At 63.2% G+C, this 56,865-nt stretch carries 50 protein-coding genes, 1 tRNA gene and 1 other RNA gene (2 of these 52 cut by a window edge); 27 read left to right on the top strand and 25 right to left on the bottom strand.

What is annotated here, in order from left to right; all coding sequences use genetic code 11:
• From KOM00_RS01570 to KOM00_RS01535, 8 genes are all read left to right on the top strand, one after another.
• Window positions 1–1,896 carry the 3' portion of a TIGR03960 family B12-binding radical SAM protein gene (locus KOM00_RS01570; protein ID WP_216497075.1) on the top strand. The gene continues 594 nt to the left of window position 1, outside the view, so only the last 1,896 of its 2,490 coding nucleotides appear in the window; its start codon lies off the left edge, out of view; it ends in the stop codon at window positions 1,894–1,896.
• A gap of 193 nt (window positions 1,897–2,089) precedes the next feature.
• The gene (locus KOM00_RS01565; protein WP_216497074.1) at window positions 2,090–3,580 is read left to right on the top strand and encodes an Rne/Rng family ribonuclease; all 1,491 of its coding nucleotides are present in this window, start codon (window positions 2,090–2,092) and stop codon (window positions 3,578–3,580) included.
• A 20-nt stretch (window positions 3,581–3,600) separates the two neighbouring features.
• Entirely contained in the window at window positions 3,601–4,779 is a 1,179-nt protein-coding gene (gene purT, locus KOM00_RS01560; RefSeq protein WP_216497073.1) for a formate-dependent phosphoribosylglycinamide formyltransferase, read from the top strand.
• A gap of 216 nt (window positions 4,780–4,995) precedes the next feature.
• Window positions 4,996–5,301 carry a Rieske (2Fe-2S) protein gene (locus KOM00_RS01555; protein WP_216497072.1) on the top strand — a complete coding sequence of 102 codons (306 nt, stop codon included), beginning with the start codon at window positions 4,996–4,998 and terminating at the stop codon, window positions 5,299–5,301.
• Window positions 5,302–5,420: 119 nt separating this feature from the next.
• The gene (gene rplU / locus KOM00_RS01550) at window positions 5,421–5,729 is read left to right on the top strand and encodes a 50S ribosomal protein L21 (protein WP_216497071.1); all 309 of its coding nucleotides are present in this window, start codon (window positions 5,421–5,423) and stop codon (window positions 5,727–5,729) included.
• 73 nt (window positions 5,730–5,802) lie between these two features.
• Window positions 5,803–6,060: a 50S ribosomal protein L27 gene (gene rpmA / locus KOM00_RS01545; RefSeq protein WP_183344437.1), complete on the top strand. Its 258-nt coding sequence runs from the start codon at window positions 5,803–5,805 to the stop codon at window positions 6,058–6,060.
• Window positions 6,061–6,138: 78 nt separating this feature from the next.
• Window positions 6,139–7,155: a GTPase ObgE gene (gene obgE, locus KOM00_RS01540; protein ID WP_216497070.1), complete on the top strand. Its 1,017-nt coding sequence runs from the start codon at window positions 6,139–6,141 to the stop codon at window positions 7,153–7,155.
• Between the two features lie 222 nt (window positions 7,156–7,377).
• On the top strand, window positions 7,378–8,313 hold the full coding sequence (locus KOM00_RS01535) for an HD-GYP domain-containing protein (protein WP_216497069.1): 936 nt from the start codon (window positions 7,378–7,380) through the stop codon (window positions 8,311–8,313).
• A 258-nt stretch (window positions 8,314–8,571) separates the two neighbouring features.
• Here KOM00_RS01535 and KOM00_RS01530 read toward each other — a convergent pair whose 3' ends face one another.
• The 16 genes from KOM00_RS01530 to KOM00_RS01455 all read right to left on the bottom strand — a co-directional run bounded on the left by KOM00_RS01530 (window position 8,572) and on the right by KOM00_RS01455 (window position 26,313).
• The gene (locus tag KOM00_RS01530) at window positions 8,572–9,966 is read right to left on the bottom strand and encodes an NADH-quinone oxidoreductase subunit N (protein WP_216497068.1); all 1,395 of its coding nucleotides are present in this window, start codon (window positions 9,964–9,966) and stop codon (window positions 8,572–8,574) included.
• A 70-nt stretch (window positions 9,967–10,036) separates the two neighbouring features.
• Window positions 10,037–11,515, bottom strand: coding sequence for a complex I subunit 4 family protein (locus tag KOM00_RS01525; protein ID WP_216497067.1), 1,479 nt, complete (start codon window positions 11,513–11,515; stop codon window positions 10,037–10,039).
• 34 nt (window positions 11,516–11,549) lie between these two features.
• Complete coding sequence (nuoL, locus tag KOM00_RS01520) at window positions 11,550–13,427, bottom strand: NADH-quinone oxidoreductase subunit L (RefSeq protein WP_216497197.1); 1,878 nt, start codon at window positions 13,425–13,427, stop codon at window positions 11,550–11,552.
• A gap of 148 nt (window positions 13,428–13,575) precedes the next feature.
• Window positions 13,576–13,884, bottom strand: coding sequence for an NADH-quinone oxidoreductase subunit NuoK (gene nuoK / locus KOM00_RS01515; RefSeq protein ID WP_216497066.1), 309 nt, complete (start codon window positions 13,882–13,884; stop codon window positions 13,576–13,578).
• A complete protein-coding gene (locus KOM00_RS01510; protein WP_216497065.1) occupies window positions 13,881–14,366 on the bottom strand; it encodes an NADH-quinone oxidoreductase subunit J family protein in 486 nt (161 codons plus the stop codon). Before KOM00_RS01510 ends, nuoK begins: the two co-directional genes overlap by 4 nt.
• A gap of 158 nt (window positions 14,367–14,524) precedes the next feature.
• Window positions 14,525–15,055 (bottom strand): NADH-quinone oxidoreductase subunit NuoI, encoded by a 531-nt coding sequence (nuoI, locus tag KOM00_RS01505; RefSeq protein ID WP_216497064.1) that lies wholly within the window; start codon window positions 15,053–15,055, stop codon window positions 14,525–14,527.
• Window positions 15,056–15,188: 133 nt separating this feature from the next.
• Entirely contained in the window at window positions 15,189–15,638 is a 450-nt protein-coding gene (locus KOM00_RS01500; protein ID WP_216497063.1) for an ankyrin repeat domain-containing protein, read from the bottom strand.
• A gap of 45 nt (window positions 15,639–15,683) precedes the next feature.
• Entirely contained in the window at window positions 15,684–16,673 is a 990-nt protein-coding gene (gene nuoH / locus KOM00_RS01495) for an NADH-quinone oxidoreductase subunit NuoH (protein WP_216497062.1), read from the bottom strand.
• Window positions 16,674–16,857: 184 nt separating this feature from the next.
• A complete protein-coding gene (locus KOM00_RS01490) occupies window positions 16,858–18,798 on the bottom strand; it encodes a 2Fe-2S iron-sulfur cluster-binding protein (protein ID WP_216497061.1) in 1,941 nt (646 codons plus the stop codon).
• Between the two features lie 35 nt (window positions 18,799–18,833).
• Window positions 18,834–20,099 carry a complex I 51 kDa subunit family protein gene (locus tag KOM00_RS01485; protein WP_216497060.1) on the bottom strand — a complete coding sequence of 422 codons (1,266 nt, stop codon included), beginning with the start codon at window positions 20,097–20,099 and terminating at the stop codon, window positions 18,834–18,836.
• Window positions 20,100–20,225: 126 nt separating this feature from the next.
• On the bottom strand, window positions 20,226–20,699 hold the full coding sequence (gene nuoE / locus KOM00_RS01480; protein WP_216497059.1) for an NADH-quinone oxidoreductase subunit NuoE: 474 nt from the start codon (window positions 20,697–20,699) through the stop codon (window positions 20,226–20,228).
• A 20-nt stretch (window positions 20,700–20,719) separates the two neighbouring features.
• Window positions 20,720–23,104: an NADH-quinone oxidoreductase subunit B/C/D gene (locus tag KOM00_RS01475; RefSeq protein ID WP_216497058.1), complete on the bottom strand. Its 2,385-nt coding sequence runs from the start codon at window positions 23,102–23,104 to the stop codon at window positions 20,720–20,722.
• Window positions 23,101–23,505, bottom strand: coding sequence for an NADH-quinone oxidoreductase subunit A (locus KOM00_RS01470; RefSeq protein ID WP_216497057.1), 405 nt, complete (start codon window positions 23,503–23,505; stop codon window positions 23,101–23,103). The genes KOM00_RS01475 and KOM00_RS01470 overlap by 4 nt, the downstream gene beginning before the upstream one ends.
• A gap of 103 nt (window positions 23,506–23,608) precedes the next feature.
• On the bottom strand, window positions 23,609–24,931 hold the full coding sequence (locus KOM00_RS01465) for a GspE/PulE/PilB domain-containing protein (protein ID WP_236026701.1): 1,323 nt from the start codon (window positions 24,929–24,931) through the stop codon (window positions 23,609–23,611).
• 199 nt (window positions 24,932–25,130) lie between these two features.
• Window positions 25,131–25,703 (bottom strand): GreA/GreB family elongation factor, encoded by a 573-nt coding sequence (locus KOM00_RS01460; protein ID WP_216497055.1) that lies wholly within the window; start codon window positions 25,701–25,703, stop codon window positions 25,131–25,133.
• Between the two features lie 70 nt (window positions 25,704–25,773).
• Window positions 25,774–26,313, bottom strand: a complete 540-nt coding sequence (locus tag KOM00_RS01455; RefSeq protein WP_216497054.1) for an acyloxyacyl hydrolase — start codon at window positions 26,311–26,313, stop codon at window positions 25,774–25,776.
• Window positions 26,314–26,539: 226 nt separating this feature from the next.
• Between KOM00_RS01455 and KOM00_RS01450 the strand changes: the two genes are divergently transcribed.
• Window positions 26,540–26,911 (top strand): hypothetical protein, encoded by a 372-nt coding sequence (locus KOM00_RS01450; protein WP_216497053.1) that lies wholly within the window; start codon window positions 26,540–26,542, stop codon window positions 26,909–26,911.
• Window positions 26,912–26,985: 74 nt separating this feature from the next.
• On the opposite strand, the gene KOM00_RS01445 is transcribed toward KOM00_RS01450, so the two are convergent.
• On the bottom strand, window positions 26,986–27,462 hold the full coding sequence (locus KOM00_RS01445; RefSeq protein WP_216497052.1) for a peroxiredoxin: 477 nt from the start codon (window positions 27,460–27,462) through the stop codon (window positions 26,986–26,988).
• Between the two features lie 136 nt (window positions 27,463–27,598).
• On the opposite strand from KOM00_RS01445, the gene KOM00_RS01440 reads away from it, so the two are divergent.
• On the top strand, window positions 27,599–28,129 hold the full coding sequence (locus KOM00_RS01440; RefSeq protein ID WP_216497051.1) for a hypothetical protein: 531 nt from the start codon (window positions 27,599–27,601) through the stop codon (window positions 28,127–28,129).
• 76 nt (window positions 28,130–28,205) lie between these two features.
• Here KOM00_RS01440 and KOM00_RS01435 read toward each other — a convergent pair whose 3' ends face one another.
• Window positions 28,206–29,405, bottom strand: coding sequence for a protoporphyrinogen/coproporphyrinogen oxidase (locus tag KOM00_RS01435; protein ID WP_216497050.1), 1,200 nt, complete (start codon window positions 29,403–29,405; stop codon window positions 28,206–28,208).
• Between the two features lie 150 nt (window positions 29,406–29,555).
• Between KOM00_RS01435 and KOM00_RS01430 the strand changes: the two genes are divergently transcribed.
• Entirely contained in the window at window positions 29,556–30,452 is an 897-nt protein-coding gene (locus KOM00_RS01430; protein WP_216497049.1) for a DnaJ C-terminal domain-containing protein, read from the top strand.
• 89 nt (window positions 30,453–30,541) lie between these two features.
• On the opposite strand, the gene KOM00_RS01425 is transcribed toward KOM00_RS01430, so the two are convergent.
• From KOM00_RS01425 to mfd, 3 genes are all read right to left on the bottom strand, one after another.
• Window positions 30,542–31,501, bottom strand: coding sequence for a peptidylprolyl isomerase (locus KOM00_RS01425; protein ID WP_216497048.1), 960 nt, complete (start codon window positions 31,499–31,501; stop codon window positions 30,542–30,544).
• A 96-nt stretch (window positions 31,502–31,597) separates the two neighbouring features.
• Window positions 31,598–32,542 carry a peptidylprolyl isomerase gene (locus KOM00_RS01420; RefSeq protein ID WP_216497047.1) on the bottom strand — a complete coding sequence of 315 codons (945 nt, stop codon included), beginning with the start codon at window positions 32,540–32,542 and terminating at the stop codon, window positions 31,598–31,600.
• A gap of 57 nt (window positions 32,543–32,599) precedes the next feature.
• Window positions 32,600–36,073, bottom strand: coding sequence for a transcription-repair coupling factor (gene mfd / locus KOM00_RS01415; RefSeq protein ID WP_216497046.1), 3,474 nt, complete (start codon window positions 36,071–36,073; stop codon window positions 32,600–32,602).
• Window positions 36,074–36,281: 208 nt separating this feature from the next.
• Here mfd and KOM00_RS01410 point away from each other — a divergent pair, with 208 nt between their 5' ends.
• The 8 genes from KOM00_RS01410 (at window position 36,282) to KOM00_RS01375 (ending at window position 43,838) form a co-directional block, all read left to right on the top strand.
• On the top strand, window positions 36,282–36,620 hold the full coding sequence (locus tag KOM00_RS01410) for a hypothetical protein (RefSeq protein WP_216497045.1): 339 nt from the start codon (window positions 36,282–36,284) through the stop codon (window positions 36,618–36,620).
• A 123-nt stretch (window positions 36,621–36,743) separates the two neighbouring features.
• Window positions 36,744–36,834 (top strand) — tRNA-Ser (locus KOM00_RS01405).
• 33 nt (window positions 36,835–36,867) lie between these two features.
• Window positions 36,868–36,966, top strand: an RNA gene (gene ffs, locus KOM00_RS01400) — signal recognition particle sRNA small type.
• Window positions 36,967–37,044: 78 nt separating this feature from the next.
• Complete coding sequence (gene dnaX, locus KOM00_RS01395) at window positions 37,045–38,799, top strand: DNA polymerase III subunit gamma/tau (RefSeq protein ID WP_216497044.1); 1,755 nt, start codon at window positions 37,045–37,047, stop codon at window positions 38,797–38,799.
• Between the two features lie 48 nt (window positions 38,800–38,847).
• Window positions 38,848–39,162: a YbaB/EbfC family nucleoid-associated protein gene (locus tag KOM00_RS01390; protein ID WP_216497043.1), complete on the top strand. Its 315-nt coding sequence runs from the start codon at window positions 38,848–38,850 to the stop codon at window positions 39,160–39,162.
• A 140-nt stretch (window positions 39,163–39,302) separates the two neighbouring features.
• Window positions 39,303–39,896, top strand: a complete 594-nt coding sequence (gene recR / locus KOM00_RS01385; RefSeq protein WP_216497042.1) for a recombination mediator RecR — start codon at window positions 39,303–39,305, stop codon at window positions 39,894–39,896.
• Window positions 39,897–39,972: 76 nt separating this feature from the next.
• Complete coding sequence (gene nifJ / locus KOM00_RS01380; RefSeq protein ID WP_216497041.1) at window positions 39,973–43,524, top strand: pyruvate:ferredoxin (flavodoxin) oxidoreductase; 3,552 nt, start codon at window positions 39,973–39,975, stop codon at window positions 43,522–43,524.
• A 113-nt stretch (window positions 43,525–43,637) separates the two neighbouring features.
• Window positions 43,638–43,838, top strand: a complete 201-nt coding sequence (locus KOM00_RS01375; protein ID WP_129125226.1) for a cold-shock protein — start codon at window positions 43,638–43,640, stop codon at window positions 43,836–43,838.
• 118 nt (window positions 43,839–43,956) lie between these two features.
• Here the strand turns inward: KOM00_RS01375 and KOM00_RS01370 are convergent, their stop codons facing one another.
• The gene (locus KOM00_RS01370) at window positions 43,957–44,631 is read right to left on the bottom strand and encodes a pentapeptide repeat-containing protein (protein ID WP_216497040.1); all 675 of its coding nucleotides are present in this window, start codon (window positions 44,629–44,631) and stop codon (window positions 43,957–43,959) included.
• 212 nt (window positions 44,632–44,843) lie between these two features.
• Between KOM00_RS01370 and uvrA the strand changes: the two genes are divergently transcribed.
• From uvrA to KOM00_RS01350, 4 genes are all read left to right on the top strand, one after another.
• Entirely contained in the window at window positions 44,844–47,681 is a 2,838-nt protein-coding gene (gene uvrA / locus KOM00_RS01365; protein ID WP_216497039.1) for an excinuclease ABC subunit UvrA, read from the top strand.
• A 20-nt stretch (window positions 47,682–47,701) separates the two neighbouring features.
• Window positions 47,702–47,866 (top strand): hypothetical protein, encoded by a 165-nt coding sequence (locus KOM00_RS01360; RefSeq protein WP_216497038.1) that lies wholly within the window; start codon window positions 47,702–47,704, stop codon window positions 47,864–47,866.
• Window positions 47,867–47,938: 72 nt separating this feature from the next.
• Complete coding sequence (locus KOM00_RS01355; RefSeq protein ID WP_216497037.1) at window positions 47,939–48,508, top strand: hypothetical protein; 570 nt, start codon at window positions 47,939–47,941, stop codon at window positions 48,506–48,508.
• 164 nt (window positions 48,509–48,672) lie between these two features.
• Window positions 48,673–49,659: a serine/threonine protein kinase gene (locus KOM00_RS01350; protein WP_216497036.1), complete on the top strand. Its 987-nt coding sequence runs from the start codon at window positions 48,673–48,675 to the stop codon at window positions 49,657–49,659.
• Window positions 49,660–49,746: 87 nt separating this feature from the next.
• Here the strand turns inward: KOM00_RS01350 and KOM00_RS01345 are convergent, their stop codons facing one another.
• The 3 genes from KOM00_RS01345 to KOM00_RS01335 form a co-directional block, all read right to left on the bottom strand.
• Complete coding sequence (locus KOM00_RS01345) at window positions 49,747–50,241, bottom strand: septum formation initiator family protein (protein WP_216497035.1); 495 nt, start codon at window positions 50,239–50,241, stop codon at window positions 49,747–49,749.
• Entirely contained in the window at window positions 50,238–51,491 is a 1,254-nt protein-coding gene (locus KOM00_RS01340) for a HAMP domain-containing protein (RefSeq protein WP_236026672.1), read from the bottom strand. The genes KOM00_RS01345 and KOM00_RS01340 overlap by 4 nt, the downstream gene beginning before the upstream one ends.
• A gap of 145 nt (window positions 51,492–51,636) precedes the next feature.
• Window positions 51,637–52,140, bottom strand: coding sequence for a shikimate kinase (locus KOM00_RS01335; protein ID WP_216497033.1), 504 nt, complete (start codon window positions 52,138–52,140; stop codon window positions 51,637–51,639).
• 464 nt (window positions 52,141–52,604) lie between these two features.
• Here KOM00_RS01335 and KOM00_RS01330 point away from each other — a divergent pair, with 464 nt between their 5' ends.
• The 4 genes from KOM00_RS01330 to KOM00_RS01315 all read left to right on the top strand — a co-directional run.
• Window positions 52,605–53,099, top strand: coding sequence for a DUF4402 domain-containing protein (locus tag KOM00_RS01330; RefSeq protein ID WP_216497032.1), 495 nt, complete (start codon window positions 52,605–52,607; stop codon window positions 53,097–53,099).
• Window positions 53,100–53,180: 81 nt separating this feature from the next.
• A complete protein-coding gene (locus KOM00_RS01325; RefSeq protein ID WP_216497031.1) occupies window positions 53,181–53,654 on the top strand; it encodes a DUF4402 domain-containing protein in 474 nt (157 codons plus the stop codon).
• A gap of 10 nt (window positions 53,655–53,664) precedes the next feature.
• Window positions 53,665–54,486, top strand: coding sequence for a fimbrial biogenesis chaperone (locus tag KOM00_RS01320; RefSeq protein WP_216497030.1), 822 nt, complete (start codon window positions 53,665–53,667; stop codon window positions 54,484–54,486).
• A gap of 30 nt (window positions 54,487–54,516) precedes the next feature.
• Window positions 54,517–56,865 carry the 5' portion of a carboxypeptidase-like regulatory domain-containing protein gene (locus KOM00_RS01315; protein ID WP_216497029.1) on the top strand. 330 nt of this gene lie beyond the right edge of the window, so 2,349 of the gene's 2,679 nt are visible here — the first part of the coding sequence; its start codon is at window positions 54,517–54,519; its stop codon lies off the right edge, out of view.

Below are 56,865 nucleotides of genomic sequence, written 5' to 3'. Positions count from 1 at the left end.
TCCCTGTTCGAGGTGAGCTATCACGACGACGGCAGGGTCGCGGCCATCACCCCGGTGAAGGAGTGGTGTCAGGGCGTGCGCAGGCGCTTTGTCGCCGACCTGGAGACCGCCTATTATCCGACCTCGCCCATCGTCCCGTTCCTGAAGACGGTGCACGATCGGGTGAGCGTTGAAATTTCCCGTGGTTGCACGAGAGGTTGCAGGTTCTGCCAGGCAGGGTATATTTATCGGCCTGTGCGCGAGCGCAGCCCCGAGCGGATCTTCGAGATCATGGAAGAAGCGCTGCACAACACGGGGTACGACGAGATTTCACTCCTCTCCCTCTCCACCGGCGATTACGGCTGCCTCACCCCGCTGCTCAAGGGGCTCATGGACCGCTACTCGGCCCAGAAAAAAGCGGTCTCCCTACCCTCTATGCGGGTCGGGAGCCTGAGCGACGAGATGGCGGAGGAGATCCGCCGCGTGCGCAAGACCGGCTTCACCCTGGCCCCCGAGGCGGGGAGCGAGCGGCTCAGGAGCGTGATCAACAAGGGGATCACCGAAGAGGCGCTGCTGGAAAACGCCCGCTCGGTCTACGGCAACGGCTGGCGACTGATCAAGCTCTATTTCATGATCGGCCTCCCCACGGAAACCATGGAAGACGTGGACGGCATCGTGGAACTCTCCCGCGAAGTGAAGCGGCAGGGGAAGTTTGCCGGCAACGGCGGCGACGTGAACGTCTCGGTTTCGAGCTTCGTCCCCAAGCCGCACACCCCGTTTCAGTGGGAGCCGCAGATCAGCGAAGCCGAGATCGTCGAGAAGCAGCGCTACCTGCGCGACGCCCTCAAGAAAAAGAAGCTGATCATGAAGTGGCAGGATGCCTCTCTTTCCGGCATGGAAGGTGTCTTCGCCCGCGGCGACCGCAGGCTTTCGAAGCTCCTGATCGAGGCGCATCGCCTGGGCTGCCGTTTCGACGGCTGGTGGGAACATTTCGACCGCCTGAAATGGGTGCAGGCCTTCGAGAACTCCGGTATTGACGCGAGCTTCTACCTGAGGCGCCGCGAGCTGGACGAGGTGCTCCCCTGGGACCACATCGATTGCGGCGTGACCAAGCCATTCCTGCTCAAGGAGCGCGAGGCATCGCTCGTCGGCGCCCCCACCCCCGACTGCCGCTTCGATCGCTGCACCGGCTGCGGTGTCTGCGATTTCAAGGAAATAAAGCTGCGACTAAACGAGCCGGTTCCCTTTGGCACCTACGCCAGCCAGGCGGCGGTACCGGAGACGACCGAAGAGGCGCAGAGGATCCGGATCCGTTTCGAGAAGGTTGGGCGGATGCGGTTTCTGAGCCACCTGGAGATGTTGACCCTGTTCACCAGGGCGGTGGGGCGCTCCGGCATCCCGATCCGCTTTTCGCAGGGGTTCCATCCCCACCCGAAGTTTTCCTTTGCCACCGCGCTCTCCGTCGGCATCGAATCCTATGCCGAGTACATGGATTTCGAGGTCGATGCCGGATATACGGCAGCCCAGCTGCAGGAAGCGCTGAACGCGACCCTCCCTGGGGGGGTGCGGGTGCTGGAGGCCCAGGAGATCGCGCTGCGGGCGCCGGCGCTGTCCGTCATCATGGACAAGGTGCGCTACCGCGTGACCCTCCCCGAGGAGCTGGCGTGCGACCTGGAGGCGAAGGCGGCTGCCTTCCTCGCCCTGGAGTCGTCGCCGGTCAAGCGCGAGAAGAAGGGGAAGTCGACCGAGTTCGACCTGCGTCACGAACTGGCCGAACTGAAGGTCGAAGGGCGGACCCTGGAGATGGTTGCGGGGCGCGGCAAGCTGCTCGAGTTCGCCAGCGCCATCCTCGGCGTCCCCGCCGACGCCCTCAAAGAGGTGCGGCTGGAGAAGCTGGAAGTGCTTTTCAAGGAGTAACGGAGCCGCGTTCTGTGACATCTGTAGGGGCGAATAATCATTCGCCCCCCTCAGCCACCCGTTGGCGAGGCTTACGCGCAGAGGTGTCGGCAGCGCCACCGGCTGGGCGAATAGTTATTCGCCCCTACAGGACGCATGCATGTAGGACCTGAAACAGTTTGCTTTTGAATTTTATATATAGGAAGGGGTTAGCATGGGAAACGAGCTGGTCATTAACACCACCTCCCACGAGACCCGCATCGCGCTCATCGAGAACGGCACCATTGCGGAGCTGTATGTCGAGAGGAGCAGGGTGAAGGGGATCATCGGCAACATCTACAAGGGAAAGGTGGTCCGGGTGTTGCCTGGCATGCAGGCGGCGTTCGTGGACATCGGGCTGGAAAAAGCGGCCTTCCTCTACGTGGCGGACGTGTTCGACGCCATGGACGAGTACGACAGTTACATCGAGCCCGAGGAGGGGGAGGAGCCGATGCCTCACCCGCTCCACCCGATCGAGGAACTCCTGCAGGAAGGGCAGGAACTCCTGGTGCAGATCTCCAAGGAGCCGATCGGCACCAAGGGGGCGCGCATCACGGCCCACATCTCGCTCCCGGGACGGCACCTGGTTTACATGCCGACCGTCGACCACGTCGGCATCTCGCGCCGCATCGAGGACGAGGCCGAGCGGGAACGCCTGAAGGAGATCGTGGACCGCATCAAGCCGGTAGGCGGCGGTTTCATCGTCAGGACCGTCTCCGAGGGTAAGAGCGAGGAGGACCTGGTCGCCGACCTGCATTACCTCACCAAGCTCTGGGACGAGATCGCCAAGAAGAAGGACAAGGCGGGCGCACCGAGCCTGATACACTCGGACCTCGACGTGACCCAGAAGGTGGTGCGCGACATCCTCACCGAGTCGGTCGAGCGCATCGTGGTCGACTCCAAGCCCGAGCACGACAAGATCGTCCAGTTCATCAGCACCTTCATGCCCAAGATGAAGTACTCCATCGAGCTCTACGACGAGGAGGAGCCGATCTTCGACCACTTCGGCCTCGAGGTGGAGATCAGCCGCGCGCTGGGACGCAAGGTCTGGCTCAAAAGCGGCGGCTACATCATCATTGAGCAGACCGAGGCGCTTACCGCCATCGACGTGAACACCGGGCGCTACGTCGGCAAGCACAACCTCGAAGACACCATCCTGAAAACCAACCTGGAAGCGGTCAAGGAGATCGCCTACCAGCTGCGCCTTAGGAACCTGGGCGGGATCATCATCATCGACTTCATCGACATGGAGAAGGAGGTGAACCGCGAGAAGGTCTACGGTGCCCTGGAAGAGGCGCTCAAGAGCGACAAGTCCAAGACCAACATCCTGAAGATCTCCGAGCTCGGCCTGGTCGAGATGACCAGGAAGAGGGTGCGCGAGAGTCTCGGTCGCATGATGTGCGAGCCCTGTCCGTACTGCGAGGGGCGCGGCTACGTGAAGTCCAAGATCACCGTCTGCCACGAGATCTTCCGCGAGCTGCGCCGCGAGATGCTCGACATCCGCGGCACCAAGGTGATGCTCACCGTGCACCCGCAGGTGGCCGACCTCCTTTACGACGAGGAGCGCCGCGGTCTCGAGGAGCTGGAGAAGAACTTCAAGAAGCGGATCACGGTCCGCGCCAAGCCCGGCTTCCACCAGGAACAGTTCGAAGTAGCCGTAAGTTAAATAAACGACCAGGAGAGAAGATGATTGGCACGCCGCTGAAAAATGGTGCGACGAGGATGATGCTTTTGGGCTCGGGTGAGCTCGGCAAGGAAGTGGCCATCGAGGCCCAGAGATTCGGGATCGAGGTGGTCGCGGTGGACCGCTACGCCGACGCCCCGGCTATGCAGGTCGCGCACAGAAGCCACGTGATCGACATGCTGAACCGCGAAGAGCTGGACCGGGTGGTGCGCCTGGAAAAGCCGAGCTACATCGTCCCCGAGATCGAGGCGATCAACACCGAGTACCTCCTGGAGCTGGAAAAGGAAGGCTTTAACGTAATCCCGACGGCACGTGCCGCCAACCTGACCATGAACCGGGAGGGGATCCGCCGCCTGGCCGCCGAGGAGCTCGGCCTCCCCACCGCCGCCTACCGTTTCGCCACCAGCATGGATGAGTTCCGCGAGGCGGTTGCCGCCATCGGCCTTCCCTGTGTCGTCAAGCCGATCATGAGCTCGTCGGGCAAGGGGCAGAGCGTCCTGCGCGACGCGGCGGACATGGAGCGCTGCTTCAAGTACGCCATCGAGGGGGCGCGCGGCGCCTCCAACAAGGTCATCGTGGAGCAGTTCATTCCCTTCGACTACGAGATCACCCTGCTCACCGTGCGCCACGTGGGGGGCACCAGCTTCTGTCCTCCCATCGGCCACCGCCAGATCGACGGCGACTACCACGAGTCCTGGCAGCCGACGCCGATGACGCCGTCGGTGCTGGCCGAGGCGCAGCGCCAGGCCGAGGCCGTCACCGGCTCTCTCGGAGGGCGCGGCATCTTCGGGTGCGAGTTCTTCATCACCGGCGACAAGGTCTGGTTCTCCGAGGTCTCTCCGAGGCCGCACGACACCGGCATGGTCACCATGATCTCCCAGAACCTCTCCGAGTTCGAGCTGCACGTGCGCGCCATCCTCGGGCTGCCGGTGCCGGAGGTGGAGAGCCAGGGGTGCGCCGCATCCCACGTCATCCTGGCCGAGGATGCGGCAGCAGAGGTGGGGTTCGAAGGGGTCGCTGAGGCTCTGGCCGTTCCCGGTAGCAAGCTGCGCCTCTTCGGCAAGCCCGACACAAGGAAGGGACGCCGCATGGGCGTCGCGCTCGCCTTCGGCGCCGATTGCGACGAGGCCCGCGCCAAGGCGGAGGAGTCGGCGCACTGCGTGAAGATCGTGAAGCGGTAAGGCAGCGCACCGGCCTAAGGGGCGGACGGTTTCTGTAGGGGCGAATAACTATTCGCCCAGCCGCGGTTGGCGGCACCAATGCCGCTGCGGGACGACCGCGCAGGTGGCGTCTGCCAAGGTGCTTCGTCTATGGGGGGCGAATGATTATTCGCCCCTACAGGTTACATGGACAAGGTAATGGTGGGACCAATTCTTTGATTGAACCGGAGGTGTTCCATGGTATTTGCCGCGAAAGTTTCCGAGATTCCTGAATTTGGCAAGAAGCTGGTGGAAGTGGGCGGGGAGAAGATCCTCCTGGTGAAGACCAAGGGGACGGTCTATGCCTGCGAGCACGAGTGCCCGCACCAGGGGGCGCCGCTGCAGGGGGCGCTGGTCAAGGAGGCGGGGAAACTGTCCTGCCAGCGTCACGGCTACCGCTTCGACCTGGTGACCGGTGCCTGCCCGGAACACCCCGAATGCGCACCCCTGAAGATCTACCCGGTCGAGATCCGCGGCGACGAGGTCTTCGTGGACCTCGATTAGCCTCTGCCACTCTCTCGGCAGGAAAAACGGGAGCGGCAGAAAAAAACCTTGACTCGAAACACTTTTCAAGATAAGTTTGACCGCTCAATTGTAAATCCAGAGTAAAGGTGGTGAAGTACATGTACGCAGTAGTCAAAACCGGAGGGAAACAATATAAAGTTTCCGAAGGCGACTTTCTCAAAGTCGAAAAACTGGAGGGTGCGGTGGGTGATACCATCGAGATCTCCGATGTCCTGATGGTTGGCGGCGATAAGGTTGTTATCGGAACACCTTTAGTGCCCAGCGCCTCTGTAGTCGGCAAGATTGTCGAGCAGGGCAAAGACAAGAAGATTCTGGTCTTCAAGTCCAAGCGCCGGAAAAACTCCAGGAAACTTAACGGGCACCGTCAACTCAGGACTATTCTGTTGATTGAGAAGATTAACGCCTAGGTAATATTCAAACGGCGGTGCGGCAGCCGCGATTCGTTGGGATCAGGGCCGCTACCGGCAGAAGGAGCAGAAAATGGCACACAAGAAAGGCGTCGGTAGTTCCAGGAACGGTCGCGACTCCGACGGCCAAAGACTTGGTTGCAAAAAGTTTGGCGGCGAAGCCGTCAAAGCTGGCAACATCATCTACCGTCAGCACGGCACCAAGATCCACCCGGGCAACAACGTGGGCCTCGGTAAGGATTACACGCTGTACGCCCTGATCGAGGGCGTGGTGAAGTTCGAGCGTCTGGGCAAGGACCGCAAGAAGGTCTCTGTCTACCCGGCCAACTAGCCAGCGCAGCAAGACGAAAGTGTGAAAGCCCGGAGCCGCAAGGTCCGGGCTTTTGCCGTTTGCACAGGATAAAACTTAATGAGTTTCATTGATGAAGTAAAAATTTACGTGAAGTCCGGTGACGGCGGTGCGGGGTGCGTTTCCTTCCGCCGCGAGAAGTTCATTCCCTTGGGGGGCCCCGACGGCGGCGACGGCGGCAAGGGGGGCGACGTGGTGGTGAAGGTTTCGCCGCACCTCTCCACGCTGCTCGACCTGCGCCAGCATCCGCACCAGAAGGCCGGCCGCGGCAGAAACGGCATGGGTAGCGACCGACACGGCGCCAACGGCGACGTCAAGGAGATCCTGGTACCGCAGGGGACCGTGATCAAGGACGCCGAGACCGACGAGATCCTGGCGGATCTCACCGAGCCGGATTCCTCCATCGTGCTCCTGAAGGGTGGACGCGGCGGGCAAGGCAACGCCCGCTTCAAGACCGCCACCCACAAGGCGCCGAAGTTCGCCCAGCCGGGCGAGCCGGGCGAGGAGCTGTGGATCCGTCTGGAGCTGAAGCTCATGGCCGATGTCGGCCTTTTGGGTATGCCCAGCGTGGGCAAGTCCTCGCTGATCAGCAAGATCTCCGCGGCGCGCCCGAAGATCGCGGAATACCACTTCACCACGCTGAAGCCGAACCTCGGCGTGGTCAAGTACAAGAACTACCGCTCCTTCGTAATGGCCGACATCCCGGGCGTGATCGAGGGGGCGAGCGAAGGGGCGGGGCTTGGGCACCGTTTCCTCAAGCACCTCGAGCGCACCGGGCAGCTTTTGCACCTGCTCGACCTCTCCTGGATGCCGGACCGCGATCCCATCGCGGAGTACGAGGCGATCAACCGCGAACTGGCTCTCTTCAACCCGGAGCTGGCCGAGAAGCGGCAGACCGTGGTGATCAACAAGATCGACCTGCCGCACGTCAGGGAGAACCTGGAAAAGGTGCTTCCCTACTTCGAGGAACGCGGCATCAAGGTTTTCCCCATTTCCGCGGCAACCGGTGAGGGGATTCCCGAACTGCTGGACGACATCGCCTTGAACCTTTGGGGCGAGCCGGACGAGACCTGGTAACAACAGAAAAGATACGTGGTGCACAGAGGGGGAGGGCCGACAGGCTGCTCCCCCTTTTTATTGGCCTGGTCTGCCGCCGGCAGGGACCACGGGCAAAACCGGCAATCCGGAAAAGACATGGTAGACTAGCGTTTGTGTTTTTTAATAATACACCGGACAGAGGATCGGATTGTTCCAATAGCATTGCTGCGGCGCGGTTCCCACTTCATCAGGAGGTCGGGCATGTACCGAATGATCCAGCTGGAATCACTGATACCGGAAACACTGCCGGGGGTAGCCCTGTTCATCAAGCACGGCGACAACCATGTGCTGTACAAGGACCCCAAACTCTCATTCACCCAGGGCGACAAGGAGCGGCTACTCGACAACAATGTGAAACATCTCTTCGTCAAGGCTGCCGAAATGTCGACGTACAACCAGTATGTGGAGGCGAATCTCCCGTTGCTGCTCGGCGATGACAGCATCGAACCGGAGCTCAAGCAGAACATGCTGTACCAGGCATCAGTCAATTACGTGCAGGAGATCTTCGACAGCCCCGCCATAGCTATCAAGCAGAACGTTGATCGTTGCCGGAACCTGATCAAGCACATCCTCAACGACGTGATGAATTCGAACGGGGTGATGCCGGCGCTGAGCAGCCTGGTTGACCATAACGCCTACACCTACGTACACTCCGTCCAGGTCGCAACCTACTCGATTTCGCTGCACATAAAGGAGTTCGACCTCGGCCGCGACGAGTTGATGGACGTGGGGATGGGGTCCCTGTTCCACGACTACGGCAAGGTCTACGTACCCAAGGAGCTGTTGGACAAGCCGGGAAAGCTCTCGCCGTCGGAGTTCCTGGAAGTGAAGAAACATCCCGTCTACGGCTACAGCACCTTGCGAGATCTGAAGATCTTCACGCCGGTTGCCCTCGGGATCGTAAAGCACCATCACGAAAAGGAAAACGGCAGCGGCTACCCCGACGGCCTCTCCAGCTACGACATCGCCAGGAGCTCGAAGATCACTGCCATCGCAGATGTCTTCAGTGCCCTGACCACCAACAGATCCTATCGTCAGGCGCTGTCAAAGGAGAGCGCCCTCGAAATCATGTACGGCGAGATGGACGGCTCCTTCGACCTTCAGTACCTGAACACCTTTAAGGAAACGCTGCACTAGAAAAGCGAGAGGGGATGAAAACGAGGAACGAAAGAGGCACCTGCCCAGCCCGCGGCACGGTGCCTCTTTCGTTGTTCCGGGAACTTGCAAACGTTGCCCGCGATCCTCCCTCCCCTCGCGGAAGGGGGCGAGGAAGGTGCCATCAATCCCGTTCGTTCTCCGCTCCCCTCTCCTGTAAAGGGAGGGAGAGGCGACAAACGACTGATCTCTCCGCATGATCCACGCCTGTACTTGCCGCAACACGAAACGGGAGGTTAGTCACTGCAGGGCGGTGTCGATGGCCTTGAGCAGGGGGCCGGGATAGACACCGATCACGAGAATCATTGCAGAGGCGAGGCAGAGGGCGAGGCCCTCGGCGAGGGAGACGGCACGGGGGGCGGGAGCCTGGCTGCGGTGCATGTAGAGTTGAGCCACTACCCTGAGGTAGAAATAAGCCGACGCGGCGGCGCTCAGGATGCCGATGATGGCGAGGGCGATGGATCCACCCTTGATGGCGGAGTAGAAGATGAAGAACTTGCCGATGAAACCTGCCGTCGGCGGTATGCCGGCCAGGGAGATCATGGCGAGGGCCAGCACGCCGCCGCGCAGAGGAGCCGTGAAGCCCAGCCCGGCGTAGTCGGTGACGAGCTCCCTTTCCTCGTCGATGGAAAGGGAGGAAATCGCACCGAAGGCGGCGAGGTTCATGGCGGTATAGACGGCACCGTAAAGGAGGACGGCTGCATAGCCGTCGCGGCTGCCGCTCAAAAGGGCGAGGCTCAGATAGCCCATGTGAGCCACCGAGGAGTAGGCGAGCATCCTCTTGATGTTCTGCTGCAGCAGCGCCGCCAGGTTCCCCAGCACCATGGAGAGCACCGACAACGCAGCCAGGGGGACGCGAAGTTCAGGCATCGGCGGGAACAGGGCCAACAATATCAGCAAAAGCGCGGCGGCGGCGACCTTGGAACTGGTCGAGAGAAAAGCGGAAACCGGCGCCGGGGCTCCCTGGTAGACGTCGGGCGTCCAGAGGTGCCCGGGGACCAGCGAGAGCTTGAAGGCCATGCCCACAAGGATGACGCCCCACCCCGCGGAGATGATGGCCCTGTTGTCCGGGCGGGCCAGGGCGCCGGAAAGCTGGAGGGTGCCGCTGCCGGTGAAGAGGAGGGCGAAGCCGAAGGCGGTGAAGGCCGCCGCCACCGCCCCCATCAGGAGGTACTTGAGCCCCGCCTCTCCCGATTCGGCCCGGTTCAGGTCCATGCTTACCAGGATGTAAAAGGCGAAGGAGACCGACTCCAGCGCGAGGAACAGGATCAGCATGTTGGTGGCGCAGGGGAGTACGCACAAGGCGAACAGGGCGAAGAGCACCGTGGCCGGGAACTCTTCTCCCTTGATGCCGCGGCGCTCGTTATAGCTGTGGGAGAGGAGCAGGGTCACGGCCGCCGCGAAGCAGAATACCGGGATCAGGAACCGGGCCAGCGGTGTGAAGCAGAGCCCCGAGACGGCCTGAGTCGACGCAGGGGTGCCGAGTGCCGCCCACAGCCCGGCCGCCGCCGAGGCGGTCACGCCGATGGCCGTGAGGCTCGCGGAAAGGAGCATCGGTCCGCATAAAAGCACGAACAGCGCCGCCCCCGCTGTGATCACGATCGGCATGATTGTGTATAGATCGGAAATGGTCATTGAAACTCCGAAGCTTAAAAGCTCAACACAGAAGACTCAGAGGTCTCAGAGATCCTCTGAGTCCCGGCGGTTATTTCGCAAGCAACACCTCAAGTGGTGTCTTGAACAGGTCCAGAACCGGGCCGGGGTGCACGCCAAGGTAAACGACCACCAGCGCCATCACCGCCAGCATACCCGCCTCTCTGGGCGACAGATCCTTCAGTTCCAGCGGTTTCTTCTCTTTGCCGAACAGCACTTCCTGGACCAGCCGCACCGTGTAGACAAGCGTGAGTATCGTCCCCAGGAAGGCGATCGCGGCGGCCAACGGCGCGACCCGGAAGGTGCCGACCAGGATGATCAGTTCGCTCACGAAGTTGTTGAGCCCGGGGACACCCGCGGAAGCCATGTTGAAGACGAGGAAGAAGAAGGAAAAGAGGGGGATCTTCCCCCAGGTGCCGCCGTAGCGGGAAAGATCGCGGCTGTCGGCCCGTTCCTCGAGCATGCCGACCACGAGGAAGAGCGCGCCGGTCGTTATGGCGTGGTTCACCATCTGCAGCAGCGCGCCGGAGACCGCAACGGGGCTCCAGGCGGCGATGCCGAGGGCGACGAACCCCATGTGGCTGACGCTCGAGTAGGCCAGCATCCGCTTCATGTCCCGCTGCGCGAAGGCGATCCAGGCGAAGTAGCCGATGCCGAGCACGGCCACCACGTAGATCAGCGGCGTGAGGGCGCGCGACGCCTCGGGGAAAAGCGGGAAGGCGATGCGGATCAGGCCGTAGGCGGCGGTCTTGGAGAGAAGGCTGCCGAGCATCAGGGTGCCGGCGACCGGCGCGTCGCAGTAGGCATCGGGCTGCCATGTGTGCAGCGGGAAAAGCGGGAACTTGATGGCGAAGGAAAGAAGGAACGCGGCGAAGAGCCAGAGCCCGATGTCGTGCGGGATGTTGGTGCGGACCAACTCGGGGAGCGCGAAGGTGTAGCTCGCGGTCTGCGCCCCGTGCATCAGGTAGAGCGCGATGATCGCCACCAGCATGAGCAGGGAACCCACGAAGGTGTAGAGGAAAAATTTGATGGTGGAGTACACCGGGCGCCCGGTCCCCCACACGCCGATGAGAAGCAGCATCGGGATCAGCATCGCCTCCCAGAAGAGGTAGAAGAGGAACAGGTCGAGGCTCAGGAACAGCCCCTGGACGGCGCCTTGCAGGGCGAGCAGCAGTGAGAAGAACAGCCCGCAGCGCTCCTTCACCCCCCAGGCGGAGAGGACGGCGATCAAGGTGATGAAGGCGGTCAGCAGGACCATTACCGCGCTGATGCCGTCCATGCCCAGGGTGTAACGGATCCCGAAGCGCTCGATCCACGCTGCATCCTGGTAGAGGAAGAATCCGGCAGGCGCACCCGCCGCTTTCTGCCCCGACAGCATGAGCGGCAAGAGGGAGAGCGCGAGTTCCGCCAGGCTGAAGGCGAGCGCGACCCCGCGCACCGCGTTGTCGCTGCGGCGGACCGCGAAGGTCAGCAGCGAACCGCAGAGCGGTAGGAAGACTAGCAGGGTGAGTATCGGGATGAGAGAAGTCATCGGCAGTTCCCGTGGCGCGCAGGCGCCGGTTACGTTACAGCGCGAGCCAGGCGAGGTACCCAAGAATCAGGGCCCCCCCGGCGGCGAAACTGATCAGGTAGACGGCGACCTTTCCGGTGCTCCAGCGTCCGAGCAGGCGCCCGGCGCCGCCCAGGCCGGACCCGAGGCCATCCACCGAGGCATCGATCACCCCGTGATCAACCCGTTCCCAGAAGAACCCGGCACAGGCCTGGTAGGGACGGATCAGGACCAGATGGTACAGCTTGTCGAAGTACCACCCTTGCGCCAGGAAGCCGATCAGCGCCGACGGCCGCGCCTGGGCCTCCCGCATCCGCTCGGCGCGCCCCTTTCCGTAGCGGAAGTACGCGGCTGCCAGGCCGAGCAGTGCCACGACCCCGGCCAGAACCTGCATCGCGATCTCCTGCTCGTGCGATACCTTCAGGAGGTCGCCTGCGGGAAGTCCCTCGAAGAAAGCGCTCAGGTACCCGCCGCCCAGGTAGGCGGGAAGGTCGAGCAATCCTCCGAACAGCCCGAGGATGGCGAGCGGGATCAGCACCAGCTGCATAACCGTGAGGCCGGAGCTGCGGTGCACGTGACCGTTGCCGCCGGCAAAGACCAGGAACACCAAGCGGAAGCTGTAGAACGCCGTGATCAGCGCCGTGAGCAGGCCGAGGAGGTACAGCGCCTGGTACAGCACTCCCCCCTTGAGCCAGACCGCCAGCAGGATGCTGTCCTTGCTGAAGAAACCGCCGGTGAAGGGGATTCCGGCGAGGCAGGCAGCCCCCACCAGGAAGCTCCAGAAGGTGAGCGGCAGCGAGCGCTTCAACCCGCCCATCTTGTAGATGTCCTGCTCGTGGTGCATGGCCGCGATGACGCAGCCGGCACCGAGGAAGAGCAGGGCCTTGAAGAAGGCGTGCACCAGCAGGTGGAAGGTCGCGGCGGTCACCGCCCCGGCGCCTACGCCGAGCATCATGTAGCCGATCTGGCTGATGGTGGAGTAGGCGAGGACCCGTTTGAGGTCGCGCTGCGCGAGGGCGCAGGTGGCGCCGTAGAAGGCGGTCAGCCCGCCGGTGACCGCGATGGCGGCGAGGGCGACCTGGGAGCCGCCGATCAGTGGCAGCAGGCGCGCCAGCAGGTAGACCCCGGCGGTCACCATCGTGGCGGCGTGGATCATGGCGGAGACAGGGGTCGGGCCGGCCATGGCGTCCGGGAGCCAGACCATGAGCGGCATCTGGGCGGACTTCCCCATGGCGGCGATCAGGAACAGGATCCCGAGCATGGTGATGACGGAGCCGGGCATGAGGAACCCCATCCCGTTCACCTTGGTGACGGAAAGGGTACCGAAGAGCTGGAACAGCCAGGCCAGCGCGATCATCAGGGCCACGTCGCCGATCCTGGTGGTGATGAAGGCCTTCCTGCCGGCGTCGGCGTTGGCCGGGTCCGCGTACCAGAAGCCGATCAAGAGGTACGAGCAGAAGCCCACCCCTTCCCAGCCGAGGTACAAAAGCGGCAGGGTTTCGCCGAGGACCAGGGTCAGCATGGCGAAGACGAACAGGTTCAGCAGGGCGAAGTAGCGCGCGTAATCTTGATCCTCGCGCATGTAGAAGACGGAATAGACGTGGATCAGCCCGCAGACGAAACCGATCATGACCGTCATCGAGAGCGAGAGGGGATCGAGGTAGAGCGAGATCGGGATGGAAAGGTCGAAGCTCGTGAACCAATCGGCGAGGGTGATCACCTGGGGGGCGGTGTAGGCGGCGGCCGCAAGCACAGCGCAGAGGAAACTGCCCCAGACCGTGGCGCAGGCGAAGACCTCCACCAGCGTGCGCGGCAGCTTCCGCCCGGCCAGCGCGCAGGTAAGCCCGCCCAAAAGCGGGAAAAGGAGCATCAATGTGAGGTAGGTAGGAAGCATCATTGTCCTTATTGTTCCTGTCCCCGTCCAAATCCCCTCTCCCTTTGGGAGAGGGTGCCCGGCAGGGCGGGTGAGGGAGGTGCCAATGCGGCAGTGTCGCCACTACCGGCGCCCTCACCCCGCCCCTCTCGGGGAGGGAAAGAAAGGGCTATCCCTTCATGGAGTCGAACTGGTCGGTGTTGACGGTGTTCTTGCGCCGGTGCAGGTAAACGACCATGGCGAGCGCCAGCGACACCTCTGCGGACGTCAGTGCCATCAGCATCAGTGAGAACAGTTGTCCGTCGGCGATGCCCCAGTGGGCGGAGCCGCCGACAAAGGTAAGCATCACGGCGTTCAGCATGATCTCGATGCCGATCAGCATCATGATCACGTTGGCGCGCCAGGCGACCACGCAGCCAAGGCCCATGGCGAACATCAGGGATGCCACGATCAGCACGTGGGACAGCGGTACGCTCATCTGCGCCTCCCGAGGTAGAGCGCGCCCACCAGCGCGAAGAGGAGCTGCATCGAAACGACTTCCACGGCAACCCCGTACTGCTTGAACAGCGCGAAGGCGAACTGGCGCACCGGGATCTCGACGAAACCGGGAGGCACCGCCCGCAGGCGGGAGCAGAGGAGGACCACCAGCGAGCCGACCACCGCGCCCGCCAGGAGCAGGGCCGGCAGCCAATTCGTGAAGTGCGGCTGCGGGAGTTTCTCGGGGGACTCCAGTTCCAGCATCATGATGACGAACAGGAAGAGCACCATGATGGCCCCGGCGTAGATGATCACCTCGAAGGCCGCGATGAGCGGCGCCCCCAGGAGGTAGAACATCAGGGCCAGGGCGAAGAACGAGGTCACCAGGTAGACGATGGAACGTACCGCCTGCCGCGCCGTGATGGCGAGCAGGGTCCCGGTGAGGAGTACCGCCGCCAGTATGTAGAAAAGGGTCGCTTCCATTTCGCTCCGAAATAACTTTTGTGTCCGTCTGTGCCGCGTCCCCGCCCCAAAGGGGGAGTGCCGGGGAGGGGGAAGTCTTAAACCCGCACCTGCCCCGTGTGTGAGCTTTCCCTCTCCCAGAGGGAGAGGGAGGTGTCCCCTGAATTTCCTAGCCTATACTACGGCAACAGGCTTCTGGGGTCTGCAGGCGCCTGCTCACCTGCGCCGCTACCGCGCGGCTGCACCACACCGGTCCCGGCGTGGCGGTAGAAATTGTAATTGGGATCCTTGCCGGTGCCGTCGATCAGCAGGTCCTCCTTCTCGTAAACCATGTCGATGACCTGGCGCCTGCAGTGGAACATCTCGGGCGACATCTGGATGGCCAGGGTGGGACAGGCCTCGGCGCAGAGGCCGCACAGGATGCAGCGCGAGAAGTTGATGCGGAACCAGGCGGCGTAACGTCGGCCGTTCTCCCCTTCCGCCGCGGCCATCGAGATGCAGTCGACGGGGCAGGCCCCGGAGCAAAGATAGCAGGCGACGCAGCGCTCGGCGCCGTCGGGGTCGCGGGTCAGGACGATGCTGCCGCGGAAGCGCTCGGGCATGGCCCTGCGCTCCTCCGGGAACTGCACCGTGACCGGTTTCCTGAAGATGTGGCGGAAGGTGATGGAAAGGCCGGTCAGGATCTCTTTTATGTCGTTCAGTATGGGCATCCGTTCCTGCTCGAAGTGTCGTTGGTGCCGTAATAGATGCCGGCAGATTCATTTAGGGCCGACCGCGCGCTGTGACAGCGTAGGGAGGGCCGGGGCCCGGCAGGCAGCGCGGGCTGCCTGCCGGAAAGAGGTGTCAGTTGGGCCGTAGTGACTTCATCAAGACGTCGAGGGTTTGTCTGTGCTGGTTGTTCTCTGCATAGGCGAGGGCGGTGGTTCCGGAGTAGGACATTGCCAGCGGGTCGGCGCCGCTGTCGACCAGCATCTGCGTGGTCTGGGTGCAGCCGTAGTTCGCCGCCAGCATGAGCGGGGTGTGGCCGTCACGGTCGCGGGCATCGACCTCGGCTCCCCTTTGCAACAGCAGGCGTACCACGTCCGCATTGCCGTGCGCCGCCGCGAAGTGCAGCGCCGTTTTTCCCTTGTCGCTTCTGGCGGTCAGGTTCGCGCCCCGCTCCAGCAGGTCGTTCACCTCGGCCAGGTTCCCGGCCTTCGCCGCGTCCATCAGCGCGGTATGGCCGTTTTTGTCCACCGCATCCACCTGTGCCCTGAACCCTGCCCCCAACTCGACTTCCACGGTTGTTGTCATCGCAGTTCCTCCTTTGTGAGAATACATTGCCCAGTACAACGCCTCTTATCGTAAAGCCAGCCACCACCCGGTGACTAGAATGTTGAGAAGAGCAAGCGGTGTCAGGAACTTCCAGCCCAGGTGCATGAGCTGGTCGTAGCGAAGGCGTGGGAGGGTTCCCCTGACCCAGATGAACAGGAACGAGAATAATCCGACCTTGATGAAAAACCACAAGACCGGCGGCAGCAGTGGGCCGCGCCATCCGCCCAGGAAGAAGAGCGAGGCGAGCGAGCCCAGCGAGATGATGTTGATGTACTCCCCGACGAAGAAGAGCCCGAAGCGCATCCCCGAATACTCCGTGTGGAAGCCGGCCACCAGCTCCCCCTCCGCCTCGGGGAGGTCGAACGGGATCCTGCGGCACTCGGCCAGGATACTGACCAGGAAGATCGCGAAGGCGACCGGCTGGTACACGATGAAGGGCATCTCGGCCTGGGCGTTCACGATGTCGGCCAAGCTAAGCGACTTGGCCAGCATCACCACGGGGACCAGCGACAGCCCCATCGAGAGCTCGTAGGAGATCAGCTGGGACAGGCCGCGGATGCTCCCCAGGAGCGCATACTTCGAGTTCGAGGCCCACCCGCCGAGCGCCACGCCGTAGACCGCGATGGAGGAGAGGGCCATGAAGAAGAGCACCCCCACGTTCAGGTCGGCGATCTGCAGGTGCACCTGGCGCCCGAAGAGCTGTACCGGCGCCCCGAGCGGGATGATGGCGAAGGTCAGGATGGCTGGGATGGCGGCCATGGCCGGCGCCAGGGAGAAGAGCAGGCGGTCGGCGGCGGTCGGGATCATGTCCTCCTTGGTGAGCATCTTGATCACGTCGGCCAAGGGCTGCAAGAGTCCCAGGGGGCCGACCCGGTTGGGGCCGATCCGGTCCTGGATGAAGCCCAGGATGCGCCGCTCCGCAAGCACCAGGTAGGCGGCGCCGGTCAGAATGATGGCGTAGAGCAGCACGATCTTGCCGAGCATCAGCGCTATGTCGGTGGCAGTCCAGGTCATGACCTCATTCCTTCCCGCTTTTGCCTGCCCACGTACCCTCTCCCTCCGGGAGAGGGTACGTGGGCAGGTGAGGGAGGTGTCGTGTCAGTGCTATTGAACATGGTGGAGCGAAGTGGCGCCCTCACCCCAGCCCTCTCCCAAAGGGAGAGGGAGAGCGTGCAGATGCTGTCGGCGGGGCGAATAATCATTCGCCCGCAACGATCTCGAAAATTCGAATTCCCTCGCCCTCCGGGTCGAGGCTCCTCAGCGCGCTCCATTTCCCTTCCAAAGGCTCCACTACCGGCTCACCCCCAAGCCTCGCGATCAACTGCGCCATGACCTGCCAGGCGTCGCGCTCCGCCCCCCCGGGAACCTCTTCCCGGTGCACCCGCGGCGGATGCAGGGTGACGGCCTCGGTGGCGTTGCCGTAGTACTTCGGGTCGAGCCCTTTCAAGGGAAGCCCGGCCAACCTGCTGCGCTGGAAACGCTGGGCTCTCCCCTCGTAATTGATGGCGGTGCCGTCGGACTCCACCCAGGTGGTGGTGGGGATGAAGATGGGGCTTTTCGCCTCGACCGGTCCCCGGCGCCAGTCCGCGCTCGCCAGGACCTCCAATCCGGAGAGGAGCCCTTCAGGCACATCGGCCTCGAAGCAGACTACTCCCCGCACCTGCCGGGCAGCCACCAGATCGGCCAGGGGGGATGCCGCATGCTCCTGCGCGAGCAGTCCGGCGGCGAAGCCGTTCGCACCGGGCTGCAGCATGACCAGCTTGGCGCCGCAGGAGGCGATTTGTGCCAGGAGGTCGGGATCCTTCTTGCCGGCGCCGCAGATGATCACCCCTTTCCCCCCCTTCTCGAAGGGGACCTGGTCCAGCGACTCCACGGCCGTGTACTTGAATGGAGGGGTGTTGCGGGCCGGGATCGGGTCGCCGTCGACCAGGAAGATCTGGGCCCCGGCCAGGAAAGCCTTGCGCACCGACAGGGCCAGCATGGGGGCCTCCTCGATCAGGTCGAGGGCGTGCAGGGCGATCCACTGGGCCTGCTCGATGTCCCGCACATACGCGCTGTTCTCTTCGCGGAGCAGCCGGGCCGCCGCCACGCTCCCCTGCTGCTGGGCGGGATCGCCGAAGTAGCAGAGCCTGGCTCCCCCCGCGGCGCGGGCGAGCTGCGCCAGAAGGACCATGCCTTCCAGCGAGAGCCTCGGGGAGCCCACCAAGGCGAGGCTGTCGGCGCCGTTTTTGCGCACGAACTCGGCGATGGATTTGGCGGCCGCGTCGACGGCGACGTCGTCGCCGCAGGTGGCGCCGTCCAGGCGGGGTTCCCTTGGGCGCTGCGGGTCGTTGAGGTACCCCTTGTCGAAGCGGGCCCGGTCGCAGATGAACCAGCCGTTCACCTGGTCGTTGCGGCGCCCGACGATCTTGATGGTCTCGCGCTGGAAGTTCTGCGGCGAGGTGTTGCACCCAACAGAGCAGTGCTGGCAGATGGAGGGGGCGAACTGGTAGTCCCAGTAGCGGGCCCGGAAACGCCCGGTCTTGTCGGTGAAGACGCCGGTCGGGCAGATGTCGACCAGGTTCCCGGAGAAGGGAGATTCCAGGGGTCCCTCCTGAAACCTGCCGAAGTAGACCCGCCCGGCGCTCCCCATGACGCCGAAGTCGGTGCCCCCTGCGTAATCCTGGTAGAAGCGGGCGCAGCGGTAGCACTCGATGCAGCGGTTCATCTCGTGTTGGATCCCCTCGCCCAGGTACTGGTTCTGGAAGGTACGCTTTTTCCCCTGGTAACGGCGGTGGCTGTGGCCTCCGGCGATGGTGAAGTCCTGCAGCAGGCACTCGCCCCCCTCATCGCAGACCGGGCAGTCGTGCGGGTGGTTCAGCATGAGCCACTCGATGACCAGGGAGCGCATCTTCAAGGCCTCCGGATCGGTGGTGGAGACCACCATGCCGTCCTGGGCCGGCAGGGCGCAGGACATCTGGATTCCTTTGACCGGGCCGTCCAGGAGCTTCACCGCGCAGAGCCTGCAGGCGGCGGCGATGGCCAGGGCGGGGTGGTAGCAAAAGTGCGGGATGGTTATCCCGACGCTGCGGGCCGCCTCAAGGACGCTGGTTCCCGGCGCGACCTCCACCGGTATGTCATCGATGATCAGTTTGGGCATGTACCTTTATCTACCTCTTGCCTTCGAGCCGGCAGTCACCCCTTGAACGGGCACTTCTTCTTCGTGATATGCTCCCGCACCTCGTCCTCGAAATCCCGCAGCAGGCCGTCCAGAGGGGCCATCGCGCCGGGGGCGAGGGCGCAGAAGGTGTAGTTCAGATACTTCACGTGCTCGCGCAGGATGGTGATGTCATCTTCCTCGCCGCGCCCGTTCTCGATCCGGGTCAGGATCTCTTTCACGTAGGGAAGCCCTTCCCGGCACGGGGTGCACCAGCCGCAGGATTCCCGGGCGAAGAAGGTGATCAGGTTCAGGGTCGCCTCCACCAGGCAGTGCCCCTCGTCGAAGACGATCACCCCGCCGGAGCCGAGCCGGGAGCCCGCCTTGGCCACGGTTTCGTAGTCCATGGGGAGCGTCCAGTGCTCCGGCTTCAGGAACTGGGTTGAGGCCCCTCCCGGGATGCAGGCCTTGAACTTCCTGCCGTCGCGCATGCCGCCGCAGGCCCCGTCGATGATGTCCCCAAGCGTTGTGCCGATGGGAAGCTCGACGCAGGCGCGGTTCTTGACCGAGCCGCTCACGCAGAAGAGCTTGCTGCCGGCCCCCTCTGGGTTGAGGGCCAGACCCTTGAACCAGGGGGCGCCGTTGGCGACGATGGCCGGGACGTTGGCCAGGGTCTCCACGTTGTTGACCACGGTCGGCCCCTGCCAGAGCCCCTTCACCGCCGGAAAGGGGGGCTTGGAGCGCGGGTTGGGGCGCTTCCCCTCCAGCGCGTTGATAAGCGCGGTCTCCTCGCCGCAGATGTAGCGGCCGGCGGAGAGGTGCAGGTCCAGGTCGATGGAGTGCTCGCTCCCCAGGATGTGCTCGCCGAGCAGTCCCGCCTTCTTCGCCTCCTCGATGCCGCGCGCCAGGTTGGCCGCCGCCTTCTCGTACCCCTTCCTGATGAAGATGAAGGCGTGGCGCACCCCCAGCGCGTAGCAGGCGAGGGTCATCCCCTCGATCAGGGAGTACGGGTTGTGTTCCAGGAGCACCCGGTCCTTGTAGGTCCCCGGCTCCATCTCGTCGCAGTTGCAGATGAGCCAGCGCGGGCCGGGGAGGTCGCGGGGGACGAAGGACCACTTGCGGCCGGTCGAGAAACCGGCGCCGCCGCGCCCCCTGAGCCCCGAGTCCATGACGGCTTGCTGCACGTCGTTCGGGCTCATCCCGGAGAAGGCCTTCTTGAGGGCTTCGAAGCCCCCCTCCTCGCGGTACTCGTCGAACGTCACCACGCGGTTGGGGCGGTTATGTCGGAAAAGAGGGAGTTCCATGGTTCCTTGTCGGTCTCTGTCTTTCGCCCTGTGGCAGCGCGCTCATCCGCCCCTTCGGGCACCTCCTCCCAGGGGAGAAGGGATGGGACTCCCTCACCTCCGGGAGACGGCCGGGTGAGGGTGCCTTTACCTGTTGTTCCGCTCCATTTCCAGTATCTCGTCCACCAGTTCAGGCGTCAGCTTCCCGTACGGGACGCCCCCCACCGACATGGCCGGGCTGTCACCGCACATCCCCATGCAGCAGCACGGAATCAAGGTGAACATGCCGTCCGCGGTGGTGCCGCCGAGCCCGACGCCGAGCTTGTCCTTCAGGTGCTGGATGATCTTGTCGCAGTCGGCGCACCAGCAGGAGATGGAGTCGCAGACGTGGATCACCTTCTTCCCCACCGGGCGGCGGTAGATCATCTCGTAGAAGGTGGCCAGTTCCTCCACCTGCAAAGGCGAAAGCCCCAGGAGCGCCGCGGCCTCTTCCACCGCCTCGTCGGTGAGCCAGCCGTAGTGCGCCTGCAGCTCCTTCATCACGTCCACCGCTGCCTCGCGGGGGGTGAGGGCGGAGGCGACCCGCGCCTTAAGCGATGTTTTCAGCGTCTCGGGTATCATCCCCGGTTCTCTCCTTACAGTTACCGGTCCAGGTCCGCCAGCACGAAGTCGATGGACCCGATGATGGCCAGGAAGTCCGACACCAGCCAGCCCCGGCTCAACATGGGCAGCGACTGGATGTGCGGGAAGGTCGGGGTCCGGATGCGCATGCGGTAGGCGGTGTGCAGCCCGTCGGAAACGGCGAAGTAGCCGTATTCTCCCTTTGGTGCCTCGATCGGCGCGTAGCACTCTCCCTTGGGAGGGGACATGCCGCGCGTAGCGTTCACGAAGTGGTGGATCAGGGACTCTATGTCCTCAAGGGCGTCCCGCTTCTGGGGCAGCACGTAGCGGTAATCGGAAGAGATCCAGCGCCCATCCGGCATCCCTGCGGCGGCCTGCCTGACGATGGAGAGCGACTGGCGCATCTCCTCCATGCGCACCAGGTAGCGCGCGTAGCAGTCTCCCCCCTCGGCGGTGGCCACCTGGAAGTCGAAACGGTCGTAGCCGCAGTAGGGCATCTTCTTGCGCAGGTCCCAGTCGAACCCGCAGGCGCGCAGCATCGGCCCGGTGAGCCCCCACTCCAGGGCCTCGTCCCTGGTGATGGCGGAGACCCCCTTAAGGCGCGCCGTGAAGATGGGGTTTCCGGTCAGAAGCTTCTCGTACTCGGCAAGGCGCGGCGGGAACCACTCCAGGAAGGTCCGGACCTTGTCCAGCCACCCTGCCGGGAGGTCGTCCGCGACGCCACCGATCCTGAACCAGGCGGGATGCATCCGTCCGCCGGTGATCAGCTCCACGATGTCGAAGATCTTCTCCCGGTCGGTGAAGGTGTAGAAGACCGGGGTCATGGCGCCGATGTCGGCCGCGAAGGTCCCCAGCCAGACCAGGTGGTTGGCGATGCGGAACAGCTCGCTGAGCATGACCCGGATGTACTGGGCACGCTCCGGCACCTCGATGCCGCAGAGGGTCTCCACCGAGTTGACGTAGGCCAGGTTGTTCTGCACGCCGGCCAGGTAGTCGATCCGGTCGGTGTAGGGCATGTACTGGTGCCAGTTCTGCCGCTCCCCGATTTTTTCGGCGCCACGGTGGTGGTAGCCGATCTCGGTGTCCATGTCCACGATCTCCTCGCCGGAGAGCTTCAGGATGAAGCGCACCACCCCGTGGGTGCCGGGGTGCTGGGGGCCGACGTTCAGGATCAGCGTCTCGTCGTCGACGCGGTCGAAGAAGTCGCCACCGGGCAGCGACTTGCGCCCGCGCGCTTCCTCCGCCGTGTAGGGGCGCATTTCCGTGGCCCGGGAGGGGTGTTCCTTCCTGAGCGGGTGCCCCTCCCAGTCGGGGGGCATCAGTATCCTGGTCAGGTTGGGGTGTCCGGCGAAGCGGATGCCGAACATGTCGTAGGCTTCCCGCTCGTACCAGTTGGCGACGGGAAAAACGGAGGTGACGCTGGGTGCCTCGGGGTAGGCTCCTTCCAGTTCTGTCTTGATCCTGATCCTGCCGGGGGTGTCGAAGCAGGTGAGGTGGTAGTTGACGGTGAAATCGCGGAACCTGTCGCGGTCGCGGCGGCAGGATTCGTCCACGCAGGCGATGTCTTCCAGCCGCCGGAAGGGGGACCCCTGGCGCTCTTTCAGGTGTCTGAGCAGATCGGGCACCAGGTGGGCCGGCGCGCGGTAGGTGAGCATGTCGGAGGCGGCTTCGTCGCGGAGCACCTCGCCGCCGAATTTTTCCTGCAATTCCTCCTGCAGCCCGAACTCCGGGTAGGGGAGGCGGGGCTGCTTCGGGCGCCAAAGCTCGTCCGAGCGCGGCGCGGCGAAGTGCGGGTGCTGCATCGAGCTGCCGCGGATAGCGATCCCCTCCATGCCGGGGCCGCGGGTGTCGCGGGACTTGGTGACGCCGTCCACGAGGATGGGGGCAACGGTCCCCTGGGTTCCTCCCTGCATCCGCAAAACCGGGCGGGTGGGGCGTTCCTCGCTCCTGATCTTCTGCTGTAGCAGCATGAGCCCTTCCAGGAACGACTCCGGACGCGGAGGACAGCCGGGGATGTACAGGTCGACCGGCAGGATCTGGTTCACCCCCTGCACCACGGAGTAGACGTCGTACATGCCGCCGGAGTTGGCGCAGCTCCCCATGGAGATGACCCACTTGGGCTCGGCCATCTGGTCGTAGAGCCTGAGGATGCTGGGAGCCATCTTCTTGAAGACCGTCCCCGCGATCACCATGAGGTCGGCCTCGCGCGGGGTGCCGCGCAGCACCTCGGCGCCGAAGCGCGAGACGTCGTAGCGCGAGGTGAAGGAAGCCATCATTTCCACGAAGCAGCAGGAAAGACCGAAGAACATCGGCCAGAGTGAGTTCGCCCTCCCCCAGTTGATCAGGTCGTCCAAGGAGGTGAGGAGGACGTTTTCCGGTATTTTTTCGTCGTCCCTCTCGCTCAAGGTTGTTTACCTCGCATACGGATGGCGGACGGCCCCCAGTCCAGTCCCCCCTTCATCCAGAGCCAGACCAGCCCCAGCATGAGGACCACGATGAAGACGGTGATGTGCACGAGCCCCTGGATCCCGAGCAGGTCCCAGGCAGTGGCCCATGTCAGGATGAAAGAGCCTTCGACGTCGAAAACGATGAAGAAGATGGCGATGAGATAGAAGGGGACTCGGGACGCATGACGGGCGGACCCGGTCGGGACCACCCCGGATTCGTAAGGGATGTGCTTGTCGGCGGCATCTTTGCCTGAACCCAGGAAATAAGCCGCCGCCAGCAGGACGCCGATCAGCCCCACCGCGAGGGCTGTGTAAATGGCGAGGGGGATGAACTCGACCTGCTGTGCGGTGACTGGCATACCGGCCTTTCATTGAGAATAACAGGGGATTTTGGTACCCGTATAATCTAGCGTAGCGCTGCCGAAAGTCAATTAGTCCGCGGACGGTGATCGGATCATTAGATCATGTCATCATAATCTTGCTCTTCAGTATCAGGATCTCGAAAGCCATGGCCGCTTTCCCTATCAGCCTCTGTATTTCGGGAAGTTTCTCGTCGAGGGGCAAGCTGCCCCCGCCGACGTACAAGACGGCGACCACGCGCCCCATCATCAGCAGCGGCACCAGTAAATTGTTGAAGGGGGTACCGCCCCCGAGGGCTTCCATGATGGCCTGGTTGCCGGGGGTGGGGGGCATCGGCCCCAGGAAGAAGCTCTTGCTCTGGTTCACCACGTTCAGCACCGACGGTTCGTCCAGTGAAAGCTCCAGCCCCTCGAACTCGGGGACAAGCTTGTTGTCGACCCGTGCCATCCACCCGGTGGCGTGCCCGCCGCGCAGCAGGAAGAAGGCGACCCGTTTGAACTGGGGCCCCAGGTGGCCGGTGATCAGTTCCGCGATCCAGTCGCGGTCGTCCGCCTCGGCCAGCCCGACCAGGACGCTTTCCAACGAGTAATCCTGCTCCGGTTCCTCGATCTCCTCCTGGTACAGCTCGGCCACTGCCACAGGGGGCGGTGCGGCGGCCGCGGCCTGTTGGGTGGACGGTTGGCTCGCCGGGGGCGCCGCTGCCTCGGGTGCCGGAGACGGGGCGACTGGCGGGGCGACTGGCGCGGCCGTTGCCGGCGCCGTTGCCACCTCGGCCTGCTCCAGCACTTCCAGGCTCAACTCCTCCAGCATGGGAAGATCGAGGATCTCCTCCTCCATGTGAACGGGCCACTCTTCGAGCGTCGGTTTGGGCGGCGCTGGCTGAGGGGGAGCTGTCACCACCCGTGCCGCAGGCTTGGCCGGAGGTGGGGTGGGGGAATGGGCGGCATGGTGCCTGCTCCGGCTTCTGCTGCCCCCTTCGACGCTGATATAGCGCACCTCGCGCTTGATGCCGTAGTACTTCTCCAAGGCGGTCACGATGCGCAGTTCCGGCGCGATCACCGGTACGATGATATAGCCGGTCGCGAAGGCGATCTCGTCGATGGCGTGAAGGTCGGTGGGGTCCACCATGGCGAGGGTGACCTTACGGTTGTTGAGCGCTATCGGAATGGCTTTGTACTTCTTGACGTAGTCGAACGGGATGAGCTTGATGATGTTGGGGGGGATGTCGAGCAGTTGGCCCGGAGCGGCGTGGGCGATGCCGATCTTCTGGCTCAGGAACTCCGCCAGGTCCTGCTCGTCCAGGTACCCCATTTCCACCAGGTTGGTACCGAAACGTCCGCCGAATATGGCCTGACCTTTGAGCGTCTCATCGAGCTGGGCCGGCGTGATCTTCCCCGCCTGAACCAGCATTTCGCCTAACCGCATTTTTTCCAAGCTACCCTCCGCCAAAACATCAAATTACACGTGCAATTCATTGAACCAACGCCATGACGACGAGGGGGCGGCGCCGGTCGAAGCCTGCGCGGCCGACCTGCCGGAGTGGCAGAGAAACGACGTTGTTAATCAGGCGCTAATTTAGAGCCGCCGTAGGGCAATGTCAATAGCAAACGGCCGGTTGCACAGATCAGCAAACGTCGACGATCTCGTAGCAACTGCTTCCCAGTTCCACCTCGTCTCCCAGCGATTTCCCGATCAGCTCGCTCCCCAGGGGGGAGGCCGCGGTGATCACCAGTATCTCCTCGCCGTCGAGCTGCAGTTTGAGGCCTCCTTCCTGTGGGCCGATGAAGAAGGTCTTGGCTGTTCCCTCCTCGTCCTCGAGCGTCACCAGGGCGGTGAGCCGGATGCTGTCCCCTTCGCCGAAGGGGTGCAGGGTGAGGCGCTGGTACGCCTGCAGCGCGCGCTTCAGCTCCTGGGCCCGATTCGCCTGCCCTTGCGCGACGTATGATGCTTCCAGGCTCAGCGTGTCGTACTTGTTATCCGGGACATTTTCTTCGTGGATGGCGGCTTCGTGAGCGGTTTTGGCGGCATTGGACAAAACGGACAGATCCTGCGCCAGTCTTTCGATGATAAGCCGGTGCAGCCGGCTCTTTCTGGTGGTAACGATGGGAAACCTTCCTAAGGTGAATTGTCGTGCCGGCGTACCGGGACGTTTCGGGGAGTGCTTCAACCCTGGATCACCGGCAGCTGGCGTGATCATGTCCCTTACCCCGGCCGTTGCAGGGCACCGATAGTATAACGCGGGAGGGGATCTGTCAAAAGGAAGATGGTTACCTCTCCGGGTACCAGTTGATCCCGAAGAGGTGCATGTTGAGTCCGGGGTTCATATACCCGTTCAGGCCGGCGTTGGACATGTGCTGGAACCGGTAAGAAAGCGCGAAGGACGGGGTGAAGCGATAGATGAGGCCGGCATGGGAGATGAACTGCTCGATGCCGTTGTAATCTCTCCCGCCGAACTCGTCACGGCTGAGCACGGCGATGCTTACGCCGAGGTCGAGTTCGACGGAGTCGGGATTGCCGATGCCGAAGGCCGGGCCGACCGAGCCGATGAATCCGAGGTCGTCGCCGCTGGAAAGGACCCCGGCCGTCAGAGAAACCTGGGTGGACACGCCCCAACCACCCTTGCTGCGCAGGTTCCAGGGGAGCTGGTAGGTGGCGAAGGTTTCAAAGATTTCGGCGCCGTTGTCCCTGCCGTCCACGGCGATCCCCCCGCGCACCCCGAAGGGGCCCCAGCTGTTGGCGCACGCGTAGCTTTCTGCACCCAGAGACAGAGCGAATGCAATCAGCAGCAGGCAGCAGATCCTTGTCATGGCGGGCTCCGAGTGAGGTGTGGTTAACGATGTAACATTTAAGCTGCAATTTTCTGAAATTCAAGCGGCTGGGTGCAGATCTCATCGTTGAGATTCCGCTCTCCCGCGACGGCCGGCGGGCGGTGGCTGATACTGTCGCTTGCGGAAAAGTAACGCCGGATGTACTATTTAATAGGCCCTGTAAGGCAGAATGAGGCAGGCAGGAACAAGCCCGAAGGAGGTGGCCATGAAAGGATACCAACTGGTAAAGGAGATCAGAGAGGCGAAGAGTGCTCACCCCGACGGTGTATTCATCAAGTGGTGGCGCAATGAGGAGGACTTCATTGACTTCGACCTGCTTGACAGGTTCCTGCAGAACCTGAATGAAAGTGAGAAGATCGACGGTTTCGAGTTGATCAATGAAGACGAGATGTGGCGCACTCTCGAAGCCCGCTGCCAGGGCAGAGTGTTCAAAGAGAAACGTGATGGGGACTGGGTGCTGCGTTGGACGCCGCCGCCCAACAGGAAGGTCGAGGAATCGGAAACAGAGTATCCGTACACAGCCGAGTCAATGGTGAAGATCCTGGACAGTGAAACGAACTACAATTACGTCGATTAAGCGGGTGGCCTCGGAACGGCCGGCTGCACAGGGAAAGAAGAGAGGGGCGAAGGATTTCGCCCCTTTTCTTTTGCCTAGCGACCTTTGGCGAGCATCTTGAAGAAATCCAGAACCTTGTCCGGGTGTTCCGAAGCCTTGGGCACCTTGGGCCAGTGTTTGATGACGATCCCGTCCGGTGAGATCACCACGGTGGAACGGATGGTGCCCATGGTGGTTTTGCCGTACTGGACCTTCTCGCCGAAGGCACCGTAACTTCTCATAACGGAGGCGTCCGGGTCGGAGAGGAGGGTGAAGGGGAGCTTGAAGTCGGCGATGAACTTGTCGTGAGACTTCATGGAATCCTTGGAGACCCCGACCAACACCGCTCCGAGCTGCTCGAAGAGCGGGTGCAGCTTGGCAAAGCCTACCGCCTCCGCCGTGCAGCCAGGGGTGTTGTCCCTGGGGTAGAAGAAAAGAACCAGGAGCTTTCCCCGATAATCTCCGAGTGTGTGCGCCTTCCCGTCACTCCCCTGAAGTCTGAAATCGGGGGCATTTTGTCCTTCCAGAAACATAGCTTCATCCTCCTTTGACGTGCTTCTCATTAGCCGATAAACCATAGCAGAATGGCTGTAGTTCGCAAGAGGCATGACGCCTTGTCACCGGCTGATATTCGGGGTATGCTGCCGCTGGTCAACTGGAGGGGGGAACATGGGCGGTATCATGGAGGCGGCAGCGGACCCTGGAAGGTGGCACCACTTCGCGGGGGTGTTGCTGGTGATCGCGCTGGCGGTATTGCAGGCGCGGGTGGGTAGGGCAGGTGCCTTTTGGCAGATCTGCTGGGCGCTCCCCGGGACGCTGCTGCACGAGTTGTCGCACCTCGTGGTCGCCGCCGTCACCGGGGGGCGGCCCGTAGGGTTCAGCATCATACCCCGCCGGGATGGCCCGGGGCGTTGGGTGCTCGGCTCGGTTACCATCAGCAGCCCGGGACCGGTTTCCGCGCTTCCCTCGGCGCTGGCGCCGCTTATGTTGAACGTCATCGCCTATTACCTGTACCTGGGGTGGAGTACGTGGTTTCCTGCTGATCTGCCACACACCCTCCTGATGTACGTCGCCATTTATGTTTTCAGCTACAGCTCGATACCGTCAGGGCAGGATCTGAAGGTCGCCTTTTCGAATCCGGCGGGTGTGGCGCTCTATGGTGGGGTTTTGGGGTTGTGTTTGTGGCGGTGGAGGCTTTAAGAGCGGTTGCGGTTTTGGGTTCGGTAACGCCCGCCCCACGACGTGGGCGGGCTTTTTTCACCAAAAGACGCGGGTGTCACAGCGACGCGGCTAATCTTTCGAACTCTTTCTTCGAGCGTACGATGCAATCCTCGACGGCCATCCCGGCGAAGTAGTTGCCGGTGACGTAGAGGTTGCTCCCCTGGACCAGGCGGTCGATCTGGTCGGTGAGCGCCTTGTGCCCCACCACCGGGGAGGGGAGCTGGCTCTCCCGCTGCACCACCTGCTCCAGGTCGTCGGTCTGCACCTGCAACACGGACGCGATCCGTTTCAGCTTGGCTTCCAGGGACACCTTTCCGGCTTTGTAGTGGAAGCTGAACCCGCGGTAGCTGTCGTGCAGCACGGTGTCGCGAGAGACGGCGGAGTAGAACTCCTCGCCGGTCGGGATCAGACCGGCCATAAGGGGCAGCTTCAACTTGCTCTTCTGTACGGCGAACCCCACGCTCTCGATGGTCTCGAGCTTGATCTGAGTGAGCACCTTTGAGAGCTCCGGCGCGATCTCCCCGGCGAGTTTGGCGCTCGCGGGGGGAGGGGCGGCCAGGGTGAGCCGAGGCGCCTGGTACGCGGTCCCGTCGGCCAACTCCACCGTATAAACGTTCGCGTCCTTGGAGATGCGGGCTACCTCTGCGCCGGTTTGCAGGGTGACCCGGTCCGCGACGGCCAGCTTGTCGATGACGCTGTTCAGCCCCCCCTGCAGGGTGAAGCTCTTGATGACGTCCTTTCTCCTGGGGCGCTTGTTGAACAGCATGTCGGCCGGGAAGTCGTCGGCACGCTGCGAGATGACGGCGTTGAAGGCGGGACCGAAGACCCGGTCGTAGTTCCCTCGGCCGACGATGCTGCCGTAATACGAGGCGACGCTGGCGCCGTCCTTCTTAAGGGTGAACAGCTTCCACGCGGAGCAGAACAACTCCGGGAAGGAGAGCTGCGAGGGGATGCTCTTTACCTCGTTGTTCACCAGCATCTTGAACGACACCTTCTCCCTGGGAAGGATGCTTGCCATCAGGGCATGCCTTTCCATGAGCTCCAGCAGACCGCCGTAGGAGTTGTAGCAGGTGTGGGCACCGAGCTCCAGCCAGAACCCGGCCGCGCTCCCCTCGAAACGATGGGAATGAAAGCAGCCGCCAGGCCTGTCGCTCTTCTCGAGAACCAGCGTATTCAGCCCCTTGGCAGCTGTATGGCTTGCGAAACTGAGACCGCTGATCCCTGCACCTATGACGATGGCGTCGAATTGCTTCATCTGGCAGCTCCTGTTTTTAAGGGTCGTTAATTCCAGCCTATATAAGCGCGCCTGCCGCGGGTTGTCAAGGTTTACAACATGTTGACAATGACTCAGTCAGCTATTACATTCTGTGGAGCTGAAACGAAGGAAATATGAAAGGGAACTAACATGGCGCAAAGAGATTATTACGAGGTGCTCGGCCTCAAAAAAGGCGCCTCGGCGGACGAAATCAAGCGGGCGTACCGCAAACTTGCGGTCAAGTATCACCCGGACAAGAACCCGGGCGACAAGCAGGCCGAGGAGCGCTTCAAGGAAATCAACGAGGCGTACGCGGTCCTCTCCGACCCCAAGAAGAAAGAGCAGTTCGACCAGTTCGGCTCCACCAACTTCCACGAGCGGTTCTCGCAGGAGGATATCTTCAGGGGCTTCAACGTCGACGACATGTTCCGCGATCAGGGCTTTGGCACCGACGACATCTTCTCCCGCATCTTCGGCGACGCGGTGCGGCGTCAGCGCGGCGGCGGCCGCGGCCGCCCCATGGCCGCCAAGGGAGAGGACTTCTCCATGGAGATCCAGGTCACCTTCCGCGATGCCTACGACGGCGCCGAGAAACGGGTGGCCTTCATGCGCGACGGCGCACGCGAAGAGCTGTCGGTGAAGATCCCGGCAGGGATCGAGACCGGCGCGAGGCTCAGGGTTGCCGGGCGCGGCGCGCCGGGGCGCATGGGCGGCCCCGCGGGGGACCTGTACCTCTCCGTGACGGTGGGCTCGGACCCCCTGTTCCAGCGCGAGGGTTCGGACATCGTGCTCAACCACGAGGTGCGTTTCTCACAGGCGGTACTCGGCGGGCAGATCGAGGCGCCGACCATGGAGGGGACCAAGAGGATCAAGATCCCGGCCGGCATCCAGTCCGGCACCAAGGTGCGCCTGAAGGGGCTGGGGTTTCCGGTGCTCGGGTCGCAGGCGCGTGGCGACATGTACGTGAGGGTCGCGGTGCACGTGCCCGAAAAACCGACTGCGCGCCAGCGCGAGCTGGTGGAGCAACTGGCGGCGGAAGGGCTCTAGCTTTCACGGGCAGGCACCACAGTTCGAAATAAAAAATCCCCCTCGCCGTTACCGGGCGAGGGGGATTTTTTGTCTTTGGAAGCGGCAACTCAGGGCTGCTTGATGTCGATGCTGGCGGCGCTGCGCAGGTCCTTGACCCACTGGTTGAAGCGTTCGTCCGATTTTTTCTTGTAGAGCTGTTCCTCGATGGAGTCCTTCACCTCCTCGAATGGGCGCCCTTTCTCCTGGCTCTTCTGCTCCAGTTTGATGATGTGCAGTCCGGCCGGGCTCTCCACCAGCGAACTCACCTCGCCGGGCTTCATGGCGGCGACGGTGTTGCCGATCTCGGCAAGCATGTCGCTTCTCTTGAAGGTTCCCAGGTCCCCCCCGTCCTTGGCGGCCGCAGGATCCTGGGAGTACTTCTTGGCCAGTTCGACGAAGTCCTCGCCCCCTCGGGCCTTGGCCAGCACCTCGTCGGCGAGCTTCCGGGTCTTGGCGGCATCCTCGGCGCTCCCCTTCGGGTCCAGCTTGAAGAAGATGTGCCGCGCGTGGAAGGTCTCGCTGCCGCCGTAGTCGGCCCGGTGCGCCTCGTAGTATTCGTGCATCTCGCGCTCGCCCACCTGGATCTTGGAGCGCACCTCCTGGCTCATGAGCCGCATCCGCTCCAACTGCTCTTTGAGCTGCACCTTGTACTGCTCGACGGTGAGCCCCTGGGTGGCCAGCGCCTTCTCCAGCGCTTCCTGGGTCAGGTTGTTCTGCTTCTTGACGTCCTCGATGGCCAGGCGCACGTCCTCGTCGCTTACCTTGATGTCGAGTTCGCGGATTTTCTGCTCGACCAGTTTACGGTCCACCAGGCGGTTTACCGCTACGCTGCGCAGCCCGGTCTTCTCGGAAGCCGGAAGTTTCTCGGTCTCCTTCTGGACCTGGGCCAGTTCCTTGTCGACGTCGACGCTGGTGATCACTTCGTCGTTGACGATGGCGGCGATGCTGCTGATCTGTTTGGCGTTGGCAAAGCTTGGGGTTGCGGCGAGAAGGGTAAGCAAGCTGCAGGCGATGATGATTTTGACCATGTGTTCTCTCTGTGGCCGCAGAGGCGGCGCTTGTGCAAAAACGGCCGGGACTAGCCCGGCCGTTTGTTTATTCTGTTGCTGCCTGAATGATTGCGCTTACTTGGCCTGTGCAGGCTGGGCCGGCTGTGCGTCGGCCGGATGGGTCGCGCCGCCTTTGGCGCCTTCACCGCCGAGTTCTTTCAGGGCATCTTCCTTGAAGGAGATCTTCGCCTGCTTCTTCAGGTCATCCTTGAGCTTTTTGAAGGTCTCCTGCTGCTTGGCGGGGGCCAGGGCCGCCTTGATCTCGTCCTTCGCCTCGTCCAGGGTGCGGACGCCGGCCGGACGGGAACCGGTCTTCTTGATGATGTGGTAGCCGAACTGGGTCTTCACGATGCCGGAGGTCTCGCCGTCCTTGAGGCCGAAGGCCACCTTTTCGAAGTCAGGAATCATGGAGCCTTTGCTGAACCAGCCGAGGTCGCCCCCCTTCGGGGCCGCGCCGTCGATGGAGTTCTTCTTGGCGAGTTCCTCGAAGCTTGCGCCACCCTTGAGCTGCTTCTCGATCTCCTTGGCCAGCGCCTCGGACTTCACAAGGATGTGGCTGGCCCTGATCTGGGCGTCGGATTTGAACTTGTCCTTGTTCTTGTTGTAGTAGTCCTGCATCTCGGCGTCGCTCACCTTGGCGGACTCCTCGATCTTCTTCTTGAGGAACGCCTCGACGATGACGCGCCTCTTCAGATCCTCGAGCTTGGCGGCCACTTCCGGGCTCTTGTCGATGCCGTCTTTAGCTGCCTGCTGCAGGATCAGCTCGCGCACCACCATGGTGTCGACCATCTCCTTCTTCCCTTCCGGGGTTTCGGTCATGGGCTTGAGCTGGGGAGGAAGGGCGGCCTGCTCCTTGTAGAAATCTTTGTCGGTGATGTTGGCGCCGTTCACCTCGGCGAGGACGATCCCTTTACCCGGACCTTCCTGTTTCGCCCCGGTGGCCTCCTGCTGCTTTTTGCAGCCGGCAAAGGCAACGCTGAGCGCGATCAAAAGTACTGCGGTGGTTTTGCTGAAGTGCACGATTGGCTCCTTTTGTAATTAGCGTAAATTTATTCCAATCCGGGGAACGCTAGCATATCACACTAGGCATTTCAAGACATTTCTGGCCTCCGCCAGCACCCCGTCGAACGAGCAGTCGGCGACCCGCACGTAAAGCCGGAAGTCCGGCGTAAACCTGTATTTTCCTTTCTCTTTCCGCAACAACCCGGTGATGGCGTCCGGTGAGACCGGCGTCCTCTCGTGGAAGGCGAGCGAGAGCTCGTTGCCGGAGTACTCGATCTCCTTCACCAGGAGCCGTTTCAGGGCGACGCGCAGGCGCATCACCTCCAGGAGGTAGAGCGCCGCGACCGGCAGCGGCCCGAAGCGGTCCGCCAGCTCTTCGCGGATGTCGTCGACCTCCGCCTCGTCGGCGGGCTGGGTCAGCTTCTTGTAGATGAGCAGGCGCTGGTTCGGGTCCCGGACGTAATCCTCCGGGATGAAGGCCGGTACCTTGAGCTTGATCTCCGGTTCCACCCGCTCGGGGAGCGCCTCCCCCTTGAGGGTCCGCACCGCCTCGTCCAGGAGCTCGGTGTAGAGCTCGAAGCCGACCGCCGCGATGTCGCCGCTTTGGCGCGCCCCCAGGAGATCGCCGGCACCGCGGATCTCCAGGTCGTGGGTGGCGATCCTGAAGCCGGCCCCTAGTTCGGTCAGCTCCTGGATGATCTTCAGCCGCTCCCGAGCATCGGAGGAGATGGAGCCCTCCCCGGGAATCAGCAGGTAGGCATAGGCGCGGGTCTTGGAACGGCCGACCCTGCCGCGCAGCTGGTAGAGCTGGGAGAGCCCGAAGGTGTCGGCGCGGTTCACGATGAGCGTGTTGGCGGTGGGGATGTCCAGGCCGCTTTCGATGATGGTGGTGCACAGAAGGAGGTTCGCCTCGCCGTGCATGAAGGAGAGCATCACCTGCTCAAGTTCCTTCTCCGCCATCTGTCCGTGCCCCACGGCGATCTTGGCCTCGGGGACGATGCGCCGTAACTCCTCGGCCATGGCGCCGATCGACTGCACCCGGTTGTGCACGAAGAAGACCTGGCCGCCGCGGCGTAGCTCGCGCAGGACGGCCTCGCGGATCAGTTCGTCGGAGGAGCGGGAGACGAAGGTCTTGATGGCGAGCCGGTCCACCGGCGGGGTGTCGATGATGGAGAGGTCGCGGATCCCCATGAGCGACATGTACAGCGTGCGCGGGATCGGCGTCGCGGTGAGGGTGAGGATGTCCACCACGGCACGGAACTGCTTGAGCCTTTCCTTGTGCGCCACCCCGAAGCGCTGCTCCTCGTCCACGATCAACAGCCCCAGGTCCTTGAAGACCACGTCCTTTTGCAGGAGGCGATGGGTGCCGATCACGATGTCGACCTCCCCCTTCTTCACCCCCTCAAGGATCTGTTTCTGCTGCTGCGGGGTGCGAAAGCGCGACAGCATCTCCACCCGCACCGGGTAGTCCTTGAGCCGCGCCGCGAAACTCTCGGCGTGCTGCTGGGCCAGGACCGTGGTCGGCACCAGGATGGCCACCTGCTTGCCGTCCAGGGTCGCCTTGAAGGCGGCGCGCATGGCCACCTCGGTCTTGCCGTAGCCGACGTCGCCGCAGACCAGGCGGTCCATGGGGCGCTGGCTCTCCATGTCGGCGACCACCTGGTCGATGGCGGCCGCCTGGTCCGGGGTCTCCTCGAAGGCGAAGGAGGCCTCGAAGGCGCGGTACATGTCGTCGGCGGGGGAGAAGCGGTACCCTTCCTGGATCTCGCGGGCGGCATGGATCTTCAATAACTCCCCCGCCATCTCCTGGATCTCGGCGCGGGCCTTGGCCTTGGCCTTTTCCCACCCGGCGCCGCCCAGGCGGTCCAGCCTGGGCTCGATCCCTTCGGCTCCCACGTAGCGCTGCACCAGGTTGATGCGATCCACCGGTAGGTAGAGCTTGTCGCCCCCTGCGTACTCGAGGAGCAGGAAGTCCCCCTCCATCCCGGTGAGGCTCAGGTGCTGCAGCCCCCGGTACAGGGCGACGCCGAAGTCGATGTGCACCATGTGGTCGCCCGGCTTCAACTCCGCCAGCGAGGTGAGAAGCTGCTGCTTCCTTGCCTCGGAGAGGCCGCGCCGCTTCACCCTCTTGCCGAAGATCTCCTCCTCGGCGATCACCACCAGGCGCTCCTGCTCGAGCCGGAAGCCGCGGGATATCTCGCCGATCAGGATCTCTACCCGGCCGGGGGGGCGGGCCGCGGCGGTCCGGAACGAATCCTGGGAGTGTTCCAGGGGGAGGCGGTAGTGCGAGAGGAGCTCGTAGAGCCTCCTGGCCTGCCCGGCCTGGTGGCAGGGGATCAGCACGCGGTTCCCCGCCGCAATCCAGGTCACCACCTTCTCGGTCAACGGGGCCAGCACCCGCTCCCCTTCCGGGTTGGTATCGAGTTTCAAGTCCTGGTTGCCGGAACAGGCGAACCGGAGCCTTTCGCCCCCTTCCCCCTCGATCTCCAGGCGGGGGAACTCCAGGCGACGGCCGCTGGAGAGGGCGCGCTCCAGGTCCTGCGCAGAGAGGTAGAGCTCGGCGGGGTCGCAGACGATGGCGTCGCGCAGCTCGGCGCGTTTCGCAGCGCTGTCCAGGTCCTCCCCGAAGCGCTGCAGCGCATCGGCTATGGCGGCGGGGTCGACCAGCACCCGGACGGCGCCCTCCCCCGCGTAATCGAGGATGGTCTCCAACTGCGGGTGGAACAGGGGCTGCAGGAACTCGACCCCGGGGGGATAGATGGCCTGCTGGAGCTGCTCCAGGAGCTCTCGGCGGCGGTCGGCGCCGATGCCCAGGTGGTCGCAGCGCCGCTTGAGCCTCGGGGCGAGCTCCTTCACCACCTGCTCGGAGAGGATCACCTCCCGCGAGGGGAGCAGTACCAGTTCCTCGAGCGGCTCCAGGGAGCGCTGGGAGACGGGATCGAAGAGGCGTATGGTCTCGACCAGGTCGCCGAAGAACTCGATGCGCACCGGCTGCTCCCGGTCGGGAGGGAAGATGTCCAGGATCCCGCCGCGCACCGAGAAGGTGCCGCGGTCCTCGACCAGGGGGACGTGGGAATAGCCGAGCTTCACCAGCTTTTCGACCAGGCCGTCCCGCTCCAGTTCCTCGCCGGTCACCAGGTACTGGCAGACCCCGCCCAGGGTGTCGCGCGGAATGACCCGCTGCAGGGCGCTGGCAACCGGGAGCACCACCGCCCGCGCCCCGCCGTCCAAGAGGCGTACGAGCGCGTTCAGCCGCTCGCCGACCAGGTCCGGGTGGGGCGATGCCGCCTCGAAAGGGGTGACATCCCAGGCGGGGAAGGGGAGCACGGCCTCCGGACGGGAGGCGAAGAAGCGAAGCTCGCGGGCGAGCTCGTCCGCGCTCTCCTGGTCGGCGGTCAGCACCACCATGGGCGGCGCGCCGTCATCGGCGAGCCGCGACAGGAGGTAGGCAGGCGCTGACCCCTCCAGCCCCGCCACGCTCACCTGGCAGGTGGGGGAGGTCAGTTTCTCGTTGAGCTGTTTCAGGTACTGCACTTCGGGCATGGTCATCGTGTCGGGGCGGGGCCTTTCGCTTTGGTGGGTGGAGCTCTTTAGCACCGGTTGAGCATAGCAAAAACGGGGCCGATTATCCAGACAGTTGGCAGGCAAAGTTTTTCCGGCGACCCCAAATAAAAGTAAAGAAAAAATGGGAGCTGCCGAAGAGCTTTTTGAAGCCTGAGGAGAACCGGCTGTGAGAAGTTTAATTAAGGGTGAGCCTATGAAACAAGAAGATGTCCTCCACTCCGACGTGATAAATTACTTCAGCGCGGAGTTTGCTGCACTAGAGGAACGCCTCAAATCGGGCCGGCTGGAAGACTACCGTGAACGGGTGCTGGTCAGCCGTAAGATCTCGGAGGCCGTGCACCTGCTCTCCCCCTACGTCCGGAGCGACCCCCGGGCCAGGCACCTGGTGAAGAACGCCGAGGCGCTCAGAAAGGAACTCCTCTCGGTGCGCTCCATCATCGCCAAGCAGTTGCTGCAAAAAGAGAAGCAGTCCCTCCTGCAGGCCATCCTCATGCGTAAGAAGGGGCGCCGGCCCGACGAACTGGCCGGTTGACCGCAGCGCACTGGTGCCGGGTCCGGCCCACCGTTGCTGCTTGGGTGGCCGGCGTTTTACGTCCCCCTGAAGAATTCGCTTTACAATTAATGCGGCGTGTATTATATATCTCCTCCTTGTTGTGGAGAGATGTCCGAGTGGTTGAAGGAGCACGCCTGGAAAGCGTGTGTACGTTAATAGCGTACCGAGGGTTCGAATCCCTCTCTCTCCGCCATATTTACATTTACCCTTTGCGGATAGACCTGATAGCTGGGTCCCGCGCAACGGAAGGTTATGAACCCCGTCAGGTCCGGAAGGAAGCAGCGGCAGTAACCGCCCCCGTGTGCCGCGGGGTAGCCCAGCTATCAGCTCTTTCCGCAACCCCCCGCCCGCCCCACGCCCCGCACGAACCATGAACCACGTGATGCCATAGAGGTACGCCGCCTTGTCCTATCTTGTCCTTGCTAGAAAATGGCGCCCCCAGACCTTCAGCGACCTGGTCGGCCAGGAGCATGTCAGTCAGACCCTGAAAAACGCCATCGACGGCGGCAGGGTGGCACACGCCTTTCTCTTTACCGGCGCCCGCGGGGTCGGCAAGACCAGTTCTGCGCGCATCCTGGCGAAGGCACTCAACTGCGAGAGCGGCCTGACCGTGGAGCCGTGCAACACCTGCTCCACCTGCCTGGAGATCACCGAGGGGAACTCGGTCGACGTCTTCGAGATCGACGGCGCCTCCAACACCGGCGTCGACGACATCAGGGAGCTGCGGGACAACATCAAGTACCTCCCCTCGCGTTCGCGCTACAAGATATTCATCATCGACGAAGTGCACATGCTGACCACCAACGCCTTCAACGCGCTTTTGAAGACGCTGGAGGAGCCGCCGCCGCACGTCAAGTTCATCTTCGCCACCACCGAACCGCACAAGGTCCCCATCACCATCCTGTCGCGCTGCCAACGCTTCGACTTCAAGCGGATCGCGCTGCCGCGCATCGTCTCGAGGCTGCGTTTCATCGTGGACCAGGAGGGGGTGCAGGTATCCGACGAGGCGCTCTCGGTCGTGGCCAGGAAGGGGGACGGCAGCATGCGCGATTCCCTCTCCACGCTGGACCAGGTGCTCGCCTTCTGTGGCAACAGCGTCTCCGATGCCGACGTGGCCGCGCTTTTGGGCGTGGTGGACCGGCGCCTGATCATGGACGGCTGCCGCAGCGTGCTCGAGGCTGACGTCAAGGGGGCCCTCGGTATCGTGGCCCAGGTCGATTCCTTCGGCTACAGCATGCGCCAGTTCTGCCAGGAACTGATCAACCAGTTCCGCAACATCGCCATCCTGAAGGCGGTCGGGGAGCCGGGTGACCTGCTGGAGCTCTCGGACGCCGAGCTGGGAGAGCTGACCGCGCTGGGGGGGCAGGCCTCGGTCCAGGACCTGCAGCGCCACCTGGCCATCCTGCTCAAGGCCGAGGCCGAGATGGCGCACGCGGGCTTTCCGCGCCTGATCCTTGAGATGGCGCTGATCAAGATGGCGAGTCTCGCCCCGGCCATCCCGGTGCAGGACCTGCTGGCGCGCCTCGACGCCCTGGAAAAGGGGGGACCGTTGCCGCCGCGCGCCGAAGCGCCGCGCCCGTCCTCCCCCGCGCCGCGCCCGGCACAGCAGTCGGCGCCGCCTCAGCAGCAGTCGCCACCCTCCCGCCCCGCCGCAGCTCCCGTTGCGGCAGCACCGGTGGCGGGAGCCCCGCCGCGCCCCGCCGCGGAGCCGCAGGCGGCACCGCCCGCCTTTGCCTCCGGCGGCGACCTCTGGGGAGGCTTCGTGCAGGCGGTCAAGGCGAAGAAGCCGATGCTCGGTGGCGCGTTGGAAGAGGTCTACCCGGTCAAGGTGGCCCAGGGCGTCCTGGAGATCGGCTGCCTGCAGGGCTCCTTCCAACTGACCCGGCTGCAGGATCCTGAGCAGATCAACGAACTGAAGAGCCTGGCCCAAGGCCATTTCGGCGTCCCGACCCAGGTCAAGGTGGTCGCGCTGAGCGGGCCTCCCTCGGACGCCGCCCCGACCCTGTCGGAAAAAAAAAGCCTTGAAGACGCCGAGCGAAAGGCAGTCCTGAGGCGCGAGGCGGAGGAGCATCCGCTGGTAGCCGTGGCGGTGGAGCTTTTCGACGGCGAGATCGCCGAGGTGCAGGAACTTCCGCAAAAAGAAGCGGCAAAATCATAACAATGTTCCGCGGTACGCTGCGACAATAAAGTAAAATTGGAGGATACGATGTCTAAAGGTTTGGCGCAGATCATGAAGCAGGCGCAGATGATGCAGCAGAAGATGGGCAAGCTGCAGGAGCAGGCGGCGGAAAGAACCGCCGAGGTGACCACCGGCGGCGGCGCGGTAACGGTGGTTGTCAACGGCAAGAACCAGGTGCTCTCGCTGGTCATCAAGAAGGAAGCCGTCGACCCCGAAGACGTGGAAATGCTGCAGGATCTGGTCATCACCGCCGTCAACGAGGCCCTCAAGAAGGTGCACCAGGAGATGAGCGAGGAGATGAGCAAGATCACCGGCGGGCTGAGCATCCCCGGCCTTTTCTAGAGGTCCCCGGCTATCGCAGCAGATGGATGAAAGAGAGGGTGCACGCCGTTAGGTGTGCACCCTTTAATTATCCAATTCTACGATCAAAATTTTTTTGGTAAAAATAACCAGTAAAAACTTGTTTTATCCATGGTGGGAATATGCTACATTTTTCGGGCTCGCTGACCAGGCTGGTGGGAGAATTGAAGAAACTGCCTGGTGTCGGTGAAAAAAGTGCCTTGCGGCTTGCCTTTCATCTGCTTAAATATCCCGGTAATATCGAGGCGTTAGCAGAGAGCCTCCTGCAGGTGAAGGAAAAGGTCCGTTTTTGCTCCCTCTGTTTTGCCATCACCGAGGACGATCCCTGCTGGATCTGCTCGGGGGAGCGCGACGGCGCCACGCTCTGCGTGGTGGAGGAGCCGCAAGACCTGCTGGCCCTTGAGAGAAGCCGCGCTTTCCGCGGCCGCTACCACGTGCTTCAGGGGGCGCTTTCACCGTTAAACGGCGTTACACCCCGCGACCTGAGGATCGCCGAGCTGATGCAGCGGTTGGAGGGGGGCGAGGTACGCGAGGTGCTGATCGCCACCAACTTCACGGTGGAAGGGGAGGCGACGGCACTCTACCTGACCAGGATGATCAAGCCGCTCGGGATCAAGGTGACGCGTCTGGCGCACGGCATCCCCATCGGCAGCGACCTGGAATACGTGGACGCGGCGACCGTGCAGCGGGCGGTGGAGGGGCGCTCGGAGCTTTGAGCCCCTTCGCGAGTGGGAACTAGAACGATCTTTTACCGTAAAGCTCAATTGGATTTTCAAACACAGGAGGAAATCAATGTCCCGCAGAATGGTAACAATCGACGGTAACACCGCGGCAGCACACGTGGCCCACGCCACCAACGAGGTGATCGCCATCTACCCGATCACCCCCTCCTCGGTCATGGGGGAGATCTCCGACGAGAAGAGCGCCCGGGGCGAGAAGAACATCTGGGGCACCGTCCCCTCCGTTTCCGAGCTGCAGTCCGAAGGGGGCGCCTCCGGTGCCGTGCACGGCGCGCTCCAGGCCGGCGCCCTCACGACCACCTTCACCGCCAGCCAGGGCCTCTTGCTCATGATCCCGAACATGTTCAAGATCGCCGGCGAGCTCACCTCGACGGTGTTCCACATCTCTGCCCGCGCCATTTCCGCCGCCGCGCTGAACATCTTCGGCGACCACTCCGACGTCATGTCCGCCCGTTCCACCGGCTGGGGCATGATCTGCTCCAACAACGTGCAGGAGGTCATGGACTTCGCGCTGATCTCCCAGGCGGCCACCCTCAGGGCGCGCGTCCCCTTCATGCACTACTTCGACGGTTTCAGGACCTCCCACGAGGTACAGAAGGTCGAGGAGCTTACCTTTGACGACATGCGCTTCATGATCAGCGACGAACTGGTGCAGGCGCACCGGGCACGCGCGCTGACCCCGGACCGTCCGGTGCTGCGCGGCACCGCCCAGAACCCGGACGTCTACTTCCAGGGTCGCGAGACCGTCAACGCCTACTACCCGAAAGCCCTGCAGATCGTGCAGGAGGAGATGGACAAGTTTGCAGGACTCACCGGCCGCAAGTACTCCGTCGCGGAATACGTCGGCGCCCCGGACGCGGAGCGCGTCGTCATCGTGATGGGGAGCGCCGCCGACACGGTCCAGGAGACCCTGGAGACCCTGAACGCTGCCGGCGAGAAGGTGGGTCTGGTCAAGGTGCGCCTGTTCAGGCCGTTCCCGGTTGACGCCGTCGCAGCCTGCCTCCCGGCCAGCGTCAAGAAGATCGCCGTGCTCGACCGCACCAAGGAGCCGGGCTCCCTGGGCGAGCCGCTCTACCTCGACGTCAGGACCGCCATCGGCGAGGCCATGGCGGACGGCAAGACCTCCTTCAAGTCCTACCCGATCATCGTGGGCGGCCGCTTCGGCCTGGGCTCCAAGGAGTTCACCCCGGGCATGGCCAAAGGGGTGTTCGACAACCTGAAGGCCGACAAGCCGAAGAACCACTTCGTGGTCGGCATCAAGGAGGACGTCACCAACTGCTCGCTCGACTACGATCCGAGCTTCGTGAACCCCTCCGCCGGTACCTACTCCGCCATGTTCTTCGGCCTGGGCTCCGACGGCACCGTCGGCGCCAACAAGAACTCCATCAAGATCATCGGCGAGAACACGGACAACAACGTCCAGGCCTACTTCGTCTACGACTCCAAGAAGGCCGGCACAGTGACCGTGTCGCACCTGCGCTTCGGCAAGGGTGAGATCCGCTCCCCGTACCTGATCGACCAGGCGGACTTCGTCGCCTGCCACAACTTCTCGTTCCTCGAGAAGTACGACATGCTGACCCGCGCCAAGGTCGGCGGCACCTTCCTCCTCTGTTCGCTCACCGACGACAAGGAGCAGGTCTGGAACTCCATGCCGGTCGAGGTGCAGCAGCAGATCATCGACAAGAAGCTCAAGTTCTACGTGATCAACGCCATCGCGCTGGGCGAGAAGCTGGGCCTTGGCGCCAGGATCAACGTGATCATGCAGACCGCCTTCTTCAAGATCTCCAACATCATGCCGCTTGACGCCGCCATCGCCTCCATCAAGGACGCCATCAAGAAGTCCTACGGCAAGTCCGGCGAGAAGGTCGTCGAGATGAACAACAAGGCGGTGGACGCCGCCCTCGAGAACATCTTCGAGATCACGGTCCCGGCGACCGCCACCAGCAAGATCAGGAAGCCGGCCGTGGTGGGCGCCCACGCTCCCAAGTTCGTACAGGAAGTGACCGCCCAGCTGATCGCCGGTCACGGCGACGACGTTCCGGTCTCCATGCTCCCGGCCGACGGCACCTTCCCGACCGCGACCTCGCAGTACGAGAAGCGCAACATCGCCGTGGACATCCCGGTCTGGGACGAGCAGCTCTGCATCCAGTGCGGCATCTGCTCCTTCGTCTGCCCGCACGCCACCATCAGGATGAAGGTGTACGACGCCGACAAGCTGGCCGGTGCACCGGAAACCTTCAAGTCCGCGGACGCCCGCGGCAACGAGTTCAAGGGGATGAAGTGCACCATCCAGGTAGCCCCCGAGGACTGCACCGGCTGCGCCGCCTGCGTGGCCAACTGCCCGGCGAAGTCGAAGGAGGACCCGAAGCACAAGGCGATCAACATGAAGTTCCAGGCGCCGCTGCGCGCCTCCGAGGCAGCCAACTACGAGTTCTTCCTCAACCTCCCCGAGACCGACCCGAGCCTCTTGAAGCTCGACACCCTCAAGGGAAGCCAGCTGGTGCGCCCGCTCTTCGAGTACTCCGGCGCCTGCGCAGGCTGCGGCGAGACCCCGTACCTGAAGCTCATGTCCCAGCTCTTCGGCGACCGCGCGCTCATCGCCAACGCCACCGGCTGCACCTCGATCTACGGCGGCAACCTGCCCACCACCCCGTGGGCCAAGAACGCCGACGGTCGCGGCCCGGCCTGGTCCAACTCGCTCTTCGAGGACAACGCCGAGTTCGGCTTCGGCATGAGGCTCGCCGTGGACAAGTTCAACCAGGCCGCGCTCGAGCTGATCGACACCCTCTCCCTCCCGGCGGAGCTGGTCGCCGAGATCAAGGGCGCCGACCAGAAGACCCAGGCCGGTATCGAGGCGCAGCGGGCCCGCGTGGCCAAGCTGAAGGAGATCCTGTCCGCTTCCGGCGACGCCGCGGCGAAGAAGCTCCTCTCCATCGCCGACTACCTGGTCAAGAAGTCGGTCTGGATCGTCGGCGGCGACGGCTGGGCATATGATATCGGCTACGGCGGCCTGGACCACGTCATCGCTTCCGGCAAGAACGTGAACCTCCTGGTGCTCGACACCGAGGTGTACTCCAACACCGGCGGCCAGGCCTCCAAGTCCACCCCGATGGGCGCCGTGGCGCAGTTCGCCGCCGGGGGCAAGCCGCAGGCCAAGAAGGACCTGGCCATGATCGCCATGGCCTACGGCAACGTCTACGTCGCCAAGGTCTCTCTCTCCAACCCGGCCCAGGTGGTCAAGGCGTTCATGGAGGCCGAGGCGTATGACGGCCCGTCCCTGATCCTGGCCTACAGCCACTGCATCGCCCACGGCATCGACATGGCCACCGCCGTCGAGACCCAGAAGCGTGCGGTCGCCTCCGGCCACTGGCCGCTGGTCCGCTACAACCCGGAGCTCGCCGAACAGGGCAAGAACCCGCTCGTCCTGGACAGCAAGGAGCCGAGCATATCTCTCGAGGAGTACGCCTACGGCGAGAACCGCTACCGCGTGCTGAAGAAGAACAACCCGGAGGCGGCCGCGACTCTCATGGCCCGCTCCTCCGAACTCACCGCCCGCCGCTTCGATCTGTACAAGAGGATGGCGGAAATGGACTTCGAGAAATAGGAAAGAAATCTAACAAAAGCGCTTGACAGGGGCCAGACCCGTGCATAAAATCTTTACCTGTGCCGGGGATGGTCCCGCAATCACGTAAAAGAGCAGTAACAGGAGATGTGGTAATGGCTAAAGGTGTAGTGAAGTGGTTCAATGACAGCAAGGGTTTTGGTTTCATCGAGCAGGAGAACGGCGAGGATGTGTTCGTACACTTCTCCGCGATCCAGAGCGAAGGGTTCAAATCTCTGGCAGAGGGCGATTCCGTAACTTTTGACGTGCAGCAGGGACCGAAAGGCCTCCAGGCAGCCAACGTAGTAAGGGTTTAAAGTCCATCCTTTAAACGACGAAAAGCCCCCGGGGGAACCCCCGGGGGCTTTTTTTGTTGCTTCTGACGGACCTGCCATCCTTTCCCACCTCTTTCCTCCCGCGAGGGAAGGGTGATGGTCATTCGATGCAGTTCCCCACCGACCCGGCCCGGCAGATGGTCTTGTCGGTCCACATGGCGCCGTCGAGCTTTGCGCCGGCGAGCCTGGTCCCCCTGATGCGGGCCTGGTTCAGAGAGGCGCCACGCAGGTCGGCCCCGGTGAGGTCGGCCAGCTCAAGGTCGGTCTCGGAGAGGTCGGCGCGCTCCAGGTTGACCGACTGCAGGTTGGCGCGGTTGAACTTGGCGCCCGACAGGTCGTAGCCGGTGAGGTTGAGGCCGCTCAGGTCGGTGCCTGAAAAGTCGCGGCTGCCGGCCAGCACCCCCTGGACCTCGGCCTGGGTCATGCGCCGATCCAGCACCTTGACCTTGACGGCAACGGCGCCCTTCCCGTTACCCTTCCCCCTCTTGGAGCTCTTCTTCTTTTTCAGCTTCCCCTTGGACCCCTTCTTGCCGGACTTCTTCTTGGAGACCTGCGCTGCCGGCTTGTCCGACTCCACCTCCCTGGCGAGCGCGGCCAGTTTCGCCTCGGCGGCCTTGAGCGTCTGCGCCTCGGCAGCGTTTTCCTTGGCAACATTTTCCTTGGCGGCAGGTTCCGGTGCGGTAGCGGCTGCCTGGGCGTGCAGGGACGGGACTCCCGCAAAAAGCCAGGCGGCCAGGGTGTACGGTGCGATATGCGATGCAAGATGGCGGTTCATGTGCGCCTCCGTGAAAATTTCCTCCCCGGGCGGGCCGAAGCGAATCTCACTCCCTTATCGGCAGCGTTTCAAAAAAACTGAAGAGAGTCTCCCTTGTGGTGCCGGTCGACTTCTCATTATAATGAAGCTGGCGCTGCAAAATGAACGGCGCATGTGCTATATTTTACTGCTGCGCGCTTGGCGTGCCTTCAGAGCCAAACAACGGGAGCATCATGGCAACGGACAAGATCATCGTAAAAGGTGCCTGCGAGCACAACCTGAAATGCATCGACGTCGAGATCCCGCGGGACCGTCTGGTGGTGATCACCGGCATCTCCGGGTCGGGGAAATCCACCCTCGCCTTCGACACCATCTACGCCGAGGGGCAGCGGCGCTACGTCGAGTCGCTCTCGGCCTACGCGCGCCAGTTCCTGGAGCAGATGGAGAAGCCCGACGTGGAGTCGATCGAGGGGCTTTCCCCGGCGATCTCGATAGAACAGAAGACCACAAGCAAGAACCCCCGCTCGACGGTGGGGACCGTCACCGAGATATACGACTACCTGCGCCTGCTCTTCGCCCGGGTGGGCAAGCCGCATTGCTACAACTGCGGGCGCCTGATCACCTCGCAGACGGTGTCCCAGATGGTGGACCAGATCGCCGCGCTTCCCCAGGGGGCGAAGCTCACCCTTCTCTCCCCGATCGTGCGCGGCCGGAAGGGTGAGTACAAGAAGGAGCTGGCCCAGTTGCGAAAAGACGGCTTCGTCCGCGTGGTGATCGACGGCGAGACCCACGACCTGGGCGAGGAGATCACCCTCGACAAGAAGAAAAAGCACGACATCGACATCGTGGTGGATCGCCTGGTGGTGAAGCCCGGCTTCGAGAAGAGGCTGGCGGACTCGCTGGAAACGGCGCTCTCGCACGCCGAGGGGATCGTCAAGGTCGCGCTCTCCGAGGACGACAGCCGGGAGATCAAGGAGGAAACCCTGCTCTTCTCTGAATCGGCCGCCTGCATCGAGTGCGGCATCTCCTATCCCGAGATGACCCCGCGCATGTTCTCGTTCAACAACCCCTACGGTGCCTGCCCGGACTGCACCGGCCTGGGCACCAGGATGTACCTCGACGAGGAACTGGTGGTCCCCGACCCTGGCCTCTCCCTGGCGGAGGGTGCCATCGCGCCGTGGCAGACCCGCTTTTCCGGGTGGTACCAGTTGACCCTCGAGGCGCTCGCCAAGGCCTACGGCTTCCGCATGGACGCCCCCTTCAAGAGCCTCTCCAAGAAGGCCAAGGATGTGATCCTGCACGGCTCCGGAGGGGAGCAGGTCGACTTCTGGTGGGTCGACGACAGCGGCAAGCGGCACACCTACCGCAAGCCCTTCGAAGGGGTGCTGAACAACCTGGAACGGCGCCACCGGGAGAGCGATTCCGAGACGGTGCGCGAGGAGCTGGAAAAATACATGGACGTGATGCCGTGCCCCACCTGCAACGGGGCGCGCCTGAAGAAGGAGGCGCTCTACGTCCTCGTTGGGAACCAGAACATCCAGCAGGTGACTGCCCTCTCCATCAAGGACGGCCTCGCCTTCTTCGAGTCGCTCGTGCTCACCGACAAGGAAGAGGACATCGCGCGCAGGATCCTGAAGGAGATCCGGGAGCGCCTCAACTTCCTGGTCAACGTCGGGCTCGACTACCTCTCGCTGGACCGCTCCTCCGGGACGCTTTCCGGCGGCGAGGGGCAGAGGATCCGGCTGGCGACGCAGATCGGCTCCTCGCTGGTCGGCGTCCTCTACATCCTGGACGAACCCTCCATTGGGCTGCACCAGCGCGACAACGGGCGGCTTTTGTCGACGCTGCGGCACCTGCGCGACATCGGCAACACCGTGCTGGTGGTGGAGCACGACGAGGAGACCATCACCGAGGCGGACTGGGTAATCGACATGGGGCCGGGCGCTGGCGTGCACGGGGGTGAGGTGGTGGCCGAGGGGACCCCGGCCGAGATCATGGCCAACCCGCACTCGCTGACCGGGCGCTACCTCTCGGGTGCGCTCACCATCCCGGTGCCCAAGAAGCGACGGAAGGGACACCGCTTTTTGAACATCGAGGGGGCCAGCGAGAACAACCTGAAGAACGTGAGCGTGGACGTCCCGCTCGGCGTGATGACCTGCATCACCGGCGTCTCCGGCTCGGGGAAGTCCACGCTCATCATCGACACGCTGTACAAGACGCTGAACCAGCGGCTCTACAAGAGCCGGGAGAAGGCGGGGGCGGTGCGGGCGATCCACGGCATCGAGGTGCTGGACAAGGTGATCAACATCGACCAGTCCCCCATCGGGCGCACCCCGCGCTCCAACCCGGCGACCTATACGGGGCTCTTCACCGAGATCAGGGAGATCTTCGCGCAGCTCCCCGAGTCCAAGATGCGGGGGTACAAGCCGGGGCGCTACTCCTTCAACGTCAAGGGAGGGCGCTGCGAGGCCTGCTCCGGGGACGGCATCATCAAGATCGAGATGCACTTTCTCCCCGACGTCTACGTGCAGTGCGAGGTCTGCAAAGGGGCGCGCTACAACCGGGAAACCCTGGAGGTCAAGTTCAAGGGGCGCTCCATAGCAGAGGTCCTGGACATGACCGTGTCGCAGGCCCTGGTCTTTCTGGAGCACATCCCGCGCACCAGGGCGAAGCTGCAGACCCTGGAGGAGGTGGGGCTTGGCTACATAAAGCTGGGCCAGTCGGCCACGACGCTCTCCGGGGGCGAGGCACAGCGCGTGAAGCTCGCCAAGGAGCTCTCCAAGCGCGCCACCGGGCGCACCATCTACATTCTGGACGAGCCGACCACCGGCCTGCACTTCGCCGATATCGCGAAGCTCCTCGAGGTGTTGCACAAGCTGGTGGACGCGGGGAACACGATCGTGGTCATCGAGCACAACCTGGACGTCATCAAGACGGCGGACTGGATCATAGACCTGGGACCGGAGGGCGGGGACCGGGGCGGGGAGATCATCGCGGTGGGGACGCCGGAGCAGGTGGGACGGGTGGAGCGCTCCTACACCGGTCAGTACCTCAAGAAGATGATGTTGTGACCCCGGAAGGGGAGGGGGACATGGCGAAAAAGGAGAGCCGCCGGAACGATCAGGAAGAGCAGCAGCGGTGCGCGGCCTGCCGGGGGGAGGAGACCTTTCCCTACTGGTGCGAGACCTGCGGCAGGTCGGTCCCCGAGAAGCGCTGCCCTTATTGCGGACTGAAGGCCCAGAAAAAGAAGGGGTAAACGGCGCGACCTGCGGAATTGCGTTATAATCAGCTCATTGTTTTTCGGGGACGTACCAGAAAGGATAGCCCCATGCGCTCAAGATCACTGAATAAAATGCTGCTGTTCCTGCTGTTGCTGACACAGGTCGGTTGCTCCAACCTGCTGCCGCGTTCCAAGGCCGTCACCGAATCCCCCTGGGAGGAGTACGAGGCGGCCAAGGCATCCTACGACAGCATCACGGTAGGGAAGACGACGGTGGAAGACCTGCAGAAGATCGGGTTCGACATCAAGTCGTCCCCCAACATCAAGGTCCTCAACTACCTGGACATCGCCGCGATGTTGCAGGGGCTCCCCGCCAAGGACCTCGATCCGGGGCTGCAGGCCTGCCTGAGGGCGAGGTCCGACTGCCGGGCCTACGTCTTCGAGCCGAAAAGGAGCTACAGCAAGCGGGTCGGCAACTTCTGGCTCGACATCTTCAACTTCAAACGCAAAACCCACGAAACGGGGTGGCGCTTCAAGGCGCTGGTGGTCTTCGTGAACCACCACGTAGCCTACAAGCTTTCCAGCGGCGAGCCCAAGATCGACCAGATGACCGACCAGGTCAACCCGCTGGGGCCGTTCCAGGCGCCCGCGGACGTGCTTACCAGGGCCCTCTTCTAGCCCCTTCGGTATCCGATGGACCAGGCGACAGCCTGCAGCGGCCAACTGCAGGCTTTTTTTTGCCCGGAACCCGCCGGGAGGACAACCCCCTGTCACGCCGCTTGGTTCCCGGGGCGATTGGTGTTATTGTGCTGGGCGAAAGAAAACGCCGGAGAGGATCCCTTATGCATGATGCGCAGCACCCGTTCCATACCCTGACCCCGAATTTCATCATGGACGCCGTGGAGAGCCAGGGGTACCGCTGTGATTGCCGCACCTCGGCCCTGAACAGTTACGAGAACCGCGTCTACCAGGTGGGGATAGAGGAGGAAAAGCCGCTCATCGCCAAGTTCTACCGTCCCGGACGCTGGAGCGACGAGCAGATCGTCGAGGAGCACCGCTTCTGCCTGGAACTGGCCGAGCACGAACTCTCCGTGGTGCCTCCGCTGCTGAACCCTTCAGGCGAATCGCTTTTCCACTACCACGGCTTTCGTTTCGCACTCTACCCGCGCCAGGGGGGACACGCCCCCGAATTCGACAACGACGGGAACCTCTTGATCCTGGGACGGATGCTCGGGCGCATCCACAGCATCGGCGCGGTACGCCCCTTCGAGCACCGCCCGGCCCTGGACAGCCGTGACTTCGGCCATGACAGCGTCGCCCTCATCCGCGAGCGCTTCATCCCGCAGGAGTACCGGGAAAGCTATGAGGCGGTCACCAGCCAGCTTTTGCAGGTGGTGGACGAGGCGTTCGCCTCGGTGCCGCAGGTGCGCTACATCCGTGCCCATGGGGACTGCCACGCCGGCAACATCCTCTGGCGCGACGACGCCCCCCACTTCGTCGACTTCGACGACGCGCGCATGGCCCCGGCGGTGCAGGACCTCTGGATGATGCTTTCCGGCGACCGTCCGCGCCAACTGGCCCAGCTCGCCCAGTTGATCAAGGGATACGAGGAGTTCTGCGACTTCAACCCGGCGGAACTGCGCCTGGTGGAGGCCCTTCGTTCCCTGCGCATGCTGCATTACAGCGCTTGGCTGGCGCGCCGCTGGGACGACCCGGCCTTTCCCACCGCCTTTCCCTGGTTCAACACGGTCCGTTACTGGGGCGAGCACATCCTGCAGTTGCGCGAGCAGCTCTCGGCGCTCGAAGAGCCGCCGCTGGTACTGCCGTAGCGTAACTGCTGACGGAACGAAGAAGAGGCGGCCGGGTATCCCGGCCGCCTCTTTCATGTCGATCTGGCGCAACGTCCGAGAGGACTACTAGCGCGCCTTCTTCTCCAACTCCTGGTCGAGGTTCTTCAGCTGCTCGAGGCGCTGGTTGAGCTCGGTGATCTCGCGGCTCAAGGCCTGGTTGTTCCCCTTGAGCGCCTTGTTCTGGCGCCGCTGCTCTTCGAGGGCGTTGACCTGTTCGCTTACCGGAGCCGCCAGCGCGGTCCACTGGCTGGCGGGGTACTCCTTTTTCAACCGCTTCAGCAGGTGCTGCGCCTGCGCCGACCCCGGTTTCGCTTTCAGCGTCAATAGCGCCAGGCGAAAGAGCGCTTCGTCGGTCACCCCGGTGACTGCCGGGCCGTTGCAGATGGTGTCCAGCGCGTTGATGGCGCCGTGAATATCTCCCTCTTTCAGCATCGTTTCCGCCTGGGAGAGTTGTCGCGATCCGTTGTAGCGCTCAAGGAAGCTTCCCTCTTTTGAGCCCATGGTGGCGCACCCTGCGCAGAGAAGGGCAGCCAGGCAGATGATGAGCGTCGCGATCCTCATGCGGTCACCTTCCCCGAGGCGCCGATCAGGTACTTGCTCCCCGGTTTCTCCTTGGCGCGGTCCTTCACCTTGGCCGCGGCCCGGGCGATATCGACGGCGGACGAGTACTGGTCCCGACCGCAGATGATGACCGCGATGGAGATGGTCATCACCGGGAAGAAGCGCTGCACCCCGTAGCGGTCGCACCCCTCGATACCCCCAACTTTCAAGTCCTCCGGCGAATAGTGTTTGACCACTTCGGCGTTGAAGCTGGCGATGACGGCCTCGCAGACCGCGGAGACGCGCTCGGCCGGGATCACCATGACGAAGTCGTCGCCCCCCACGTGCCCGACGAAACCGTCGCTGCCGCCATGCGCCTTCACCGCTGCCTGGATCAGGTCCCCGGTGAGGCGGAGCATTTCGCTCCCCTTGGCGTAGCCGTAGTGGTCGCCGTACGGTTTGAAGTTGTCCAGGTCGGCATAGCAAAAGGCGAAGGTCGCGCCGCTTTGCAGGCGGTCCTCGAGGACCCGCTCGATGGCGAAGTTGCCGGGAAGCCGGGTCAGCGGGCTCGCGTCCAGGCTCATCTGTTCGAGCACCTTGAGCCGCGCCGCCATCTTGGTGAAGTCCCGCGCCAGTTCGCTGATCTCGTCACCAGAGGGGACGTTCGGGTTGTAGTCGAAGTCGCCGGCGGCGATGCGGTGCGTGGCGCTTTGCAATTCGCGGATGGCCCCGAAGGTCCGGTAGGTGACGAAGGGAGCCACGCCGATGGCGAGCAGGAACCCGGTGCAGGAGATGGCGACCGTCCACCAGATGGTCTGTTTCTGCTGCTTGTCCGCCCGGGAGAGCACCAGCTTCAGCATGTCCTTGCGTTTGAGGTAGGAAGCGTCCACCGCGTTGAGCAGCCTGAGCGCCGACGACCGCATCGGTCCGGTATTGCTGGTGTGCCCGGCGAAGAGGTCCTCCGCCGCCTTTTGATAGGCCCGGTACAGCCCGTTCAGCTGCTTCAGGTCGGCGGTCGGCTTCCCCTTTCCGAGGAGCTCAAGGCTCGCCAGCGCCTCCGCCTGTCGCTGGCGGAAGAGATCGATGAAGGCGGGATCCTTGAGGATGGCGTACTTGCCGGCGAAGCCCTCCTGGCTCAGCACCGAGGTGCGCAGCTCGATGAGGGCGCTGATGACGGGGAGTTCGTTGTTGGCGATGTTGCGGGTGATGTTGGTGCTGCGATAGATGTTGTAGGAGGAGAAGACGAGTGCGGCAGCGGTGAAAAGCGCCATGGCCGCGTAACCCGCGCTTATCTTCTGTATCAGGGAGAGACCCGACAGGCTTACTCTCGAAGACTTATTTGTCTCGATGGCTTCAGGCATGAGGTAGATATTAGGGGACTGAGTAGACAAAGTCAACGCAGATGCCGCTGCTTCATCAGGACACGCCGCATTGTGATATGATCCTCGTCGCAGCATCCTGCAGGTTCTCCCCGTCGAGCAGTACGATGCTGTGCGCGTATTTGTGGTACAGCTCGAACCGCCTACGGTACAGTTCTTCGAGCCCGCCTTCCCCCATGCCTACTATCCCCCGCGGCGCCGCCCTGGCGATGCGCGGGTGCAGCCTGTGTATCGGCACGTCCAGAAAGACGATGGTCGAGATGGAAGCCAGGTGGCGCATGGCGGCCTCCGAATACACCACGCTCCCTCCGGTGGAGATGACCGCAGCCCCCTCGCTGGTCAGCCCCAGCACGGTCTCCTCCTCGATGCGTGCGAATTCTTCCGTTCCAACCTGGTCCACCACCGCCTGCAGTTTCTTCCCAAAGCGCCGCTCGATGCAGAGGTCGGTGTCGATAAACTGCCATCCCAGGCGGGTGGCGATAATCCTTCCCAGGGCGCTCTTGCCGGACCCGGGCATCCCTATCAGCGTCAACCTGTTCATTTCCCTTCCTTTCGCGGTACCCGTCTCCAATCCGACTACAACATCTTACCAGTTCGGGCACGTCGTGGAACATGACACCATTAAATTTGTAGAAAAGTTTTTTAGGTTAGATATATTTAATCGTCGTAAAAAATCCTGCGTGCTTTGGGCGTTCGGGCGACGTGCTGACGCCCCGGAACACGCACCTGTACCTGCCAGAAAGGCACCTCGTTTGGCGAGCGGGCTCCGGCACAGAAAAGCCGGCCGATCCGTTCGGAGGACCAGATGGAAAGGCGACCGTGGGACCGTAACAGTGGCAACAACGATAGCCGAAACGTCTCTTGGGGCGGCGTTCAGCTTCATCATGGCCGGGGCAGGCCGCCGCCGGTAAATCGCCTGCCGGTTCCGACCGTGCTACTCCAAAAAAGTGCGTACATGCGTTAAAGGAGATGCCCCTATGAAAAACGTTATTGAAGGTTTTAGTCATGGCAGGATGCACCGCCCTGGCGTGGGCTGCAGGCACCGGCGTCAGCCAGGCGGCAACGGCAACGGCCGGCACCAGCGCGACGGTCGTCCTGCCCGTCACCATCACCAAAACAGCAGATCTCCAGTTCGGCAAATTCATGTCGGGCGCATCGGTTGGCACTGTCGTCGTCGACACTGCCAACGCCCAGTCCGTGACCGGTGGGGTGACCACCACTGCGGCATTTAGCACCACTGCCGCGGCGGCGGCATTCACCATCTCCGGTGAACCCACCAGCACCTACGCCATCACGTTCCCGGCCCAGACCGACCTGACCGGCCCCGGCACGCCAATGACCATAGGCAGCTTCACCACCGCCATCACCAGCGGTGGCACGCTCGGGACATTCGTTGGCGGTAACGAAACCCTCAAGCTCGGCGCCACCCTCACCGTCGGCGCCAGCCAGGCCTCCGGCACCTACAACGGGACCGTGGATGTGGCGGTCAATTACAACTAGCCGTCCAATTCAAAGTTCACCAAGGGGGGCGAAACCTTGCCCCCCTTGTCTATTGCGGGTCGGGAAGGGGAATGGAGAGAGATGACGATGCGCGCATACGGTTTCCTTGCCAAGCCCAGTGTCGCCTTTCTGACGCTGTGGTACATGACCGAAACTACCGCTTTTGCCGCGCCAACCATAGTCACCAGGAACCAGGATTTCGACTTCGGCAGGGTCGCGGGAGGCGCGGGGCGCTCCGGCACGGTAACCATCACCTCCGCCGGAAGCAGAACCTATTCAGGGAACGTCCTCCCCCTGGGAACCACCTTCTCCGCGGCCCGCTTCACCATCACCGGGAACGCAGGGGAAACCTATACCATGACCCTGCCGGCAGAAGTCATCATCAATGCTGGTGTAGACCAGATGACGGTCACGGCAATCACCTCCTCCATACCCCTGACGGGAGTCATCCCGGCCGGGGGCTCGGTCAGTTTTTCGGTGGGGGGGACGTTGAACGTCGGGGCGGTGCAGCGCAACGCACAGTACAGCGGCAGCATGAACGTTTCGGTCAAATAAAGGAGGAGTCGTGAAGCTACTGCTCGCCAAGTGGGCGGCTATGGTGATAACCGCCACGAACGTAATCATCGGCACCCCCACCGTGACGGTGGTTGCGGCAGATCTCATGGTGTACCCGACGCGGGTGGTCATGACGGACAAGCAACGTGCCGCGCAGGTCGATATCATCAACGCCGGTGAGTCGCAGGCGACCTACAAGATCATCATGGTGCGGAGACGGATGACGGATACGGGAGACTTCCAGGAAGTCACCACCCCGGAAAAGGGGGAGAGGTTCGCGGACGAGGTGGTAAAGTATTCCCCCCGCCAGGTGACCCTGCTGCCGGGAGGCGGCCAGACCGTACGGATCCTGTTCAAAGCCCCCCCCGACCTCGAGGCCGGCGAGTACCGGTCGCACCTGCTGTTCACCAGGTCGGCCCCCGCCATCGCCAAGCTACCAGAAAAAGACGACGAGCCCGGCGTCATCAAGATGAACATCGTGGCGAACGTGGGCGTATCCATCCCCGTCATCGCCCGGCACGGCGACCTGCAAGCCGGCGCATCGATCGTTCCCTGGTCGGTTACCCTGTCTGGCGAAAAACAGCAGGTGCTCTCCTTCACAATGCTCCGGTCCGGCACCAGGTCGGTCTACGGTGACGTCGCGGTGTACCGGGGACAGGAAAAGGTGGCGGAGGGAAAGGGCTTCGCGATCTACACCCCCAACACGGTGCGCAAGGTTTCACTCGTCGTGTCGGAGAACTCGCGTCTCAGAAGCGGCGACGCCGTACGCCTGGTCTTCACCGAGCGTAACGAAAAAAAGCCCCTGGCTGAGACTGCCGTCGTCCTTCCCTAGCAGATGGTACCCCGCGCAGGCGCTCATACCGTGGGAGCCTGGTTCGCCCTGCTGCTGATTCATCTCTTCATCACCGTTTCGCTTTCCTACGGTGAGCCCGCCCCCCCTGCTCCCAATGATCAGGAGATGATCGTCGCGCTTGAACTGGACAATGAAAGGGTGGCGGACAGCTTCCTGCTCGTGGAGAAAAACGGCCAGATCTTCGTCCCGGTCTGCCCCCTTGCGGAGGCGCTGTCGCTGGCCATCAAGTGCGATCAGAAGAGGGCCTTCGGCTTCGTGCTGAGCGAGGACCACCCCTTCGTGATCGACTTGGACGAGGGGTACGCCGTTCACGGCAGGGAGGCGTTCTCCATCAACAGCGAGGCGTTCGTGCAAAAGGGTGAGATCCTGGTGAATTCCGGCACGCTCTCGCGGTGGCTGCCGGTGGATTTCTACCTGCGCCGGGAAACCTCAACCCTGGAGCTCAAAGCGCGCGTGCCGTTGCCGCTGCAGGCCTTGAAAAAGCGGCAAGCCTTCGTGGCTCCCAAACCTCCGCCCCAATCAAGACAATACCCCGATGCGACCGCAACGAGACAGACCGCGTCTATCCCTGCTGTCGACCTCGCCACACAGTTGAGCCTTGGCTCGGACGGCGCCAGGGGCAATCGCGGCAGGATGCAGAACTCGCTGGACATCGCGGGCGACCTCCTCCACATGACGGGGGAGGCTCATCTGCTCGCGGTGAACGACGATCTCAAGCGGCTCGACCTCACCATGTCCCGCCGCAGCGCGTCGGGCTACCGGGCCGGACCTCTGTGGTTCAACCAGGTGGCGCTCGGCTCGACCCAGGCGCCGTACGTGGACGGCGTAGGGGCATCGACCAAACCGATGTACGGCCTCTACCTCTCGAACCGCCCCCTGATCGGCGCGGGCCAGTTCATGTCCCACGACATACACGGTCAGCTTCCCGCCGGCTGGGACGCGGAACTTTTCCACAACGGCACCCAGGTCCAATACCAGCCGCCGACGGCGGAGGGAATGTACCATTTCGTCAACCTCCGGGTTTACTACGGCGTGAACAGTTTCAAGGTGGTGCTGCATGGCCCCTTCGGGGAGCGCAAAGAGTCGGAAGAGGTCTTTGTTTCCGACGCCACCACTCCCACGGGGGAATTCCTCTACTCCTTATCCGCCGGGTGGCAGACGGGGCTTGCTCGTCACGAGGATCCGGAGGGGGAGCAGGCGGAGTCCAACTTGACCTTCACCTCGGACTTCGGCCTTACCAGGAATCTGACCGGATCGCTGCTCGTGGTCAAGGATGCGGAGCGGGCAACGGGGGAGCGGGAGTATTTCGGGGTCGGGGCGAGGACCGCCTTCGGGTTCACCCTGCTATCGCTGGAAGTGATCCAGGCCTTGGGGGCGGGGCGTGGCCCGGAGGGGCAGCTCGTCAGCTTGAAATCAAGCAGCCGGGACCTGTTCGGTTTGAACCTGGAGCTGGTGCAGCGGTTCTTCCACGACTACGAGTCGCCGCAGTTTTACTACAGAAGCGATCCGCTGCGGACCCTAACCAGCGTCAGGGGAAACTCATCCTTCACCATAATCGATAAGATACGTGTCCCGTACTCGCTGGAGATCGGCTTCGGCACCAGGAAATCGGGACGGACCGAGACGACATCGCAGTGGCGCGTTTCCGGTGGCTGGAACGGTTGGAATACCACACTGCAGGCTGATCTGTCCCGGCTGCAGGGGAACACCTCCGCCACAGGACAACTGCAGGTCAGCACCAGGCAAAGCGACGTCAGCGTGAGGGGAGAGGCCGGGTACTCCTTCCTCCCGGTCGCCAAGCCTTCCAGCATCAACATCAGCGCCGACCTGGAGATGGCACCGGGGCTGCAGCTGAACTCGGTGTTGTCTCATGCCCCGGCGGACCGGTTGACCGGAGTGAGACTCGGGGTGTCGAAGCGGTTGGGCCGGCTGGGCTATTCCATCGCCGCCCATGGGAGCACCGATGGCGCCTATGGTTTGGACGTCGGCGTGCGCTCTTCGGTCGCCGCAGTTCCCGCCGGGCGGCTGCTGTCTTCTGCCGAACCGCTGGCGCCCTACGGCATGATCGCGGTTTCCGCCGCGGTGGCCGAACCCGACGGCACGACCAGGGCGTTGCCGCGTGTCGATTTCCTGTTGAACGGCAGCAGGGTCAGGGCCATCCCTGACGGAGCCGGCGCCCAGGTCATCCCTTTCCTGCAGCCGGACGTCCCGGTCGATGTGACGGTGGATATGACTTCGATCGAGGATCCTTTCATGGTCCCCACGGAGGAAGGGTGTCGCATCGTACCCAGGGCCGGGGTGGTTGCCAGGTGTGCGTTCACCCTGACCACCGGGGGCGAAATCGACGGGACGGTAACG

This window comes from Geomonas diazotrophica (assembly GCF_018919385.1).
GTDB classification, from domain to species: domain Bacteria; phylum Desulfobacterota; class Desulfuromonadia; order Geobacterales; family Geobacteraceae; genus Geomonas; species Geomonas diazotrophica.
Note: the sequence above shows the minus strand (reverse complement) of the source record. Positions and strands in the feature narration are given on the sequence as shown.

Bases quoted from the DNA above. Each gene is read 5' to 3' on its own strand.
- KOM00_RS01450 (WP_216497053.1), top strand. From the start codon at position 26,540: ATGAAAGGATACCAACTGGTAAAGGAGATCAGAGAGGCGAAGAGTGCT.
- KOM00_RS01340 (WP_236026672.1), bottom strand. From the start codon at position 51,491: ATGGCGCTTTTCACCGCTGCCGCACTCGTCTTCTCCTCCTACAACATC.
- KOM00_RS01525 (WP_216497067.1), bottom strand. From the start codon at position 11,515: ATGACTTCTCTCATCCCGATACTCACCCTGCTAGTCTTCCTACCGCTC.
- purT (WP_216497073.1), top strand. From the start codon at position 3,601: ATGATTGGCACGCCGCTGAAAAATGGTGCGACGAGGATGATGCTTTTG.
- KOM00_RS01370 (WP_216497040.1), bottom strand. From the start codon at position 44,631: ATGAACCGCCATCTTGCATCGCATATCGCACCGTACACCCTGGCCGCC.
- nuoL (WP_216497197.1), bottom strand. From the start codon at position 13,427: ATGCTTCCTACCTACCTCACATTGATGCTCCTTTTCCCGCTTTTGGGC.
- KOM00_RS01530 (WP_216497068.1), bottom strand. From the start codon at position 9,966: ATGACCATTTCCGATCTATACACAATCATGCCGATCGTGATCACAGCG.
- nifJ (WP_216497041.1), top strand. From the start codon at position 39,973: ATGTCCCGCAGAATGGTAACAATCGACGGTAACACCGCGGCAGCACAC.
- uvrA (WP_216497039.1), top strand. From the start codon at position 44,844: ATGGCAACGGACAAGATCATCGTAAAAGGTGCCTGCGAGCACAACCTG.
- KOM00_RS01435 (WP_216497050.1), bottom strand. From the start codon at position 29,405: ATGAAGCAATTCGACGCCATCGTCATAGGTGCAGGGATCAGCGGTCTC.
- KOM00_RS01490 (WP_216497061.1), bottom strand. From the start codon at position 18,798: ATGCCCAAACTGATCATCGATGACATACCGGTGGAGGTCGCGCCGGGA.
- KOM00_RS01360 (WP_216497038.1), top strand. From the start codon at position 47,702: ATGGCGAAAAAGGAGAGCCGCCGGAACGATCAGGAAGAGCAGCAGCGG.
- KOM00_RS01425 (WP_216497048.1), bottom strand. From the start codon at position 31,501: ATGGTCAAAATCATCATCGCCTGCAGCTTGCTTACCCTTCTCGCCGCA.
- KOM00_RS01335 (WP_216497033.1), bottom strand. From the start codon at position 52,140: ATGAACAGGTTGACGCTGATAGGGATGCCCGGGTCCGGCAAGAGCGCC.
- KOM00_RS01470 (WP_216497057.1), bottom strand. From the start codon at position 23,505: ATGCCAGTCACCGCACAGCAGGTCGAGTTCATCCCCCTCGCCATTTAC.
- nuoE (WP_216497059.1), bottom strand. From the start codon at position 20,699: ATGATACCCGAGACGCTGAAAACATCGCTTAAGGCGCGGGTCGCCTCC.
- rplU (WP_216497071.1), top strand. From the start codon at position 5,421: ATGTACGCAGTAGTCAAAACCGGAGGGAAACAATATAAAGTTTCCGAA.
- KOM00_RS01465 (WP_236026701.1), bottom strand. From the start codon at position 24,931: ATGCGGTTAGGCGAAATGCTGGTTCAGGCGGGGAAGATCACGCCGGCC.
- KOM00_RS01455 (WP_216497054.1), bottom strand. From the start codon at position 26,313: ATGACAAGGATCTGCTGCCTGCTGCTGATTGCATTCGCTCTGTCTCTG.
- KOM00_RS01500 (WP_216497063.1), bottom strand. From the start codon at position 15,638: ATGACAACAACCGTGGAAGTCGAGTTGGGGGCAGGGTTCAGGGCACAG.
- KOM00_RS01445 (WP_216497052.1), bottom strand. From the start codon at position 27,462: ATGTTTCTGGAAGGACAAAATGCCCCCGATTTCAGACTTCAGGGGAGT.
- KOM00_RS01430 (WP_216497049.1), top strand. From the start codon at position 29,556: ATGGCGCAAAGAGATTATTACGAGGTGCTCGGCCTCAAAAAAGGCGCC.
- recR (WP_216497042.1), top strand. From the start codon at position 39,303: ATGCTACATTTTTCGGGCTCGCTGACCAGGCTGGTGGGAGAATTGAAG.
- KOM00_RS01325 (WP_216497031.1), top strand. From the start codon at position 53,181: ATGACGATGCGCGCATACGGTTTCCTTGCCAAGCCCAGTGTCGCCTTT.
- KOM00_RS01350 (WP_216497036.1), top strand. From the start codon at position 48,673: ATGCATGATGCGCAGCACCCGTTCCATACCCTGACCCCGAATTTCATC.
- KOM00_RS01410 (WP_216497045.1), top strand. From the start codon at position 36,282: ATGAAACAAGAAGATGTCCTCCACTCCGACGTGATAAATTACTTCAGC.
- KOM00_RS01330 (WP_216497032.1), top strand. From the start codon at position 52,605: ATGGCAGGATGCACCGCCCTGGCGTGGGCTGCAGGCACCGGCGTCAGC.
- KOM00_RS01390 (WP_216497043.1), top strand. From the start codon at position 38,848: ATGTCTAAAGGTTTGGCGCAGATCATGAAGCAGGCGCAGATGATGCAG.
- KOM00_RS01460 (WP_216497055.1), bottom strand. From the start codon at position 25,703: ATGATCACGCCAGCTGCCGGTGATCCAGGGTTGAAGCACTCCCCGAAA.
- KOM00_RS01355 (WP_216497037.1), top strand. From the start codon at position 47,939: ATGCGCTCAAGATCACTGAATAAAATGCTGCTGTTCCTGCTGTTGCTG.
- obgE (WP_216497070.1), top strand. From the start codon at position 6,139: ATGAGTTTCATTGATGAAGTAAAAATTTACGTGAAGTCCGGTGACGGC.
- nuoI (WP_216497064.1), bottom strand. From the start codon at position 15,055: ATGCCCATACTGAACGACATAAAAGAGATCCTGACCGGCCTTTCCATC.
- KOM00_RS01510 (WP_216497065.1), bottom strand. From the start codon at position 14,366: ATGGAAGCGACCCTTTTCTACATACTGGCGGCGGTACTCCTCACCGGG.
- rpmA (WP_183344437.1), top strand. From the start codon at position 5,803: ATGGCACACAAGAAAGGCGTCGGTAGTTCCAGGAACGGTCGCGACTCC.
- mfd (WP_216497046.1), bottom strand. From the start codon at position 36,073: ATGACCATGCCCGAAGTGCAGTACCTGAAACAGCTCAACGAGAAACTG.
- nuoK (WP_216497066.1), bottom strand. From the start codon at position 13,884: ATGAGCGTACCGCTGTCCCACGTGCTGATCGTGGCATCCCTGATGTTC.
- KOM00_RS01565 (WP_216497074.1), top strand. From the start codon at position 2,090: ATGGGAAACGAGCTGGTCATTAACACCACCTCCCACGAGACCCGCATC.
- KOM00_RS01485 (WP_216497060.1), bottom strand. From the start codon at position 20,099: ATGGAACTCCCTCTTTTCCGACATAACCGCCCCAACCGCGTGGTGACG.
- KOM00_RS01440 (WP_216497051.1), top strand. From the start codon at position 27,599: ATGGGCGGTATCATGGAGGCGGCAGCGGACCCTGGAAGGTGGCACCAC.
- KOM00_RS01345 (WP_216497035.1), bottom strand. From the start codon at position 50,241: ATGAGGATCGCGACGCTCATCATCTGCCTGGCTGCCCTTCTCTGCGCA.
- nuoH (WP_216497062.1), bottom strand. From the start codon at position 16,673: ATGACCTGGACTGCCACCGACATAGCGCTGATGCTCGGCAAGATCGTG.
- KOM00_RS01555 (WP_216497072.1), top strand. From the start codon at position 4,996: ATGGTATTTGCCGCGAAAGTTTCCGAGATTCCTGAATTTGGCAAGAAG.
- KOM00_RS01535 (WP_216497069.1), top strand. From the start codon at position 7,378: ATGTACCGAATGATCCAGCTGGAATCACTGATACCGGAAACACTGCCG.
- KOM00_RS01375 (WP_129125226.1), top strand. From the start codon at position 43,638: ATGGCTAAAGGTGTAGTGAAGTGGTTCAATGACAGCAAGGGTTTTGGT.